This window comes from Streptomyces sp. TRM68416 (assembly GCF_014596915.1).
Classification (GTDB): Bacteria; Actinomycetota; Actinomycetes; order Streptomycetales; family Streptomycetaceae; genus Streptomyces.
Genome location: NZ_JACVWU010000003.1, coordinates 398,441 through 455,553, shown reverse-complemented (window position 1 = coordinate 455,553; position 57,113 = coordinate 398,441). Strand labels below are relative to the sequence as shown.

Annotated in this window: 48 protein-coding genes, 2 pseudogenes and 1 riboswitch (2 of these 51 running past the window's edge); of the genes and pseudogenes, 24 read left to right on the top strand and 26 right to left on the bottom strand. The window is 71.8% G+C overall.

Annotated elements, in window-relative coordinates; translation table 11 throughout:
- The 4 genes from ICC28_RS07440 to ICC28_RS07425 all read right to left on the bottom strand — a co-directional run.
- A protein-coding gene (locus tag ICC28_RS07440; RefSeq protein WP_188287614.1) for an FMN reductase crosses the window boundary here: on the bottom strand, positions 1-423 show its 5' portion. It extends 192 nt beyond the left edge of the window; 423 of the gene's 615 nt are visible here — the first part of the coding sequence; it begins with the start codon at positions 421-423; the stop codon falls past the left edge of the window.
- Positions 420-1,505 (bottom strand): LLM class flavin-dependent oxidoreductase, encoded by a 1,086-nt coding sequence (locus tag ICC28_RS07435; protein ID WP_188287613.1) that lies wholly within the window; start codon positions 1,503-1,505, stop codon positions 420-422. The genes ICC28_RS07440 and ICC28_RS07435 overlap by 4 nt, the downstream gene beginning before the upstream one ends.
- A 388-nt stretch (positions 1,506-1,893) precedes the next feature.
- Positions 1,894-2,145 (bottom strand): hypothetical protein, encoded by a 252-nt coding sequence (locus ICC28_RS07430; RefSeq protein WP_188287612.1) that lies wholly within the window; start codon positions 2,143-2,145, stop codon positions 1,894-1,896.
- 88 nt (positions 2,146-2,233) lie between these two features.
- Entirely contained in the window at positions 2,234-3,070 is an 837-nt protein-coding gene (locus ICC28_RS07425) for an alpha/beta fold hydrolase (protein ID WP_188287611.1), read from the bottom strand.
- Between the two features lie 385 nt (positions 3,071-3,455).
- Here ICC28_RS07425 and ICC28_RS07420 point away from each other — a divergent pair.
- Positions 3,456-3,653: pseudogene (locus ICC28_RS07420) on the top strand (CorA family divalent cation transporter); the annotation flags it as partial.
- A 169-nt stretch (positions 3,654-3,822) separates the two neighbouring features.
- Positions 3,823-4,530 (top strand): DUF4333 domain-containing protein, encoded by a 708-nt coding sequence (locus tag ICC28_RS07415; protein ID WP_188287610.1) that lies wholly within the window; start codon positions 3,823-3,825, stop codon positions 4,528-4,530.
- 47 nt (positions 4,531-4,577) lie between these two features.
- Here ICC28_RS07415 and ICC28_RS07410 read toward each other — a convergent pair whose 3' ends face one another.
- Both ICC28_RS07410 and ICC28_RS07405 read right to left on the bottom strand, forming a co-directional pair.
- Positions 4,578-5,816, bottom strand: a complete 1,239-nt coding sequence (locus tag ICC28_RS07410) for a hypothetical protein (protein WP_188287609.1) — start codon at positions 5,814-5,816, stop codon at positions 4,578-4,580.
- Positions 5,813-6,358 (bottom strand): SigE family RNA polymerase sigma factor, encoded by a 546-nt coding sequence (locus ICC28_RS07405; RefSeq protein WP_188287608.1) that lies wholly within the window; start codon positions 6,356-6,358, stop codon positions 5,813-5,815. The genes ICC28_RS07410 and ICC28_RS07405 overlap by 4 nt, the downstream gene beginning before the upstream one ends.
- A gap of 389 nt (positions 6,359-6,747) precedes the next feature.
- Here ICC28_RS07405 and ICC28_RS07400 point away from each other — a divergent pair.
- The 6 genes and pseudogenes from ICC28_RS07400 to ICC28_RS07375 form a co-directional block, all read left to right on the top strand.
- Positions 6,748-7,001 (top strand): annotated as a pseudogene (locus ICC28_RS07400) (TSUP family transporter); the annotation flags it as partial.
- A gap of 210 nt (positions 7,002-7,211) precedes the next feature.
- A complete protein-coding gene (locus ICC28_RS41235) occupies positions 7,212-7,793 on the top strand; it encodes an OsmC family protein (RefSeq protein ID WP_411158572.1) in 582 nt (193 codons plus the stop codon).
- Between the two features lie 105 nt (positions 7,794-7,898).
- Positions 7,899-8,083, top strand: a riboswitch (cobalamin riboswitch).
- 29 nt (positions 8,084-8,112) lie between these two features.
- Positions 8,113-8,814, top strand: coding sequence for an energy-coupling factor ABC transporter permease (locus ICC28_RS07390; RefSeq protein ID WP_188287649.1), 702 nt, complete (start codon positions 8,113-8,115; stop codon positions 8,812-8,814).
- A complete protein-coding gene (locus ICC28_RS07385) occupies positions 8,811-9,245 on the top strand; it encodes an energy-coupling factor ABC transporter substrate-binding protein (protein ID WP_282700454.1) in 435 nt (144 codons plus the stop codon). Before ICC28_RS07390 ends, ICC28_RS07385 begins: the two co-directional genes overlap by 4 nt.
- A gap of 5 nt (positions 9,246-9,250) precedes the next feature.
- Positions 9,251-10,000: a cobalt ECF transporter T component CbiQ gene (gene cbiQ, locus ICC28_RS07380; protein WP_188287607.1), complete on the top strand. Its 750-nt coding sequence runs from the start codon at positions 9,251-9,253 to the stop codon at positions 9,998-10,000.
- Positions 9,997-10,842, top strand: a complete 846-nt coding sequence (locus ICC28_RS07375) for an energy-coupling factor ABC transporter ATP-binding protein (protein ID WP_188287606.1) — start codon at positions 9,997-9,999, stop codon at positions 10,840-10,842. Before cbiQ ends, ICC28_RS07375 begins: the two co-directional genes overlap by 4 nt.
- A 183-nt stretch (positions 10,843-11,025) precedes the next feature.
- On the opposite strand, the gene ICC28_RS07370 is transcribed toward ICC28_RS07375, so the two are convergent.
- Positions 11,026-12,246 (bottom strand): cytochrome P450, encoded by a 1,221-nt coding sequence (locus tag ICC28_RS07370; protein WP_188287648.1) that lies wholly within the window; start codon positions 12,244-12,246, stop codon positions 11,026-11,028.
- A gap of 474 nt (positions 12,247-12,720) precedes the next feature.
- Between ICC28_RS07370 and ICC28_RS07365 the strand changes: the two genes are divergently transcribed.
- Both ICC28_RS07365 and ICC28_RS07360 read left to right on the top strand, forming a co-directional pair.
- On the top strand, positions 12,721-13,161 hold the full coding sequence (locus ICC28_RS07365; RefSeq protein WP_188287605.1) for an SRPBCC family protein: 441 nt from the start codon (positions 12,721-12,723) through the stop codon (positions 13,159-13,161).
- 24 nt (positions 13,162-13,185) lie between these two features.
- Positions 13,186-14,484, top strand: a complete 1,299-nt coding sequence (locus ICC28_RS07360; RefSeq protein WP_188287604.1) for a lanthionine synthetase LanC family protein — start codon at positions 13,186-13,188, stop codon at positions 14,482-14,484.
- On the opposite strand, the gene ICC28_RS07355 is transcribed toward ICC28_RS07360, so the two are convergent.
- From ICC28_RS07355 to ICC28_RS07335, 5 genes are all read right to left on the bottom strand, one after another.
- Positions 14,436-15,587, bottom strand: a complete 1,152-nt coding sequence (locus ICC28_RS07355; RefSeq protein WP_188287603.1) for an XdhC family protein — start codon at positions 15,585-15,587, stop codon at positions 14,436-14,438. The two genes, ICC28_RS07360 and ICC28_RS07355, sit on opposite strands and share 49 nt — an antisense overlap.
- A gap of 52 nt (positions 15,588-15,639) precedes the next feature.
- The gene (locus ICC28_RS07350) at positions 15,640-17,097 is read right to left on the bottom strand and encodes an NCS2 family permease (protein ID WP_188287602.1); all 1,458 of its coding nucleotides are present in this window, start codon (positions 17,095-17,097) and stop codon (positions 15,640-15,642) included.
- Between the two features lie 165 nt (positions 17,098-17,262).
- Positions 17,263-19,644, bottom strand: coding sequence for a xanthine dehydrogenase family protein molybdopterin-binding subunit (locus ICC28_RS07345; protein WP_188287601.1), 2,382 nt, complete (start codon positions 19,642-19,644; stop codon positions 17,263-17,265).
- Between the two features lie 5 nt (positions 19,645-19,649).
- Entirely contained in the window at positions 19,650-20,234 is a 585-nt protein-coding gene (locus ICC28_RS07340; protein ID WP_188287600.1) for a (2Fe-2S)-binding protein, read from the bottom strand.
- On the bottom strand, positions 20,234-21,124 hold the full coding sequence (locus ICC28_RS07335) for an FAD binding domain-containing protein (protein WP_188287599.1): 891 nt from the start codon (positions 21,122-21,124) through the stop codon (positions 20,234-20,236). Before ICC28_RS07335 ends, ICC28_RS07340 begins: the two co-directional genes overlap by 1 nt.
- 376 nt (positions 21,125-21,500) lie before the next feature.
- Here ICC28_RS07335 and ICC28_RS07330 point away from each other — a divergent pair, with 376 nt between their 5' ends.
- Together ICC28_RS07330 and ICC28_RS07325 are read left to right on the top strand one after the other, a co-directional pair.
- Positions 21,501-23,174: a PucR family transcriptional regulator gene (locus ICC28_RS07330; protein ID WP_188287598.1), complete on the top strand. Its 1,674-nt coding sequence runs from the start codon at positions 21,501-21,503 to the stop codon at positions 23,172-23,174.
- A gap of 141 nt (positions 23,175-23,315) precedes the next feature.
- Positions 23,316-24,077 carry a hypothetical protein gene (locus ICC28_RS07325; RefSeq protein ID WP_188287597.1) on the top strand — a complete coding sequence of 254 codons (762 nt, stop codon included), beginning with the start codon at positions 23,316-23,318 and terminating at the stop codon, positions 24,075-24,077.
- Between the two features lie 479 nt (positions 24,078-24,556).
- On the opposite strand, the gene ICC28_RS07320 is transcribed toward ICC28_RS07325, so the two are convergent.
- A complete protein-coding gene (locus ICC28_RS07320; protein ID WP_282700446.1) occupies positions 24,557-25,267 on the bottom strand; it encodes a GntR family transcriptional regulator in 711 nt (236 codons plus the stop codon).
- Between the two features lie 270 nt (positions 25,268-25,537).
- Between ICC28_RS07320 and ICC28_RS07315 the strand changes: the two genes are divergently transcribed.
- Both ICC28_RS07315 and ICC28_RS07310 read left to right on the top strand, forming a co-directional pair.
- Complete coding sequence (locus tag ICC28_RS07315; protein ID WP_188287595.1) at positions 25,538-26,371, top strand: (2Fe-2S)-binding protein; 834 nt, start codon at positions 25,538-25,540, stop codon at positions 26,369-26,371.
- 314 nt (positions 26,372-26,685) lie between these two features.
- The gene (locus tag ICC28_RS07310; RefSeq protein WP_188287594.1) at positions 26,686-27,726 is read left to right on the top strand and encodes a DUF2637 domain-containing protein; all 1,041 of its coding nucleotides are present in this window, start codon (positions 26,686-26,688) and stop codon (positions 27,724-27,726) included.
- Between the two features lie 79 nt (positions 27,727-27,805).
- Here the strand turns inward: ICC28_RS07310 and ICC28_RS07305 are convergent, their stop codons facing one another.
- Positions 27,806-28,288 (bottom strand): ATP-binding protein, encoded by a 483-nt coding sequence (locus ICC28_RS07305; RefSeq protein WP_188287593.1) that lies wholly within the window; start codon positions 28,286-28,288, stop codon positions 27,806-27,808.
- Between the two features lie 496 nt (positions 28,289-28,784).
- Complete coding sequence (locus ICC28_RS07300; protein WP_188287592.1) at positions 28,785-29,405, bottom strand: hypothetical protein; 621 nt, start codon at positions 29,403-29,405, stop codon at positions 28,785-28,787.
- 228 nt (positions 29,406-29,633) lie between these two features.
- Between ICC28_RS07300 and ICC28_RS07295 the strand changes: the two genes are divergently transcribed.
- The gene (locus ICC28_RS07295; RefSeq protein ID WP_188287591.1) at positions 29,634-31,058 is read left to right on the top strand and encodes a helix-turn-helix domain-containing protein; all 1,425 of its coding nucleotides are present in this window, start codon (positions 29,634-29,636) and stop codon (positions 31,056-31,058) included.
- 18 nt (positions 31,059-31,076) lie between these two features.
- On the opposite strand, the gene ICC28_RS07290 is transcribed toward ICC28_RS07295, so the two are convergent.
- Positions 31,077-32,405, bottom strand: a complete 1,329-nt coding sequence (locus tag ICC28_RS07290) for a protein phosphatase 2C domain-containing protein (protein ID WP_188287590.1) — start codon at positions 32,403-32,405, stop codon at positions 31,077-31,079.
- A gap of 160 nt (positions 32,406-32,565) precedes the next feature.
- Here ICC28_RS07290 and ICC28_RS07285 point away from each other — a divergent pair, with 160 nt between their 5' ends.
- Positions 32,566-33,051: a DUF456 domain-containing protein gene (locus ICC28_RS07285; protein ID WP_188287589.1), complete on the top strand. Its 486-nt coding sequence runs from the start codon at positions 32,566-32,568 to the stop codon at positions 33,049-33,051.
- Positions 33,052-33,082: 31 nt separating this feature from the next.
- Here ICC28_RS07285 and ICC28_RS07280 read toward each other — a convergent pair whose 3' ends face one another.
- From ICC28_RS07280 to ICC28_RS07255, 6 genes are all read right to left on the bottom strand, one after another.
- Positions 33,083-33,568, bottom strand: a complete 486-nt coding sequence (locus ICC28_RS07280) for a methylated-DNA--[protein]-cysteine S-methyltransferase (protein ID WP_188287647.1) — start codon at positions 33,566-33,568, stop codon at positions 33,083-33,085.
- A 2-nt stretch (positions 33,569-33,570) separates the two neighbouring features.
- Entirely contained in the window at positions 33,571-34,965 is a 1,395-nt protein-coding gene (locus ICC28_RS07275; RefSeq protein ID WP_223188523.1) for a bifunctional transcriptional activator/DNA repair enzyme AdaA, read from the bottom strand.
- A 150-nt stretch (positions 34,966-35,115) separates the two neighbouring features.
- On the bottom strand, positions 35,116-36,255 hold the full coding sequence (rsgA, locus tag ICC28_RS07270) for a ribosome small subunit-dependent GTPase A (RefSeq protein WP_188287587.1): 1,140 nt from the start codon (positions 36,253-36,255) through the stop codon (positions 35,116-35,118).
- A 283-nt stretch (positions 36,256-36,538) separates the two neighbouring features.
- Complete coding sequence (locus tag ICC28_RS07265) at positions 36,539-37,528, bottom strand: hypothetical protein (RefSeq protein WP_223188455.1); 990 nt, start codon at positions 37,526-37,528, stop codon at positions 36,539-36,541.
- Between the two features lie 223 nt (positions 37,529-37,751).
- Positions 37,752-39,260, bottom strand: coding sequence for a cellulose-binding domain-containing protein (locus ICC28_RS07260; protein ID WP_188287586.1), 1,509 nt, complete (start codon positions 39,258-39,260; stop codon positions 37,752-37,754).
- 194 nt (positions 39,261-39,454) lie between these two features.
- The gene (locus ICC28_RS07255; protein WP_188287585.1) at positions 39,455-40,774 is read right to left on the bottom strand and encodes a radical SAM protein; all 1,320 of its coding nucleotides are present in this window, start codon (positions 40,772-40,774) and stop codon (positions 39,455-39,457) included.
- A gap of 137 nt (positions 40,775-40,911) precedes the next feature.
- Between ICC28_RS07255 and ICC28_RS07250 the strand changes: the two genes are divergently transcribed.
- From ICC28_RS07250 to ICC28_RS07220, 7 genes are all read left to right on the top strand, one after another.
- Positions 40,912-42,156 carry an FAD-binding protein gene (locus ICC28_RS07250; RefSeq protein WP_188287584.1) on the top strand — a complete coding sequence of 415 codons (1,245 nt, stop codon included), beginning with the start codon at positions 40,912-40,914 and terminating at the stop codon, positions 42,154-42,156.
- 155 nt (positions 42,157-42,311) lie between these two features.
- Positions 42,312-43,559, top strand: coding sequence for an ROK family transcriptional regulator (locus ICC28_RS07245; RefSeq protein WP_188287583.1), 1,248 nt, complete (start codon positions 42,312-42,314; stop codon positions 43,557-43,559).
- Between the two features lie 11 nt (positions 43,560-43,570).
- Positions 43,571-45,418 (top strand): glycoside hydrolase, encoded by a 1,848-nt coding sequence (locus tag ICC28_RS07240; protein ID WP_188287582.1) that lies wholly within the window; start codon positions 43,571-43,573, stop codon positions 45,416-45,418.
- A gap of 215 nt (positions 45,419-45,633) precedes the next feature.
- Positions 45,634-46,899 (top strand): ABC transporter substrate-binding protein, encoded by a 1,266-nt coding sequence (locus tag ICC28_RS07235; RefSeq protein WP_188287581.1) that lies wholly within the window; start codon positions 45,634-45,636, stop codon positions 46,897-46,899.
- 20 nt (positions 46,900-46,919) lie between these two features.
- On the top strand, positions 46,920-47,885 hold the full coding sequence (locus tag ICC28_RS07230; protein ID WP_188287580.1) for a carbohydrate ABC transporter permease: 966 nt from the start codon (positions 46,920-46,922) through the stop codon (positions 47,883-47,885).
- Complete coding sequence (locus tag ICC28_RS07225; protein WP_188287579.1) at positions 47,882-48,754, top strand: carbohydrate ABC transporter permease; 873 nt, start codon at positions 47,882-47,884, stop codon at positions 48,752-48,754. Before ICC28_RS07230 ends, ICC28_RS07225 begins: the two co-directional genes overlap by 4 nt.
- Before the next feature lie 28 nt (positions 48,755-48,782).
- Positions 48,783-51,647 (top strand): glycoside hydrolase family 2 TIM barrel-domain containing protein, encoded by a 2,865-nt coding sequence (locus tag ICC28_RS07220; RefSeq protein WP_188287578.1) that lies wholly within the window; start codon positions 48,783-48,785, stop codon positions 51,645-51,647.
- Positions 51,648-51,752: 105 nt separating this feature from the next.
- Here the strand turns inward: ICC28_RS07220 and ICC28_RS07215 are convergent, their stop codons facing one another.
- The 3 genes from ICC28_RS07215 to ICC28_RS07205 all read right to left on the bottom strand — a co-directional run bounded on the left by ICC28_RS07215 (position 51,753) and on the right by ICC28_RS07205 (position 54,969).
- Complete coding sequence (locus ICC28_RS07215) at positions 51,753-52,643, bottom strand: potassium channel family protein (RefSeq protein WP_188287577.1); 891 nt, start codon at positions 52,641-52,643, stop codon at positions 51,753-51,755.
- A 101-nt stretch (positions 52,644-52,744) separates the two neighbouring features.
- Positions 52,745-53,260 carry a hypothetical protein gene (locus tag ICC28_RS07210; protein ID WP_188287576.1) on the bottom strand — a complete coding sequence of 172 codons (516 nt, stop codon included), beginning with the start codon at positions 53,258-53,260 and terminating at the stop codon, positions 52,745-52,747.
- Positions 53,257-54,969, bottom strand: coding sequence for a PHP domain-containing protein (locus ICC28_RS07205; protein WP_188287575.1), 1,713 nt, complete (start codon positions 54,967-54,969; stop codon positions 53,257-53,259). The genes ICC28_RS07210 and ICC28_RS07205 overlap by 4 nt, the downstream gene beginning before the upstream one ends.
- Before the next feature lie 223 nt (positions 54,970-55,192).
- Between ICC28_RS07205 and ICC28_RS07200 the strand changes: the two genes are divergently transcribed.
- The gene (locus ICC28_RS07200) at positions 55,193-56,512 is read left to right on the top strand and encodes a jacalin-like lectin (protein WP_188287574.1); all 1,320 of its coding nucleotides are present in this window, start codon (positions 55,193-55,195) and stop codon (positions 56,510-56,512) included.
- 519 nt (positions 56,513-57,031) lie between these two features.
- Here the strand turns inward: ICC28_RS07200 and ICC28_RS07195 are convergent.
- On the bottom strand, positions 57,032-57,113 hold the end of the coding sequence (locus ICC28_RS07195) for an ABC transporter permease (RefSeq protein ID WP_188287573.1). 2,231 nt of this gene lie beyond the right edge of the window; 82 of the gene's 2,313 nt are visible here — the last part of the coding sequence; the start codon falls outside the window, past its right edge — the gene reads right to left on this strand; the stop codon is at positions 57,032-57,034.

Genomic DNA, 57,113 nt, shown 5'->3' with positions numbered 1-57,113 from the left:
AATGACGGCGGCACGCAGGTAGGCGAAGAGCGGGCGCAGGGCGTGTTCCAGGACCAGCGAGTGACGGGCCGTGCCTCCGGTGGCCGCGACGAGGACCGGCTTGCCGGTGAGGGCGTCCGGGTCGATCAGGTCGAAGAAGGACTTGAACAGCCCGCTGTAGGAGGCGGTGAACACGGGGGTCACGGCGATCAGGCCGTGGGCGCCCGTCACCGCGTCGATGGCGGCGGCCAGTGGCGGCGGCGGGAATCCGGTCACGAGGTTGTTGGCGACGGCGACGGCCAGCTCCCGCAGCTCGACGACCTCGGTCTCCACCTCCTGGCCATGGGCGGCGAGTTCGCCGCGGGCCGACTCGGCGAGGCGGTCGGCCAGCAGGCGGGTGGAGGACGGGCTGCTCAGCCCCGCGGACACGGCGACGAGCTTCATGCGGCGGACACCTCGCGAACGGCTCGCAGCGACTCGTGCGTGGGAGCGTCCGGCACATCGGCCGGGCGGCCGATCGCGAACTCCTTCCGCAGCACGGGAACCACTTCTTCGCCGAGGATGTCGAGCTGTTCCAGGACGGTCTTCAGGGGCAGACCCGCGTGGTCCATCAGGAACAGCTGCCGCTGGTAGTCACCGACGGTCTCGCGGAAGGACAGTGTCCGCTCGATGACCTGCTGGGGAGAGCCCACCGTCAGTGGAGTCTGCTCGGTGAACTCCTCCAGCGAGGGCCCGTGCCCGTAGACGGGCGCGTTGTCGAAGTAGGGGCGGAACTCCCGTACGGCGTCCTGGGAGTTCTTCCGCATGAAGACCTGCCCGCCGAGGCCGACGATCGCCTCCTCGGGCCGGCCGTGGCCGTGGAAGGCGTACCGCCGCCGGTACAGCCGGACCATCTGCCTCGTGTGGTGCGCGGGCCAGAAGATGTTGTTGTGGAAGAAGCCGTCGCCGTAGTAGGCCGCCTGCTCGGCGATCTCCGGCGAGCGGATCGAACCGTGCCAGACGAACGGCGGTACGCCGTCCAGCGGGCGCGGAGTGGAGGTGAACCCTTGCAACGGCGTACGGAACTTCCCCTCCCAGTTCACGACGTCCTCGCGCCACAGCCGGCGCAACAGGGCGTAGTTCTCCTTGGCCAGGTTGATGCCCTGCCGGATGTCCTGGCCGAACCACGGATACACCGGGCCGGTGTTGCCGCGGCCCATCATCAGGTCGACGCGGCCGTCGGCCAGGTGCTGGAGCATCGCGTAGTCCTCGGCGATCTTCACCGGGTCGTTGGTGGTGATCAGCGTCGTGGCGGTGGAGAGGATCAGCTTCTCGGTACGGGCGGCGATGTAGCCCAGCATCGTGGTCGGGGACGACGGCACGAACGGCGGGTTGTGGTGCTCCCCGGTCGCGAAGACGTCCAGTCCGACCTCTTCCGTCTTCAGCGCGATGGCGACCATCGCCTTGATGCGCTCACGCTCCGAGGGGGTACGGCCATTGGTCGGGTCGGGGGTCACGTCCCCCACCGAGAAAATTCCGAACTGCATAGGGGCCCTCTTCTTTCCGGCACTGTGTGGGTGCCGGAAATGTAGGCAGCGGTCGGACGGCCGTCATGCCTGTGCGTGCAGGGGAGCTTGCCCGTCAGTGCCCTGTCCGGGCCCGCGTTATGGGCCGCTGCCTGTGCAACCGCAACGGTGCAGCCTCGGTCAAGCGCAGAGGCGCTCGGGGGGCAAGCGTCGTCCCCGGTCCGCTGCCCAGTGGCAGGGCCACGGAGCGGCGTTCATGTCCCCGCTCCCCGTGGCCTGCTGGGCCGCGAACACGTGCGAGCCCCGCCCGGCGAAGCCGTCGGCCGACACCACCGCGCTAGGGGGCGCACTGGAGATCGTCGGCTTGGCGGCCTTGCCGCTCGACATACCGGTGGGCCCCGGCGGACGCCTACTGTCCCAGTGCAGCGAGGACGCCTCGCCACGGCACGTACGGTACTGAGGCGTCCACCGCTGCCTGCTGCTCGACGAGCCGGTGGCCGGTCTGGACCACCCCACCGCCGAGGCGCTCCTGGCCGCACTGCCCGAGACTCTGCCCGACACCGCACTCGTGATCGCCCTGCAGGAGCAGGACCTCACCGACCTCAAACGGACGCAAACAGCGGTCGTCCGGCTCGGGCAGGCCGCCGAACGGCCACTCCATCCCCAGGGGGTGGACTTACGGCGGGGACAACAGCCTCGGGCACGCGGGAGCCGGGCCGCCTTCGACAGACGACCCGGCTCCCGTGTGATTACTTCCGCAGGAAGGTGAGGAGTGCCGCGTTGACCTCCTCTGCGTGGGTCCAGAGCAGGCCGTGCGGGGCGCCCTCGATCTCCACGTAGTCGGCGGCCGGGAGCGCCTTGTGGAACGGCCGCGCGGTTCCCTCGACGGGCAGGATGCGGTCGCCCGTGCCGTGCAGGATCAGGGCCGGCACGTCGACGGCCGGTATGTCGGCCCGGAAGTCCGTGTACCAGGTCGAGGGCGCGGCGGCGGCTGCGAAGAAGCCACCGCCCGCAGCGACGTTCCAGCTGTTGCGGACGGCCTCCTCACTGATCCGGGTGCCGAGGTTCTCGTCGAGGTTGTAGAAGTCCTGGTAGAAGCTGGTGTAGTACGAGTAGCGGTCAGCCTTGACGGCCGCGACGACGCCGTCGAAGAACTCCTGCGGCGCGACGCCGTCCGGGTTGTCGTCACTCTTGAGCAGGCAGGGCTCCAGCGAAGCCAGGAAAGCGACCTTGGCGACTCGGGCGGAGCCGTAAGTGGACACGTACCGGGCGACCTCCCCGGTGCCCATCGAGAATCCGACGAGAACGGCGTCCCGCAGGTCGAGGGTCTCCATCACGATGTTCAGATCGGCCGCGAAGGTGTCGTAGTCGTATCCGGTCGTCGGCTGACTGGACTGCCCGAAACCGCGGCGGTCGTAAGTGATGACGCGGTAACCGGCGTCGAGCAGCACGGCACTCTGCCTCTCCCAGGAATGGCCGTCGAGCGGGAAGCCGTGAATGAGGACAACCGGCTGCCCGGTTCCGTGGTCCTCGTAGTAGAGGTCGATGGTCGTGGAGTTCTCCTGGCCCACGGTGATGAACGGCATGCGTTGATCCCTTCGATTGCGAATGAGCTTGCGTGGTTGCGGACCTGGTCACGCTAGGACGGGCGCCGCACGGTCAGTTGTCGCCCAGTGCACCAGTCCTTGCCCGCCCACGCAGGGATGACGGGTCGGCATGCCGGGCCAGGCACATACCCACCCGCTTGTCACTCGGCGTGCCTGCGGCAATCCTGCGGATGGGCCGGGTCACCCGGGTCGCCACTGCCCTGGCAGTGGCAAGCTGTGGGGAGAATCCGGGGAGTCGCGACGGCCGTGGGGAGCGCGTGGGGAGAATCGACTGCGTGACGCGAGACCACGCTGAACGATGCCGAAAGACTCATCTTCGCAGGCCAGAGGCGGCCGGAGTCGCTTCGCCGCAGGTCAGAGCCGCCAAGTAGACGACTTCAAGAAGATCTCCTCATGGGCGGCCATCCTGTTCGCCCCGACGCTGGTCGGCACGATCTACGGCATGAACTTCGACCACATGCCGGAGCTGGACCGGCACTTCGGGTACCCCTTCGCGATCGCCCTGATGGGGGTCGTCCGCGTCAGCCTGTACGTGATCTTCAAACGCCGGGACCGGCTCTGAGCACGGGGGGGGATTCGCGGGGCGGTGCGCTCCTCGGCCCACGCCCCGCGCCCTTGACCCGAAGCGACCGATTTCTTGACCCTCAGCGCCGCGCCCGGCCGCCGCCCTGGCCGCGGCGTGCCGCCCCCGGTGCAATGGCCCTTCCGCAAAGACTCTCAGGAAATACAGCATGCGTATACCCAGGATCACGTTGCTCCTCGTCACCGCCGCCGCCCTGGCCGCGGGATGCGGGAGCGGCGAGGACAGCAGTGCCGACGCGGCGGCGAAGCCGGCCGGGAGCAAGTCCCGGGGGCAGGCGTCCGAGGCCGAACCCCTTGCCGTGGAGATCGATCGGGCACGGCCCGGTGTAGTGGAGTTGCTCGAAGACCTGAAGGAGCCCGAACCGAAGCCGGGCAAGGACGCGGAGTTCACGGAGAAGGTCGAGTACAAGCTGCGCGAGGACCTGCTGCGCGACGCCTGGATCGACGGTGAGACCACCGCGGACTGCCCGGACGGCGTCACTCTCAAGGCATCCGCCACCAGCAGGTGCACGGCGACCTACGAAGGCGTGGAGATCCCCTACGAAGTCACGGTCAAGGACGACTACAAGGAAGGCGCCTTCCTGATCCGGTACGAGACGAGACCGCTGAAGGACCTCCTCGTCGCCGAGCGGGTGTACAACGAGTTCTGGCGGAACCACGGTGAGCAGGGTGGCGGCGGGTTCGAGCAGAAGCTGACGTGCGACGAGATGCCGGACGCCCTGGCCGTCGACCGGGGCGCCGACTCCGGCTACCGGTGCCGGCTCTGGACCAAGGCGGGTGACGGCGACAACGGCCGGTTCACGCACTTCACCGTGACGACGGACTCCTTCGGGCCGGAGTTCGCCCGCACCTCCTGAGCGACGGCTCGTAGTCATCGGGCGAGCGGCGCGCGCTCGCCCGGTGGCTACGAGGCCGAGGCGGGAAAGGCCGTGATCGGCCCGCCGGTGTCGACGAGTTCGCAGCGTTCTCGCCGCACTTCGCAGCGGACCAGGTAGGTCGGCCCGTACTCCGGGGCCGCGAGGCCGCGCGCAGGAAGCTCGCCCTGGGCCAGACCGAGCAGCAGCGCGTCGTCCGACTCCCAGATCATGCCCTGGACATGGACCCGCGAGGCCGTCCGCGGCCGCAGTTCCGCCGTCACCTCGCCGGTCGACGCGTCGTGCACGACGACCGAGCCGTCCCCGCGGGCGTCGGCGATCCGCCGCCCGTCCGGTGCGAACAGCGTCCGGCCGATGTCGCCGCAGAACTCCCAGCGCCGGGTGTCCGGCCGCGAGAGCGCGTAGCTGCGCAGGCAGTCGTCGGGCTCGTGCAGCAGCACGGAGTCGCCGGCCACCGACAGACCTGCCTGATGCCTGCTCAGGGCCGCGGACGGCCAGGGCGTCTTGTCCCGGTCGAGGCTGCCGACGTTCTGGATACGCCCGTTCCATGCCACGAGTACGTCGTGGCCGGCGAAGCCGTGGACCGAGTCGATGCCGTCGTAGGTGCGGGAGTCGACCTCGCCCGTGGTCAGGTCGGCGCGCTTCACGACCGCCGAACGGCCCCGGGTGGGATGCACGCTCCAGGCCGCGAAACGGCCGTCGTCGGAGACGTTCAGCTGGGTGGTGTGCTGCCCGTCCGCCGTGCGTTCGAGTTCCTTCGCGGTACCGTCCGCGTCGACGTGGACCACGACCGTGACGGACTCGGACTCCTGCGCGAGATACACGAACCCCCGGTCCCCGGCCCGCCAGATCCGGAGCCCGGTGAGCCCCTCCGGGACCGGCACGGCCCTGCCGACGAGCATGATCCGCCCGGCGGAGGCGTTGTGGTCGCCGCCCGTGCCGTACGGCACCCGGGTGTCCGGGCCCACCGGCAGGTTCCGCAGCTCCTTAGGCACGGAGGCCCGTGCCGCCCAGTCCGGTCGCGTCGAGGCCGGCGGCTGCGCGTCGGAGGCGGACAGCCCGCTCAACGGGACCGCCACCGCGACCGCCACGACCGCGGCCGCCGCCGCGGCCGACGCGAGGAGCCGCCGCCGTCCGACCGCCCGCCTGCCGTCGAGCAGCACCCGGTCCGCCCAGCCGTCGGGGACGGAGGCCTCGTCCGCCCGCGCGGCGAGCGCCTCCTGCACCGGGCCGCGCCCCTGTTCCCTCGGTTCGTTCCGCTCGTTCACAGCGCTTCCTCCACAGCGTTGGGCAGTTCCCCGGCGACCATGTCGCGCAGTTTCCCCAGGGCCCGGTGGGCCTGGGTCTTCACCGTGCCGACCGAGCAGTTCAGCAGTCGGGCGGTCTGCGGCTCGGTCAGGTCCTCGTAGTAGCGCAGCACGATCACCGCCCGTTGCCGGGGCGGCAGCGAGCACACCCAGGCCCAGATCTGCTCCCGCTCGTCGACCTCGGGCGTCCGGTCCGGCGCCACGGAGGCCGGCACCGCCGGCAGGCTCGCCGACGAGCCCTCCGTCAGCCGCTCGCCGCGCACACGTCTGCTGCGCCACCAGGAGGTGGCGGTGTTGGCCAGCGTCCGCCGCACATACGACTCCAGCGCCCGCGGCTCGCGCAGCCTGGGGAGCGCGACATAGGCCTTGACCAGCGCCGACTGCAGCAGGTCCTCGGCCAGTGCGTGGTCGCCGCCGGAGAGCAGGTACGCAGTCCGCAGCAGCGCCCGGGACCGGGTGTGCACAAATTCGGAGAACGCCTCTTCGTCGCGTCTGCCTGCCATGGCCGCCTCTCATCGATCTCTCACCGGCATGTATGGGACGTGCGAGGGCCGAGAACCGTTGACCGGTGGATCCGGTCGAACCGGAATCGACGGGGCGGCGCCGAGGACTCGGGGGGCGACTTCGTCCCGATCCGGACATTTGCCCGCCGGACACATACTCCTTGGGGTATTTGGCGGGCCTTCCTCGACCGCCGCACTCTCGCCGAGAGGAAACCGCCGGGGGTATTTGAGGAGGCAACGGTCTGCCGCCCCGTCGGCACACGTCGCCCCGCACCCGGACCACAGGAAGGAACACCGTCTTGGCCGCCCCCCTCCCCCGACCACGCACCGCTGTCCGGCCGGCACCGCATCGCCGGCATCAGCGTCGCCGCCCGGCTGCGCCGGGCCGGCTCGGCGGACTGCCGATGACCGTCGCCGTCGGCACCTCACTGCTGGTCATCGCCATGAAGTCGTTCGCCGGGCCGGCCGGACACCTGGCGAGTGTGCACATCGACTGGGGCTTCGCCACCTGGTCACGGCGATCGCCGTCGCCGGCGGGCTGCTCGGCGGCCGCCTCGCCGGACGCATCCCGCAGGACGCGCTGCGCAGGGCCTTCGGCTGGTTGGTCGCCGTCATGGGCGTCTTCGTCCTCGCCCAGCAGATCACCCCCGGCCTGCGCCGCACCCTCCTCACCAGCCCCTGGCCCCGGTCCTCCCCTGCCGCGACGGCCGGGGCCCCGATCAACTGGTCCGCCCTCCGCCTCGCCACGGCCACGACCACGGCGCTCCACGGCAAGGCCCGGCGGCACCGCACGACACCCGGGCCGTGGACGCGGGACCGGGCCGGGCGGTCCGCCCCCACGGGCCCGCCGGGTATGCCGACGCGGCCCCGCGCACCAGGGCCGAACGGCCCCCGCCGCACCCCCTCGGCCTCTTCACCCGGCTCGGCGTCCGCGGTCGACTGGAAACCGTCAGAAGTCGTCATCGAGGAGAAGGGCCCGGCCATGACCGGCACCGCACCGCAGACACTCGACACGGACCGGCGGCACGACGCCGATGTGCACCGCCTGGAGGTCGCCCACCTCGACCACGACGCCTACGCCGTGGACATCCGGGGCCACCACCTCCAGGTCGACCAGCCCACCGAGGCGGGCGGCACGGACACCGCGCCGACCCCCACCGAGCTGTTCGCCGCGTCCCTGGCCACCTGCGTCGCCTTCTACGCGGGCCGCTACCTCCAGCGGCACCGCCTGCCCCGCTCCGGACTGCGTGTCCGCGCGGAGTTCACCATGGCCACCGACCGCCCGGCCCGGGTCACCGCGCTGCGCGTGGTGGTGGTCCCCCCGCCGGACCTCCCCCGGCAGCGCAGGGACGCCCTGCTGGCCGTGGCCTCGCACTGCACCGTCCACAACACCCTCCACCAGCCACCCGCCGTCACGGTCGAGTTGGAGCCCTGAGCGGGCGGAACGCGCCGGCCGTGGAAACGGTTCACCAGGGCCCCGGGCACCCTTGCACAGGGTGCCCGGGGCCCGTTGCCGCTTGTCAGCGGCCATGGCGTCCGATTAGTGTCACCACGCCTTGGTGAACGGGAAATCCGGTGTGATGCCGGTGCGGCCCTCGCCACTGTGATCGGGAAGTCCGGCTCCGGCCCTCGCGGGCAGCCACTGGGTCCTTGCGACCCGGGAAGGCGGAGCACGGGCGGTGGTACCCGTGAGCCAGGAGACCGGCCAGGGCGCGTCAACCATCCACGAGGTGCTGGAGAAGGTCTGCTCAGCCATGCACATAGCCGAGGGTTTCCTCCCGCCGGCGCACGCGGTCGCCTGGGGCGTCGCGTCAGCGCCGTTCGTCGTCCACGGAGTACGGTCACTGACGCGTGAGGTGCGCGAGCACCCCGAGTCCACCCTGCTCCTCGGCGCCTCCGGCGCCTTCACGTTCGTCCTGTCCGCGCTGAAGCTGCCGTCGGTGACCGGGAGTTGCTCCCACCCCACCGGCACCGGCCTGGGCGCCATCCTGTTCCGGCCGCCGATCATGGCGGTGCTGGGCACCATCACCCTGCTCTTCCAGGCGCTGCTGCTCGCCCACGGCGGACTGACCACGCTCGGCGCCAACGTCTTCTCCATGGCGATCGTCGGGCCCTGGGCCGGATACGCCGTCTACAGGCTGCTGCGCCGCTACGACGTGCCGCTGATGGGCGCCGTGTTCTGCGGCGCCTTCGTCGCCGACCTGTCCACGTACTGCGTCACCAGCGTCCAGCTGGCGCTGGCCTTCCCCGACCCGAGCAGCGGATTCCTCGGCGCGCTCGGCAAGTTCGGTTCCATCTTCGCCGTCACGCAGGTCCCGCTCGCGGTGAGCGAGGGGCTGCTGACGGTCCTGGTGATGCGGCTGCTGGTGCAGTCCAGCAAGGGCGAACTGACCAGGCTCGGCGTGCTCCTGACGGGCCGCAAGACGCCGGCCGGCGCCGAGGGGGTGGCCCGGTGAGCCGCAACGCGAAGATCAACTCCCTGCTGCTGCTCCTCGTGGCGGCCCTCGCGGTGCTGCCGTTGGTCCTCGGCCTCGGCGATCACAAGGAGGAGCCGTTCACCGGCGCCGACGCCGAGGCGGAGACGGCGATCACCGAACTCGACCCGGACTACGAGCCGTGGTTCTCGCCGCTGTACGAACCGCCTTCCGGCGAGATCGAGTCGGCCCTGTTCGCCCTCCAGGCGGCCCTCGGCGCGGGCGTCCTCGCCTACTACTTCGGCCTGCGCCGGGGCAGGCGGCAGGGCGAGGAGCGGGCCCGTGCCGCGGCGCTCACCACCCCGGAGCACCCGCACCCGGACCCCGCCACCCCCAAGGACACGAACCCGGATCCGGACCTCGCCGTCCCCAAGGAAACGGCCCCGGACCCCGCCGCCCCCGAACGGACCTGACACCCGTGCTGCCCATCGACGCGGCGGCGCACAGCAGCCGCTGGCGCCACCGTCACCCCGTGGACAAGGCCGTGCTCGGCCTCGGGCTCACCGTGCTCGCGATCTCGCTGCCGCCCTGGCCGGGCGCGGCCCTGGTGCTGGTGACCGCGCTGACGGTGCTGCTCGGCCCGGCGGGTGTCCCGGCGCGGCGGCTGTGGCGGGCGTACCGGGTGCCGTTGGGCTTCTGCGTGACCGGGGCCGCCACCCTCCTCGTCCAGGTCGGCGGCCCCGGGGGGTTCGTCGCGCTCGCCGACGACGGGCCGCTGCGGGCCGGGGAGTTGCTGCTGCGCACCTCCGCGGCCTCCCTCGGCGTGCTGCTGTTCGCCTTCACCACCCCGATGTCCGACCTGCTGCCGCGGCTGGTGCGGGCCGGGGTGCCCCCGGCCGTCGTGGACGTGGCGATGGTGACGTACCGCATGAGCTTCCTGCTGCTGGACGCGGTGCGCCGGATCCGGGAGGCGCAGGCCGCCCGCCTCGGGCACACCACTCGGGCCGCGACCTGGCGCTCGCTGGCGGGACTCGGCGCCACCGCGTTCGTCCGCGCCTTCGACCGGGCGGCCCGCCTCCAGGCCGGGCTGGCCGGCCGCGGCTACGACGGCACCCTGCGCGTCCTGCTGCCCGAGGCCCGCGTCTCGGCCCGTTTCACGGCCGCGAGCCTCGTCCTGCTCGCGGCCCTCGCCGCCCTCACCCTCGCCCTCGAAAGGCCCCTGACATGAGCGAGACCGCCCTGGTCGCCCTGCGGGACGCGTCCTTCGCCTACGAGGACGGCCCCACCGTGCTCAGCGGGCTCGACTTCGAGATCCGCGAGGGTCGCGCGCTCGCCCTGCTGGGCCGCAACGGCAGCGGCAAGACCACGCTGATGCGGCTGCTCAGCGGTGGACTGCGGCCGGACACCGGCCGGTTGACGGTGCAGGGGCAGCCGGTGGCGTACGACCGCAAGGGCCTGACCCGGCTGCGCACGACCGTCCAGCTGGTGGTCCAGGACCCGGACGACCAGTTGTTCGCCGCCTCCGTCGCCCAGGACGTGTCCTTCGGGCCGCTCAACCTGGGGCTGTCCGACGCGGAGGTGCGGGCCCGGGTCGAGGAGGCCTTGGCCGCACTGGACATCACCGCCCTGGCCGACCGCCCCACCCATCTCCTCTCCTACGGGCAGCGCAAGCGCACCGCCATCGCCGGCGCGGTCGCCATGCGGCCCCGGGTGCTCGTCCTCGACGAGCCGACCGCGGGCCTCGACCCCGACGGCCAGGAGCGTCTCCTCGGTACGCTCGACGCCCTGCGCGCCTCCGGCACCACGGTGGTGATGGCCACCCACGACGTCGATCTCGCCCTGCGCTGGGCCGACGACGCGGCCCTGCTGACCCCGTCGGGCGCGCACACCGGCCCCGCGGCCCCCACCCTGGCCCGCACCGACCTGCTCCACCAGGCGGGCCTGCGCCTGCCGTGGGGCATCGCCACCACCCAACTCCTGCGCGCCCAGGGCCTCCTGGACGACACCGCTCCCGGCCCGCGCACCGCGGAGGAGTTGATCGCCCTGTGCCCTGCCCCCACCACTGACTAGGCTCCCCGCAGGGCGAACAACCGGGCCAGCGCCCCCCACTGTTCGTGCTGTGACGCCGTCGCCGCCCGCAGCCGCCGTGACCTCGTCCAGGCCCCGGATGCCCGCAGCAGGGGTACGTGTTCGTGACCGTGCCGCGGCTCCTCGCTCCGGGCAGGGTCGAGCCCGGCGAGGTGTACCGGTGAACTACCAGGTCAGGCACAGCCGGTAGGGAGAGCGGTGGATCATCGTCGGCCGCATGACGACCGGTTGCTCCTCCGCCAGCCGCAGACCGGGCAGGCGGCGCGTCAACTCCTCCAGGGTGAGCCGCAGTTGCTCACGGGCCAGCTGGGCGCCGGGACAGCCGTGCGCGCCGAGGCCGAAGGCCAGGTGGCGGCCGGGTGAGCGGGTGATGTCGAACGTGTCGGGGCGCGGGTGGCGATCGGGGTCCCGGTTGGCCGCGCCGAAGGCCACGAACAGCGCGGTTCCCGCGGGCAGTTGGGTACCGGCGAGGGTGACCGGGCGGGTGGTGACCCGGCGGAAGCCCTGAAGGGCGCTGTCGTAGCGGGCGGCCTCCTCCACGGCCGCCGGAATGCGGTCGGGTTCCGCGCACAGCAGCCGCCACTGGGGCGGATGGCGGAGCAGGTGCAGCACCGTGGTCCCGATCAGGGCCGTCGTGGTGAGATGTCCGGCGATCAGCAGGTTCTGGAGGTGGGCGACGAGTTCGTGGCGCTCCTCCAGCGTCGGCTCACCGTCCCCGGGCCGCCGTACGGAGGCCACCAGCTCCGTGCACAGGTCCTCGCGCGGGCGGGCGTGCCGTTCGCGGACATAGCGGTCCAGGAGGTGCTGCATGGCGACCACGTCCTCGGCCGCGGCGATCTGCTCGGCCTCCTCAAGGGGCCGGAACAGCAGCTCCTCGGCCCGGTGCCCGCCGTGCACGACGGCCGGCACGTCGGTGGGGTCGAGTCCGACGATCCGGCCGATCACCTCGCCGGGCAGGCGCTGGGCGTAGGCGGACATCAGCTCCACCCGCCCCTCCCCGGCGAACGCGTCCACCAGGGCGGAGGCCCGCTCGGCGGCGTACGGCAGTACGGCGGTGACACGGGCCGGCGACAGGCCGCGGACGATCGGTGTGCGCAGCCGCCGGTGCAAGGAACCGTCGGCGGTGACGACGACCGGGCGTCCGCCGAAGCCCCGGCCGAGGACGGCGAGCGCGGCGGGCGAGGGCAGGACGTCGGGCCGCATCGCGTTCGCCGACGAGAAGTCCTCGGGGCGGCGCAGGACTTCACGGACGTCGGCGTCGCGGGCGACCATCCAGGCGTCCAGCTCGGCGACGTGCATCAGGCCGTCGGCCTGCCGGGCGCGCTCGTAGTACGGATACGGGTCGCGCGCCAACGCGTCCAGTCTGCCGTGCGGTTCGCGGTCCACGAGACGCCCTCCGGCCGGTACTGCGGTCGCGCTCATGGTGCCGTACAGGTGTACGGATCCGGTAGGCGTCATCCGGCCGCGGAGCACCCGCGGACCGGCGGCACACCCTCCGCCTCGGTCCACGAGGCGAGCGGATGGGCGGGCGCCAGAGCCACGATCGCCCGTCGGCCGGACGCAGGCCGACCGACGCGGCACCCCGGGTCACCTGACGGACGCACACGGATCAGCCGACGCCGCGATCACCCCGACGGACAGACACATATCAGCCAACACCACGACCCATGACGGTCCGGAGGCATCGCCCCGAGTCACGCCCTCCGCCTCGGACACCGGGCCTGCCCGGCCGGCAGACGCCACGCCCCATGACCACCCCACGGACGCACGCGGACCGTTCGGCGGCACGGCCCGTAGCCGCCCGACAGGCGGATCTGACGAGTACGCCGCTGAGCAGGCCCGATTCCCTAAGATCGTCCTGTGGTCACCTTCCTCCTCGAACGCACGGCACCTCTCCCCCCGCCCGAGGCCTGGCGGCGCCTCACGGAGTGGCCCCGCCACGGCGAGGTGGTCCCGCTGACGCGCGTCTCGGTACTCACGCCCGGCCCGAACCGTGAGGGCACGGTCTTCGTGGCCCGGTCGGGGCTGGGACCGCTCGGCTTCGACGACCGGATGGAGGTCACCGTGTGGCGGCCGCCGGCCGAGGGGACACCCGGTCTGTGCCGGCTGGAGAAGCGGGGCCGGGTGGTGAAGGGCTGGGCGGAGATCGAGGTGCGGCCCGGTCCCGGCGGCCGTGCGCACGTCGTGTGGCGCGAGGAGCTGCGGGTGCGTCTGCTCCCGCGGATCTTCGACGGACCGCTGCGGGCGTCGGCGCGGTACGTGTTCGGGCGGGCGGTGAACCGCCTGCTCAGACGGCCGTGACCGATGTATGTCAGAGTAAGTCGCATGACCACCAAGGAAGTTGACGGCGCCGAGGAACTGGCGGCGGACGGACTGCGCTGGCTCCTCGGGGTCGCGCGGGACGACGCCGACGGCGGCCTCGGCTGGCCCACCCGCCCCTCCGACGACGACCTGAACCCCATCCTCTACAGCGGCACGGCGAGCGTCGTGCCGGTGCTGCTGGAGGCGCGCCGGCACTTCGGTGACGACTCCTACGGGGATGCGGCCGTACGCGCCGCCCGGAACCTCGCGGCCGTACTCGACGGCCACGACGACGACTCGCTCTACTTCGGCCGCACCGGAATGGCCCTCGTCCTGCGGGCCGTTCACGACGAGCTGGGCGACACCGCGGCGGGCGCCGCGTCGGACCGGGCCATGGGGCTCGTACGGAACGGGTTCGACGGGACGCGCTGGGGCGAGCTGTTCGAGCTGATGGGCGGCAACTCCGGGATCGGCCTCGGCGCGCTGCTGCTCGGCGACGTCGAACTGGCCGTGCGCGCGGTAGAGCCGTACGTCCACACCGCGGAGCGGACCGCGACGGGCGTCCAGTGGCCCTTCAAGCCGGACGTGCCCGGCCGGATGCACCACATCTCGCACGGCACGCTCGGCGTCGTGTGCGGGCTGGCCTCCGTCGGCGTGGCGACCGGCCGCACGGACCTCGCCGAGCTGGCCCTGGAGGGGGTCGCGGACGTGGTCTCCCGGAACGAGGCGGGACCCGAGGGCTTCCTCGTCCCCCATTCCGACCCGGCGCACGCGCCCGACCGGGCCGCACGCTACAACTACGGCTGGTGCCACGGCCCGGCCGGTGACGCCCAGGTCTTCCGGCTGCTGCGGGACCTTTTCGGCGGTCCCGTCTGGCCGGCCCTCGTCGACCGCTGCTGGCACACCGTCGTCCGTTCCGGGCTGCCCGAGCGGCTGCGGCCGGGCTTCTGGGACAACAACGGCCGTTGCTGCGGCACGGCGGGCGTCCTCGCGCTCGCCTGTGACCGGATCGCCGAACAGGGCGACGCCCCGGACTTAGCCCGGCTGCTCGTCGCGGACCTCGCCGCGCGGGCCCTGCGCGACACCGACGGCGCACGCTGGTCGAACGTCGAGCACCGGGCCGACCCGAGCGACCTGGAGCCGTGCACCGGGTGGGCGATGGGCAACGCGGGCATCGTGCGCGAACTGCTGCGCTTCGTACGGCTGGAGCGGGGCGGCGACCCGGACTACGCCTTCGCCTGGCCGGACCAGCCGGCCGTGCGGCGCTCCCCCGCTCAGGCCACCGACCCGATCCGCCCGGCCGGCGGCGGCGCGGTGTCGTGATGGATCGGCGTGTGGGCGCCGGTCAGGGAGACCCCGCTGCCGCCGCGCCGGTCCGCCACGATCTCGGCGGCGATCGACAGGGCCGTCTCCTCCGGCGTGCGGGCGCCGAGGTCGAGGCCGATCGGGGACCGCAGGCGCGCCAACTCCACCTCGGTGACGCCCACTTCGCGCAGCCGCTCGTTGCGCTCCAGGTGGGTGCGGCGCGAGCCCATCGCGCCGACGTAGGCGACGGGCAGGCGCAGGGCGAGCCGCAGCAGCGGTACGTCGAACTTGGCGTCGTGGGTGAGGACGCACAGGACCGTGCGGGCGTCCACCGGGGTCCGCTCCAGGTACGTGTGGGGCCACTCGACGACGATCTCGTCGGCCTCGGGGAAGCGGGCCCGCGTCGCGAAGACGGGCCGGGCGTCGCACACGGTGACGTGGTAGTCGAGGAACTTGCCGACCCGGACCAGCGCCGACGCGAAGTCGATCGCGCCGAACACGATCATCCGGGGCGGCGGCACGGAGGACTCCACCAGGATCGTGAGCGGCGCTCCGCAGCGAGAGCCCTGCTCTCCGATCTGAAGGGTGCCGGTGCGGCCGGCGTCCAGGAAGGCGCGGGCCTCGGCGGCGACCGTGCGGTCCAGCCCGGGGTGGGCGCCGAAGCCGCCGTCGTAGGAGCCGTCGGGGCGGACGAGCAGCGCGTGGCCGGTCAGCTCCCCCGGGCCGGAGACGACGCGGGCCACCGCCGCCGCCGCGCCGCGCGCCGCGGTGGCGAGGGCGGCCGCGACGACCGGGCGGACGGGGTCGCCCACCCGGACCGGCACGACCAGGATGTCGATGACGCCGCCGCAGGTGAGTCCTACGGCGAAGGCGTCGTCGTCGCTGTAGCCGAACCGCTCCAGGACCGACTCGCCGTCCTGGAGGGCCTGTTGGCACAGTTCGTAGACCGCGCCCTCCACACAGCCGCCGGAGACCGAGCCGATGGCCGTGCCGTCGCTGTCGACGGCGAGCGCGGCGCCCGGCCGACGGGGTGCGCTGCCGCCGACCGCGACCACGGTCGCCACGGCGAAGTCACGGCCCTGCTCGACCCACCGGTGCAACTCCTCGGCGATGTCCAGCATCTCTCGGTCTCCTTAACGGCGGTTGTGCGGTGGGGACTTGGTCATGGCCGGGCTAGTGGACGCCCAGCCAGCTCTCGATCGGGTTGAGCGCGAAGAACACCACGAAGATCACCGTGAGCGCCCACATGAACGCGCCGATCTCGCGTGTCTTGCCCTGGGCGGCCTTGATGGCGACGTAGGAGATGACGCCGGCGGCCACGCCCGCGGTGATCGAGTAGGTGAACGGCATGATCACGACGGTGAGGAAGACCGGGATCGCGGTGGCGCGGTCGGCCCAGTCCACGTGCCGGGCGTTCATCATCATCATGGCGCCGATCACCACCAGGGCGGCGGCCGCGACCTCGCCGGGCACGATCGCGGTGAGCGGGGTGAAGAACAGGCAGGCCGCGAAGAACAGGCCGGTGACGACGGAGGACAGGCCCGTACGGGCGCCCTCGCCGACGCCGGTGGCCGACTCGACGAAGACCGTCTGGCCGGAGGCGCCGGAGACGCCGCCGATCGCACCGCCCGCGCCGTCGATGAACAGCGCCTTGGACAGGCCCGGCATCCGGCCCTTGTCGTCGGCCAGCTTGGCCTCGGTGCCGACGCCGATGATGGTGGCCATCGCGTCGAAGAACCCGGCGAGCACCAGCGTGAACACGATCATGCCGACGGTCATGGCGCCGACCTCGCCCCAGCCGCCGAACTCCACGTTCCCGAAGATGGAGAAGTCCGGCATGGAGACGGCGCTGCCGTGCAGCTCGGGGGCGCCACCGGCCCACTGGTCGCGCTTGATGACGTCGAAGGCGTTGAGGGCCACGGCGATCACGGTGCCGCCGATGATGCCGATCAGGATCGCGCCGGGGATGCCGCGCGCCTGGAGCATGAAGATGGCCAGCAGGGTGACGGCGAACAGCAGCACGGGCCAGCCGGCCAGTTCGCCCGCCGGGCCGAGGGTGAGCGGGGTGGCCTCGCCCTGGTGCACGAAGCCGGCCTTGGAGAAGCCGATCAGGGCGACGAAGAGGCCGATGCCCATGGTGATCGCGTGCTTGAGCGCGAGCGGGATCGCGTTCATGATCATCTCGCGCAGGCCGGTGACGACCAGCAGCATGATGACGACGCCGTACATCACACACATGCCCATGGCCTGCGGCCAGGTCATCTGCGGGGCGACCTGCGAGGCGAGGACGCCGGAGACGGAGAGGCCGGCGGCAAGGGCGAGCGGCACCTTGCCGAAGAAGCCCATCAGCAGCGTGGTGAGGGCCGCCGCGAACGCGGTCGCGGTGATCAGGGCCTTCTGCCCGAGGGTGTCTCCCGCCGCGTCCTTGCCGGACAGGATCAGGGGGTTGAGCAGGAGGATGTACGCCATCGCCATGAAGGTGGTGATGCCGCCGCGCACCTCGCGCGCGACGGAGGATCCCCGGTGGGATATGTGGAAGTACCGGTCGAGCCAGGACCGTCCGGCCGGGACGCGGGTGCCTTCTCCCGCGTCGTCGGCGACGGTCTGTGGCTCCAGTGACTGCTGGGTCATGTGGGCCTACTCCCAAGGTTCAAAGGGGCCCCCGCCGGCCGCCTGCGGCGATTGGCGGGATTTGGGTAGGTTGCACGACCCGGGGGACGGCCCGAGACGAACATCTGGGGGGCCTGGGGGGACGGGAGTCCCCCCAGGAAGCACACCGGTTCGATCCCCGGAGGGTTACGTTCCGGTGAGGTGTTCCGGCCGGACCGGCGTGCGGTTGAGCTCCAGACCGGTCGCGTTCCGGATCGCCGCGAGGACGGCCGGGGTCGACGACAGGGTCGGGGCCTCACCGATGCCGCGCAGCCCGTACGGGGCGTGCTCGTCGGCGAGTTCGAGCACGTCGACGGGGATGATCGGCGTGTCGAGGATGGTCGGGAGCAGGTAGTCCGTGAAGGACGGGTTCCTGACCTTCGCGGTCTTGGGATCGACGACGATCTCCTCCATCACCGCGATGCCCATGCCCTGGAGGGTGCCGCCCTGGATCTGGCCGAGGACGGACAGCGGGTTGAGCGCCTTGCCGACGTCCTGGGCGCAGGCCAGCTCGATGACCTTCACCAGGCCGAGTTCGGTGTCGACCTCGACGACGGCGCGGTGCGCGGCGAAGGAGTACTGGACGTGGCCGTTGCCCTGGCCGGTGCGCAGGTCGAAGGCCTCGGTCGGCCGGTGCCGCCACTCCTCCTCGACCTCGACGCTCTCGTCCTCCAGGACGTCGGTGAGGTCGGCGAGGACCTCGCCGCCGTCGGTGACGACCTTGCCGCCCTCCAGGAGCAGTTCCGCCGTCGCCCAGGCCGGGTGGTAGGAGCCGAACTTGCGGCGCCCGATCTCCAGCACCTTCTCGCGCACCAGCTCGCAGGCGTTCTTCACGGCGCCGCCGGTGACGTACGTCTGGCGTGAGGCTGACGTCGAACCGGCGCTGCCCACCTGGGTGTCGGCCGGATGGATGGTCACCTGCGCGACGCCCAGCTCGGTGCGGGCGATCTGCGCGTGGACGGTGACGCCGCCCTGGCCGACCTCCGCCATGGCGGTGTGCACGGTGGCGACGGGCTCGCCGGCGATGACCTCCATGCGCACCTTGGCGGTGGAGTAGTCGTCGAAGCCCTCGGAGAAGCCGACGTTCTTGATGCCGACCGCGTAGCCGACACCGCGTACGACGCCTTCACCGTGCGTGGTGTTGGACAGGCCGCCGGGCAGCTGCCGTACGTCGGCGCCCTCGCTGGACTCCCACTGGCGCTCCGGCGGCATCGGCATCGCCTTGACGCGGCGCAGGAGTTCGGCGACCGGGGCCGGGGAGTCGACCGGCTGCCCGGTCGGCATGATCGTGCCCTGCTCCATGGCGTTGAGCTGCCGGAACTCCACCCGGTCCATGCCCACCGCGTCGGCCAGCTTGTCCATCTGCGCCTCGTAGGCGAAGCACGCCTGCACCGCGCCGAAGCCGCGCATGGCGCCGCAGGGCGGGTTGTTGGTGTAGAGGGCGACGGCCTCAATGTCGACGTCGTCCACGACGTACGGACCGACGCTCAGCGAGGAGGCGTTGCCGACCACCGCCGGGGAGGCCGACGCGTACGCGCCGCCGTCCAGGACGATCCGGCACTTCATGTGCGTGAGCTTGCCGTCCTTGGTGGCGCCGTGCTCGTAGAAGAGCTTGGCCGGGTGGCGGTGGACGTGCCCGAAGAAGGACTCGAAGCGGTTGTAGACGATCTTGACCGGCTTGCCGGTGCGCAGCGCCAGCAGGCAGGCGTGGATCTGCATCGAGAGGTCCTCGCGGCCGCCGAAGGCACCGCCGACGCCGGCCAGCGTCATGCGGACCTTGCTCTCGGGCAGACCGAGGACGGGGGCGATCTGCTTGAGGTCGCTGTGCAGCCACTGGGTGGCGATGTAGAGGTGGACGCCGCCGTCCTCGTCCGGCACCGCGAGACCCGACTCGGGGCCGAGGAAGGCCTGGTCCTGCATGCCGAAGGTGTACTCGCCCTTGACGACGAAGTCGGCGCGCTTGGCGGCCTCTTCGACGTTGCCGCGGACGATCGGCTGGCGGTGCACGATGTTCGGGTGCGGGACGTGGCCGATGTGGTGGTCGTCGCGGTTCTCGTGGATGAGGATCGCGTCCGGCGCGGTCGCGGAGGCCTCGTCGGTGATGACGGGCAGTTCGCGGTACTCGACCTTGATCTTGGCGGCCGCGCGGCGCGCGGTCTCCGGGTGGTCGGCGGCGACGATCGCGACCGGCTCGCCGTGGTGGCGTACCTTGCCGTGGGCGAGGACCGGGGTGTCCTGGATCTCCAGACCGTAGTTCTTCACGTCGGTCGGCAGGTCGTCGTAGGTCATCACGGCGTAGACACCCGCCATGGCCAGCGCCTCGCTCGTGTCGATGGACACGATCTCGGCGTGCGCGACGGTCGACCGGAGGATCTGCCCCCAGAGCATGTCCTCGTGCCACATGTCGGACGAGTAGGCGAACTCGCCGGTGACCTTGAGCGTGCCGTCCGGGCGGAGGGTGGACTCACCGATCCCGCCCTTGGTCCGGGACCCCTGGGTGATCTTGCTGGGAGCGCCGTTGGTGGGCATGGTGCTCAGACCGCCTCTCCCTGCCGGGCGGCCGCGAGGCGGACCGCGTCCATGATCTTCTCGTAGCCGGTGCACCGGCACAGGTTGCCCGAGAGGGCCTCGCGGATGTCCGCGTCGGTCGGGTTCGGGTTGCGCTCCAGCATCTCGTCGGCGGCAACGAGCAGACCCGGCGTGCAGAAGCCGCACTGGACGGCGCCGGCGTCGATGAACGCCTGCTGGATCGGCGAGAGTTCGGCGCCCTCACCGGTCTGCGAGTCCTGCCCCTTGGCGGACCAGTCCTGCGCCTCCTGAAGGGACGTACCGCAGGCGCCCGAAGCGCAACCACCCTGCTCGGCACGCTGCTTGGCGAAGTCGGCGAGCCCCTCGACGGTCACCACCTCGCGCCCCTCGACCTGCCCCGCGGCGACGAGACACGAACACACCGGCACCCCGTCGAGGCGGACCGTGCAGGACCCGCACTCGCCCTGCTCGCAGGCGTTCTTGGAACCGGGCAGACCGAGCCGCTCGCGCAGCACGTACAGCAGGGACTCGCCCTCCCACACGTCGTCGGCCTCCTGCGGACGTCCGTTGACCGTGAAATTGACGCGCATTACGCGACTCCCTCCGTGCGGGCGGCGGTGCCGCGGTACGACTCCCAGGCCCAGGTCAGCGTCCGGCGGGCCATGACGCCGACCGCGTGCCGGCGGTAGCTCGCGGTGCCCCGGACGTCGTCGATCGGGTTGCAGGCGCCGGAGCACAGCTCGGCGAACTGCTTGGCGACCGACGGGGTGATGATCTTTCCGTTGTCCCAGAAGCCGCCCTCTTCCAGGGCCGCGTTCAGGAACTCCTCGGCGGCCTTGGCGCGCACCGGGGTAGGCGCCGCGGACCCGATCCCCGTACGCACGGTCCGCGTCTCGGGATGCAGGGCGAGCCCGAACGCGCACACGGCGATGACCATGGCGTTCCTGGTCCCCACCTTGGAGTACTGCTGGGGCCCGTCGGCCTTCTTGATGTGCACCGCGCGGATCAGCTCGTCGGCGGCCAGCGCGTTGCGCTTCACGCCGGTGTAGAACGCGTCGATGGGGATGCGGCGCGACCCGCGCACCGACTCCACCTCGACCTCGGCGCCGGCCGCCAGCAGGGCGGGGTGGGCGTCGCCGGCCGGGGAGGCGGTGCCGAGGTTGCCGCCGACGCCGCCGCGGTTGCGGATCTGCGGGGAGGCGACCGTGTGCGAGGCGAGGGCCAGGCCCGGCAGCTCGCCGCGCAGGTTCTCCATGATCTTCGTGTAGGGCACGGAGGCCCCGAGCCGCACGGAGTCCTCGCCGACCTCCCACTCGTAGAGGTCTCCGACGCGGTTCAGGTCGAGGAGGTACTCGGGCCGGCGGTGGTCGAAGTTGATCTCGACCATCACGTCGGTGCCACCCGCAATCGGCACAGCGGTGGGGTGCGCTGCCTTCGCGGCGAGCGCCTCCTCCCAGCTGGCGGGGCGAAGGAAGTCCATGACCGGCTCTCTTCTTCGTCTCGTGGGTCGTACAGATTGAGCCAATCCGTGTGCGGCGGGCCCGGCTCGTTCATGTGCTGTTAACGCGGAGTGAGGTCAGTACACAGCGCCGTGCCGCGCGTGGGTCAGTCACGGAAACCATGAAGGAGTTGGCTGGCCAGGCCGGGCATCTTGTAGATTCGTATGAACGGAGGTCATCAGAAACCTCTTCGTTTTCCTGTGGAAACGTGCGACACGCCCCACGTGACCTGGGACACAGCCGAATCGTGCGCCACAGGACGGCGGACGGCACCCGCCGACCCGCCGAACGGGTCGAAGAGCCCATCACCCACCAGATCCATCGTAGTTTTCGAGACAAAGAACGGCGGCGACGAGAATGCGGCTGCGCGCACTGCTGGACACCGACGCGCTGGGCCTCAAGCTGCTCGGCGGCGAGGACGAGCTGGACCGCACCGTACGCGGCGTGATGACCACGGACCTGCGGGACCCGAGCCGCTACCTCTCGGGGGGCGAGCTGGTGCTCACCGGCCTGGCCTGGCGCCGGGACGCCGCGGACTCCGAGCCGTTCGTACGGATCCTGGCCCAGGCCGGGGTGGCCGGGCTCGCGGCCGGCGAGGCCGAGCTGGGAGACGTCCCCGAGGACCTGGTGCTGGCCTGCGCCCAGCACCGGCTCCCCCTGTTCGCGGTCCACGAGTCCGTGGCCTTCGCGACGATCACCGAACACGTCGTACGGCAGGTCTCGGGCGAACGGGCCGGCGACCTGGCGGCCGTGGTGGACCGCCACCGCCGCATGATGACCTCGGGCCCCGCGGGCGGCGGCCCGGACGTCGTACTCGACCTGCTGGGCTCGGACCTGGACCTGCGCGCCTGGGTCCTGTCCCCCACCGGACGCCTGATCGCGGGCTCGAAGGCGGCGCCCCCCGCCCTCCCCGCCGACACCTGCGCCAAGCTGGCGGCCGAGCACCTGGGGGCCGCCCGCACCGGCCGCAGGGGCCCGCACCGGGTCACTCTCGGCCCGACGACCTACTCGCTCTTCCCGATCAGCAGCAACGGCCGCTCCCCGCAGGCCGCCCGCGACGTGCGCGAGACGGTGCTGTCGGACTGGCTGCTGGCCGTCGAGGCGGACGCCGGGGACTGGCCCGAGGAGCGGCTGGACCTGCTCCAGGGCGTCACCCAGCTGATCTCGGTGGAACGCGACCGCCGGGACGCGGCCCGCACGGTCCGCCGCCGCCTGGCCCAGGAGGTCCTGGAGCTGGTCCAGACGGGCGCGGCCCCCGCCGAGATCGCGGCCCGTCTGCGCGTGGCCGCCCCCGTCCTCCTGCCTGGTCTGGGCGCGGCCCCGCACTGGCAGGTCGTGGTGGCCCGGGTCGAGTGGGCGGGCGGCGAGATCGAGGGCGGCCCGGTGGCCCAGTCGCTCCTGGAGGAGATCCTCGTGGACCCCCTCACCACCGGCCCCGAGCCCTCCGACCGCATCGCGGTGGCCCACACCGGCGACGAGGCGATCGCCCTCGTCCCGCTCCCCGCCGTATCGGCCGAGCACGACGGCTCGGAGGAGGGCGTCCTCGCCGACGCCCTCCTGGAGTCGGTCCGGGACCCCCTGTCGGCCGGTCTGGACGACGACGGCCGGGTGACCCTGGGCGTCAGCGCGTCGGTCCACTCCGCGGAGGGCCTGCGCGGCGCCCTGGAGGAAGCGCGGCACGCCCGCAGAGTGGCGGCGGCCCGCCCCGGCCGGGTCTGCGCGGCGGGCCACCAGGAACTGGCCTCCCACGTCCTGCTGCTCCCCTTCGTGCCCGACGACGTCCGCCGGGCCTTCACGGCCCGCCTGCTGGACCCCCTGCGCGACTACGACCGCCGCCACCGCGCCGAACTCATTCCCACCCTCGAAGCGTTCCTGGACTGCGACGGCTCCTGGACCCGCTGCGCGACCCGCCTCCACCTGCACGTCAACACACTGCGCTACCGGGTGGGCCGTATCGAGCAGTTGACGAGCCGGGACCTGTCCCGCCTGGAGGACAAGCTCGATTTCTTCCTGGCGCTGCGCATGAGCTGACCGTCAAGGGGGCACGCGTTCCCACGACTTTGTGAATTCCTTCACCCACCCCCTTGGCCATGACCGCCCACAGATGCTGGAATGCGGCCACCACTCATAGCTCAAAGGCGTGCTCGGGGAGGGCAAGTGGCGCATACCGCCATGTCTGGTAACGGAACGACCGCCGGTGACGATCCACTCCAGACCGCGGTGTGGCGGCTGCGCTCACGCGCATGCTGGGCCGACGCGGCAGCCCTGCTCCGCCCCGACACCCCGGCGACCTCGCTGCAACGGGCCTCGCTGCTGGTCGAACGGTGCCTGTACACCGAGCAAGGCTGGGAAGAGGCCGAGGACGCCCTGCGCACCGCGGAGGCGCAGGCGCACACCGACGAGGAGCGGGGCGCGGCCGCTTGTGAACGAGGGCAACTTGCCTACGCGTCCACGCTCCACACGGTCCGGGACCGGGCGGACGAGGCACGGGCGGCGCTGGGCCGGGCGGCCGCGCTGATCCCTCCGGGGGCGCCGGGAAGGGCCCTGCTCGACTACCGCCGGGGCCTGCTGGCGGAGAACCTCACCCGCTCCCCCCAGGCGGCGCGTGCCGCGTACCGCCGCGCACACGCGGGGGCGACGGCCCACCCCGACCCCCTCCTCCTCTCCTTCACCTGGCGCCACCTCGCCGGACTCGCCCTGCGCGAAGGCGAGTTGACGGAGGCCCGGCACGGCTTCGCCGAATCCCTGCGCATCCGGGAAGAGTTGGGCTACCTGGTCGGCACGGCCCCCGCCCTCGCGTCCCTCGCGGAAACAGAAACCGAACCAGAAGCCACCCGCCTACGCGACGAAGCCCGCCGCCTCTTCCGCCTCCTGGGCGGAGTACCGACCTGGCTGTCCCGCCAACTGTCTCCTCCGGACGCGGCAACGGCGTAACACGGCCCCAGCCCCCGACAGGGCGGTCCGGAATCTGCGGCCCGGCGGGGGCTGGTCGCGCAGTTCCCCGCGCCCCCAAAAACCACCTACGCACCCGATTTCACAAAGTCACCCACCCCACGCCCCACAACCACCCCCAACAGACGGAGAACGCGCCGCGGAAGAACCCCACCCGCAACCACCCACCCGGAAAGGGAACGCACCAGGGGAGAAGCCCACCCACAACCACCCCACCCGGAAAGGGAACGCGCCAGGGAGGGAGCCCTCGCGCGTACCCCCTCCCGGAGTTGGCCGCCCGCGGCGGGAAGGGGACGTGTCGGGGGGTGTCCGCCCGCAGCGGCGGGCGGGAACTCCGTTGCCGTGATGGGAGACGGAGCGCCCGACCGAGGACGGACACCCCCCGGCGCGGCCCCGACTCACCCCCCACCACCAGGCGCTACGCGCACCCCCACCCCACCGCAACGGGCCGCCGCAGGCAGCTACGCGAAGTGCTCCCCCACCAGCACCCGCACCACATCCAGATCCCCCACGACCAACGCATCCAGCAGCGCCCCGTGTTGCGCGGCATCCGCGATCAACTCGGCCCGCCCGAGACCCCCCGCCGAGCCCCCCACCAACGGCCACTGCGACCGCCGATGAAGATCATCCGCAATCCGCACCAACTGCTCGTTCCCCGCCAGCCCCAGCACCGCCCGATGAAACGCCCGATCCGACTCGGCATACGTGACCCGGCACCCCCCGGACGCCGCCCGCACCGTGGCCTCCGCCAACGGCCGCAACTCCGCCCACCGCTCCGCCGGCACCGTCCGCGCCAGCCGCAGCACCACCGGCACCTCGATCAACGCCCGCACCTCCGCAAGCTCCGCCAGCTCCCGGGCCCCCCGCTCGACCACCCGGAACCCCCGATTGGGCACCACTTCCACGGCACCCTCAAGCGCAAGCTGCTGCATGGCCTCACGCACCGGCGTGGCGGACACCCCGAACCGCTCCCCCAGCACCGGCGCTGAGTACACCTCACCGGGCTGCAACTCACCCGCGACCAAAGCGGTCCGCAGCGCATCCAGAATCTGCCCCCGCACGGAGGCCCGCTGCACGACAACACGAGGAACAGGCACCTCACCGTGGGTGTGCTCCCCCCGCACCCCCTCAGCCTGAACAGGCACCCGCGCCGAACCCGAACCCGAACCCACACCCGCACCGGAGCCCGCACCAGCCCCCGCACCCGAGCCCGCACCGGCCCCCCGAACCCGAGGAACCCCAGACCCCCCCGCCCCACCGGCGGAGCTTCGCGCGCCCTGCTTCACGGGCCCCTCCTCCGGACGTATCAGTACTTGGCGTCATTACGACGGGTTGTTACTCACCCGTCAAGCACCATATGCGCACAGCCCGTCAGTTCAAATCCACCAACCCTCCGATAAGGTAAGCCTTACCTACCAACACCACCGCCTCGGGAGCCCCGCATGCCCGTACTCCGCTCCGCCACAACGGACGCGTACACCCGGCTCACCGAAGTCCTCCCATCACTCGCAGTAACCGAAAGCGCCGACCCTTCCCCCGACTCGATCACCACCGCCGCACTCGCTCACGACCCAACCGCCCTCGACACCTTCCTGGCCTGGGACGACGCCCAGATCGTCCGCGACTACGGCCAACAGGCCCGCCCGGACGTCGTGGCCACCTTCGGCCTGCACCGCTACGCCTGGCCCGCCTGCCTGCTGATCACCGTCCCCTGGTTCCTGCACCGCCGCGTCCCCCGCCTCCCCGTGACGCACGTCTCGTACGACCGCACCGCCCCCGGCCGGGCCCTCGGCCACATGACGGTCCGCCCGACCGCCGGCTTCGCCTGCCTCCCGGACGACCCGGCAGCGGCCCTCCCCGGCGCCCGCGTGGTCCCGGACGAGGAGGCTCTGCGCGCCGAGGTGCGCGACGCGGTCGCCGACCACCTCGAACCCGTCCTCGCGGCCTTCGGCCCGCGCATGCGCCGCCGCGGCCGCGCCCTGTGGGGCATGGCGACCGACGAGATCGTCGAGGGACTCTGGTACGTCGCCCACCTCCTCGGCGAACAGGAGCGCGCGAAGCGCGAGCTGGAGCTGCTGCTGCCGGGCGCGACCAAGCCGTACGCCGGCTCGGCGGCCTTCCGCGTACTCACCGGCCCGAACGGCGAACCTCTGCCCACCCGGGACCGGGTGAGCTGCTGCATGTTCTACACACTGCGCCCGGAGGACACCTGCGCCACCTGCCCGCGCACGTGCGACACGGACCGCGTCACCAAGCTGCTGGCCGCGGCCAGTTGACGCACGGCGGGGGCGCCCCCGGCGCGCGCACCCCGCTCCGGTCCCGTAAGATCAACTCCCGAGACCGCCCCCACTCGGTTACAGCCGTTTCACAACTTCCTCACTCGTCGCAGGAACTTTCCGTGGAACCACCCGTACGGGTAGTCTTATTCGAACTCAACTCCCGCCCCTCAAGCGGCAGTTCGAGCAGAACGCCGCCCTGGGCATCCCCTTGCACTTCCTTGGCGGCCTCTTGCCCCGAAACCCCCTGAGGGCCGTTGGGATTGGGCCACTATGGCGGGCGTTACGCCCTATCCCAATGCAAGGGACCCCAGATGAGACTGACCGACATATCGCTGAACTGGCTGCTTCCGGGCGCCGTACTGCTCCTGGGCACGCTGGCGGCGGTGGCGGTGCTCGCGCGCGGAAAGCGCTCCTCGGGGAAGGACACCGGCGAGGACTCTTGGGAGCGCAGCGAAGAGCGCCGCAGGCGTAAGGAGGCCATATACGGCACGGTCTCCTATGTGCTCCTGTTCTGCTGCGCCGCGGTGGCCGCGGCACTGTCCTTCCACGGACTGGTCGGCTTCGGCGAACAGAACCTCGGCCTCACCAACGGCTGGCAGTACCTGGTCCCGTTCGGCCTGGACGGGGCGGCCATGTTCTGCTCGGTGCTGGCGGTGCGCGAGGCGAGCCACGGTGACGCGGCCCTCGGCTCCCGGATACTCGTGTGGACGTTCGCCTTCGCGGCGGCCTGGTTCAACTGGGTGCACGCGCCCAGGGGCATCGGCCACGACGGCGCCCCGCACTTCTTCGCCGGCATGTCCCTGTCCGCGGCCGTGCTCTTCGACCGGGCGCTGAAGCAGACCCGCCGGGCCGCCCTGCGCGAGCAGGGCCTGGTGCCGAGGCCGCTGCCGCAGATCCGCATCGTCCGCTGGCTGCGGGCACCCCGGGAGACGTACAAGGCCTGGTCCCTGATGCTCCTGGAGAACGTGCGCAGCCTGGACGAGGCGGTCGAGGAGGTCCGCGAGGACCGGCTGAAGAAGGAGGAGCAGCGGCTGAGGCGCCGCGAGGCGCAGCGCGTGGAGCGCGCCCAGCTGAAGGCCATCAGCCGCGGCCACCGCGGTTTCGTCGGCCGCGGCGGCGGGCGCCAGGTGGAGGTGCAGGCGGTGGAGCGCGGCTCCGACCGAGTCACCGCGGAGCCTGCCATATCCGCGCCGGAGCAATTGCCCGTACGTACGCGACCCTCACTGCAGCCCGTACGCAAAGGTTCTGACCAGGTGACCGTCGACCTCACCGCGGAGGACGACACCATGGCCCTGCCGCGGCTGGACTCCTTGGAGCGCAAGCTCAAGGATCTGGAGCAGCAGTTCGGCTAACGGCCGATCCACTCGGGCGAACGCCGCAGAGGGGGGTACGACACCACGTCGTACCCCCCTCTCCGCGTCACAGAGCGGGTCACAGTCGCCCGGCGTCGAGTTCGAACCAGACCGCTTTCCCCACGGCGTGCGGGCGTACCCCCCACGCGTCCGCGAGCGACTGGACGAGGACCAGGCCCCGGCCGTGCGTACCGTCGTCGGCGTTCGGTGCGCACAGCCGGGGCCTGGGGGCCACGAAGTCCCGTACCTCCACCCGGAGTGCGCCGGGATCCACCGTGGCGGTCAGGACCGCGTCGTCATCGGTGTGGATGAGCGCGTTGGTGACGAGTTCGCTGGTCAGCAGTTCCGCAACCTCCGATCGCCCCGGCCTCCCCCAGTGCCGCAGCAGATGACGCAGCTCTCTGCGGGCCTCCGGTACCGCTCTGAGATCCGCCTTGCCGAGTCTGCGCCTGAGCTGGTGTGCCTGCGTCTGTTCCGCGACGCCGGCCGGATTGTCCTCCGCCGTCTCCACCGAGAAGGCCCCGATCGCCGTGGGACCGCCTCCTCGTGCCTGCCTCTTCATGACCCCCGCCCGCGTGCCGATGTCGGTTCCCCTCCTGCTCGAACACGTTCACGGGAACCATGCCCCGTCGGGCACGCGCCAGTCATGTCGAATCGTCAACGACCAGGAGTTCCGACACGAGGACCCCGCCCCGGGCGGTGCCGGGACGGGGTGGGGAGGTCGAACGGAAGCGGTTCCCGGGACCGCCCGGCACCTGCCGTACGGGAGGTGCCGGGGCCGGTGGGGTCGAGGCCCGGCCGATGCGGCGGGCGGAAACCCCTGGTGGGCGGAGGACGGACGCGGTACGAACCCGGTATCCGCACACCGGGGCCTGATTGCCGTGCCCCGCAACGGACTTCGTCCGCCGCGCGCGGCGGTCTGACCGCACCGGATGGGTCGAATTGTCCACCGACGTCTGCCGATCCGGCCGTAGGCGACTTCGGGTCCGGCGCTGCGGGGCCGCCCTCCCGACCCCCGTGGCGCGAGGGCGGCCCCGTATCCTGCGGCGGTCGTACGGTCAGTGGAGCTTGTTCACGGCCGTCTTCGTCGTCTTCTTGAAGGCGGCCACCGGGGCGCCGTGGAAGTCGCCCATCTGCGCCCACTCCACGACCGTGACGGTCCGGCCGTCCCGGCCCACAGAGAGCAGACGGACGTCCTGGGCGCCCCACGAGGCGTCGGTGCGCAGGCCGTGGACGCGGGCGCCCTCCTCGACCGGGATCGTGCCGTAGGACTTGTACGTGGCCTTGATGTCCGGGTCCGCCTGCTCGATGCGGTCGGCGCAGGTACGGATCGCCTTGTTCAGACTCGTGGCCAGGGCCTTGGCCTTGGCGGCGGTGCCGACCCGGACGTTCAACTGCCGGGCGTTCGTGTCCACCTCGGTGTGGAACTGGCGGTAGCGGGAGTCGTAGGCGAGCAGCGCCTCGTCCAGGCAGAGCCGCAGTTCGTCCGGGATGCCGTCGGTGACCTTGCCGGCGGTCCAGGCGGACGAGGGGTGCGGCGGAAGCTGGGAGGCCGACAGGAACCGGGGCGCGCTCGCCGTTCCGGTGGCGGCGCCGGCCGGTACGGTGAGGGCCGCACCGGCGACGAGGCCTGCGACGGTGAGTACGGTGACCGCGGCGGCTCGGGTGTGCTTGGGCATGAGTGTTCCCCCGTGGGATGAGTGCATGAGTGTGGGTCGTCGTCACCGCGCCGCCGGAAGGTCGGTCCGGCGGTCGTCGGTGCGACACCAAGAGCATCAGCGGTCACAGGCCCCGGGCGCAACAAGGGACGGGCGTTCCGCCGCGGTGGAACCATCCCAGCCCGTCTGACGTGCAGGTATGTGGGGTGCCTGGGATGCCGTCCCGGGTCGGGAGCGCAAGGGGGAAAGGTGTCGGCACACGAGGACGTGGCCCGGTTCGCGGAGTTGCTCACGCGGTTGAAGGAACGGACGGACCGCAGCTACGGCTCGCTCGCCCGCCGTCTGGGCATGAACACCTCCACGTTGCACCGCTACTGCGCCGGCGACGCCGTCCCGCAGGACTTCGCCCCCGTGGAGCGCTTCGCCGCCCTGTGCGGGGCGTCGGCCGACGAGCGCGTGGAACTCCACCGCCGCTGGCTGCTGGCGGTGGCGGCACGACAGCGACCGCGCACGGCGACGACGGCGGACCCGGCGGACCCGCCGGGGGAAACCGCCGACACGACCCCGGAACCGGAGCCAAAGCCCGCATCGGAACCAAAGCCGGAGCCCGAACCGAAGCCGGAGCCCGAACCGAAGGCAACGCCGGAGCCCGAACCGGCACCGGAACCAAAGCCCGCACCGGTTCCCGCACCGGCGCGGCAACCGGAACCAGAACCGAATCCGACCCCGCCGGCCACCCTCCCGTGGTACCGCCGCCGACGCATCACCGTCGCCCTCGCCGTGGCTTCGGTGCTCCTCGCCACGCTCGGCACCCTCTCCGCCCTGGACACCGGCCGGGGCGGCTCCCCCGGCGACCGGACCGAGGGCGCGGGAACCCCGCGTACGACCGCGCCCGGCACCCCGAAGGACCCCACGCCCTCGTCCCCGTCCGCGTCCCCGTCGCCCACATCGACCGGCCCGTCCCCCAAGGGCAGCGGCAGCGCGAAGCCGTCGGGTCCGCCCTCCGCCGGGAAGACCACCGGCGCCCCGTCCGCGCAGGGCAGGTCGGTGTCCGGCGCGCCGCTGACCTGGACCGCCGACTCCCAGGTCTGGTCCCAGGGCTGCGGCCACGACTACGTCGTCGCCAAGCCGCCGGCCCAGGTCGCGCCGCCGCCGGTCCCGCAGGACGCCGGTGTCTGGGCCGCGGCGCACGGCGCGGTGCACGGGCGGCAGACGATGGTGCGGATCTCGGTGCAGGGACGCACGTCCACGGCCGTGGTCCTGGAGGCTCTGCGGGTGCGGGTCGTCGGCCGTTCCGAGCCCGCCGGGGGCAACGCCTACGCCATGGACCAGGGGTGCGGAGGCGCGGTGACCCCGCGCTACTTCGACGTCGACCTCGACATCGACCGGCCCCTCGCCCGCCCGGCCGACGGCAACAACGCGGGCACGACGATCCCGGCCATGCGGCTGCCCTACCGGGTGTCGGCCGAGGACCCGGAGGTGCTGCTGGTCGACGCCCGCACCGAGGGCTGCGACTGCCGCTGGTACCTCGAACTGGACTGGTCCTCCGAGGGCCGCACCGGCACGGTCCGCATCGACGACAACGGCCGCCCGTTCCGCACCACGGCCATCAAGAACCTGCCCCGCTACGGCTACGACACCTCCGCCCGCGAGTGGGGGCCGTACGCCCCCTGATGGGCCGGGCCCGTGCGGTTACGCCTCCCACACGGCCGCCGCCGTACGGTCGTCCGCGTAGCCCTTGACCCGGACCTGGGCGTCGGCGAGGAACGCGGCCAGGCCCGGCGGGGTGGGGCCGGACCAACGGCCGATGAGGTGCCGGGCCAGTTCGGCCTCGCCGCGCAGGGGTTCGGCCAGGCCGCCGGTGCACATCAGGAGGGTGTCACCCGGTCGGGCCACGGAGGCGCGGAACCGGAAGGGCTCGCGGGGTGGCTCCGGGGGCGGGGCCGGTTCGTAGGGGCTCGGGGGTGTGGGGATGCCCAGGTCCATGGTGAGACGGTCGCCGTCGGGGGTCTCGGCCGGGAGCGAGCCGAAGCCCATGACGGCCTCGCCGACGACGTCGGCGACGCGGGGTTCGATGTCCTGCCACTCGCCGTCGCGCAGCCGGAACAGTCCGCCGGCGCCGACGCCGAAGAAGACGCGGGTACGGCAGTCGGGGTCGGCGGGAAGCAGGAGGCAGCGCAGGGTGGCCGCGTACTCCTCCGGTTCGACGCCCTGTTCGGCGGCGCTGGCGCGGAGTTTGCCCAGGCTGCGGTCGGTGAGGCGGTGCAGGCCCGACTTGAGGTCGCCGCGGCGGGCGGCGCGGATGTCCGCGGCGAGGCGGGCGTGGCTGCGGCCGACCGCCCTGCCGATCCAGTGGCAGGCCTCGGCGGCGGCGCGGTGGGCGCCGGGGGTGGCGCGGGCGCCGGTCGCCATCGCGACGAGCAGCAGGGCGTTCTCGCCGGTGCCGAAGCGGGCGGTGAGGAGGGAGTCGCGGCGGGGTTCGCCCCGGTAGCGGGCGGAGTCGCCCCGCAGGGAGACCGCACGGAGCGTGCAGGCGCCGTAGCGGGCCCCGTCGAGCACCGTGTCCGCGACGAGGTCGTCCAGGTCGTCGGGGTCGGCGGGCGGGAGAGCGGTGGGTTCGGCGTCGTAGGTGGGCGGTCCGGAGCCCACGTAGTCGACGGCGGGTGCCGCTCGGCCGGTGCCGGGCGGGAGGTGGGGCGCCCGGCCCGGCACGGGGACCGGGGCGGGCGCCACCTCGGCGGCGTCGGCGGCGTCGGCGGCGCGGTGGCCCGCGGCTCGGGCGGGAGGGTCGGCCGCGGGCGCGGCGGGAAGGCCGTCGCCCGGCGGCGGGGCCGTTCGGGGCGGCGGGACCACGGGCTCCCGCTCCGGGGCGCGGTCGCTCACCGTGCCCACCGCGGAGGCGAACCTGTCGTCCAGTGTGTCCGGCGCCGCCGTGGGTCCGGTGTCCTGCGTGGAGTCGTCGTACAGCTGCCTCCACCAGTCGTCCTCGTGACCGGTGGGCGTTCCCCCCTGCTGGCTCATGCCCCTAATTGTCCACCGCACGGGCCGTGTGAAAACGGGGCAAGCCGAAAATCGAGTGAGGGGTCGAACGGGGTTGCGAAAGCCGTCGGCGGGGTCGATCGCGCTCGCGACCCGGGATCGCTGACCTGCGCGCCCCACCGGACTCCTGCACCCTGGACAGATGGGAGCGTGGGATCTCCTGCTGGTCGGCATGGTCATCCTGCTCGGCCTGTGCGGGGTACTGGTGCCCGGTGTGCCGGGGTCGTGGCTGGTGTGGGCCGCGATCCTGTGGTGGGCGCTGAAGGACCCGGAGGCGGTGGCCTGGTGGGTGCTGGTCGGGGCGACCGTCGCGCTGTTCCTGTCCCAGGTGGTCCGCTGGGCGCTGCCGCCCCGGCGGCTGCGGGAGAGCGGCGCCACCCGCCGGATGGGCGTGTATGCCGGGTCGGGCGCACTCCTGGGCTTCTTCCTGATCCCCGTGCTCGGCGCGATCCCCGGCTTCATGGGCGGCATCTACCTGGAGGAACGCCTGCGCCTGGGCCGCCACGCCGAAGCCATGGCCGCCCTGCGGACGGCGATGCGCTCGGGCGGCTCCAGCGTGCTGGCGGAGCTGTTCACCTGCCTGCTGATCGCGGGGGCCTGGCTGGGTGCGGTGATCTGGGGGACGTAGCACCGCGGGCGAACCTGGTCGGGCTGCCGCGCTAGAGAACGCCCTCCAGGGTGAGGAGCACTGTCTTGCGCTCCAGGCCGCCCGCGTAGCCGGTGAGGGAGCCGTCCGCGCCGATCACCCGGTGGCAGGGGCGGACGATCAGCAGCGGGTTGGCGCCGATCGCGCCGCCGACGGCCCGTACGGCGGCCCGGGGGGCGCCGATCCGGGCGGCGATCTCCCCGTACGAGGTGGTGGCCCCGTAGGGGACGGTGTCCAGGGCGGCCCAGACCCTTCTGCGGAACTCGGTGCCCTCGGTGTGCAGCGGCAGCCGGAACTCCTTCAGCTCGCCCGCGAAGTAGGCGGCGAGCTGTTCCTCGGCGTCCCGGAACAGCGCCGGATCGTGACGCCAGCCGTCCTGGACGGTGCGCCCGCCCTTCTGCCCGGGGACGGAGAGGGAGGCCAGGGCTCCGGTGGCCGGGTCGGCGGTGAGGAGGAGCGGGCCGACGGCGCTGTCGACGGTCGCGTAACGGATGGTCATGGTCACGGGGACTGCTCCAACTCTCCTGCTGTACGCAGGTGTTGCAGGGCGTATGAGCGCCAGGGGCGCCAGTTGTCGGGGACGTCGGCGCCCGCGGGGGCCACGTCCGGGTCGCCGAGGGCGCGGGTGCGGATGACGGCGACCGTGCGCGGGTCCAGGCCGGGCAGGGCGAGCAGCGCTTCCTGCGCGTCGTCCCGGTCGGCGCCCGGATCCAGTCGTACGGCGCCGTCGGCGAGGGCGGTGGCGAGCGGGCCCGCGGGGCCGTCGGGCTCGGCCTCGGCGAGGACGGCGGGTTCGGGGAAGAGGTGGGTGAGGCCGTCGCAGGGGGCGTCCAGGGTCTTGCCGTACCGCTGTACCAGCCGCCCGGCCTCGGCCCGCCCCACCACGGCCCGCACCGCCAGTTCCTCGGGGTCGGCGGCGCCCGGTGAGCGCAGTCCGGGGCGGGCGGCGACGAGCGGGGCGAGCCGGGGGTCGGCGCCGAGCCGTTCGTCCACGGCGTAGGGGTCGGCGTCCAGGTCGAACAGCCGGCGCAGTCGCTGTACGGCGGTGGTGAGGTCGCGGGGGTCGGTGAGGTGCAGGCGGGCGTCGAGCCAGCCGCCCGGGTGGGTGCCGTGGGCCGTGCGGACCGAGCCCGTCCGTTCCTGGACCGCGACGATGCCGGTGCCGTGCGGCAGGCGCAGGGTACGGCGGTAGACGCGCCGGCCGTGGGGCCCGCCGACCTGCTCCACGCCCGGTACGGCCTCGGCCTGGAGCAGGTCGAACACGGCGTCGGACCGGTACGGCCCGCGGTGGGCGAGCCGCAGCGGGATCCCGGCCGTCGGGGTGGCGGCGCGGCGGGCGGAGCGAGCGGATGCCCGGAGCTCGCTGGGCGTGCGGGCGTAGATCTCCCGGATCGTGTCGTTGAACTGGCGGACGCTGGCGAACCCGGAGGCGAACGCGATCTCCGTGATCGCCAGGTCCGTGGTCTGCAACAGCGTCCGGGCGGTGTGCGCCCGCTGTGCCCGGGCCAGGGCGACGGGCCCGGCACCGAGCTCTCCGGTGAGCTGCCGCTGGACCTGCCGGGGGCTGTAGCCGAGGCGGGCCGCGAGACCGGCGACACCCTCGCGGTCCACCACACCGTCTCCGATCAGGCGCATCGCCCGTCCTACGACGTCGGCGCGCGCGTTCCAGTCGGCGGAGCCGGGAACGGCGTCCGGGCGGCAGCGGCGGCAGGCCCGGAACCCCGAGCCCTGGGCCGCCGCTGCCGTGGTGAAGAAGCGCACGTTGCGGCGGTTCGGGGTGACCGCCGGGCAGCTGGGGCGGCAGTAGATGCCGGTCGTCTCGACGGCGTAGAAGAACTCGCCGTCGAAACGGGCGTCCCGGCTGCGTACCGCCTCGTACCTGCTGTCCTCGTCCATCACACCCTCAAGTCTCGGTGACGCGAGGGACTGCCGCTGGCGGGATTCGGACAGGGCCCTGCGCCCCGAAGGGGCGCGGGGAACTGCGCGACCGGCCGCGACGGCGCCGCGGGTGAACCGCACGCCGTCGCGGCACTTCCGGCGGAGCGCTCACCGCCAGCCGTTCCGCTTGGCCTCCATCGCCGCCCGGCCCTGCGCCCCCTTCCGCTTCCAGTCCCGCTTGATCTCGGCCCGGACGCGGGCGTCGGTCTTGGCGACGATCCACTGGTTCTCGCGGACGAGCTTGCGGTAGCTCTCCAGCCGTCGGTGCGGCAGCTCGCCCGACTCGACGGCCTCCCGTACCGCGCAGCCGGGCTCGGAGTCGTGGGCGCAGTCGTGGAAGCGGCAGTCGCGGGCGAGGTCCTCGATCTCGGAGAAGACCTGCCCCACCCCGCTCCCCGCGTCCCAGAGGCCCACACCGCGCAGTCCGGGGGTGTCGATCAGCACTCCCCCGCCGGGCAGCGCGAGCAGGTTCCGGGTGGTCGTGGTGTGCCGCCCCTTGCCGTCCATGTCGCGTGTGGCCTGTACGTCCATGATGTCGTCGCCGAGCAGCGCGTTGGCGAGCGTGGACTTGCCCGCGCCGGACTGCCCGAGCAGCACGGCCGTACCACCGGAGACGATCGCGGCGAGCGCATCGAGCCCTTCGTCGAGGTGGGCGCTGACGGTCAGCACGGGCACGCCCGGCGCCGTCGTCTCGACGTCCTGCACCAGGTGCGCGAGCGTCGCCGCGTCCGGCACCAGGTCGGCCTTGGTGAGCACCACCAGGGGCTGCGCCCCGGACTCCCAGGCCAGCGCCAGGAACCGTTCGACGCGGGCGAGTTCGAGCTCGACGGCCAGCGACACGGCGACGACGGCGTGGTCGACGTTGGCCGCGAGGATCTGTCCCTCGGACCGCTTGGAGGACGTGGACCGCACGAACGCGGTCCGCCGCGGCAGATACGCCCGTACGTACCGCGGGTCCCCGCCTTCGGGATCGACGGCGACCCAGTCCCCGGTGCACACGACCTTCATCGGGTCACGCGGCACGACGAACTCGGTGTCCGCCCGCACGACGCCGTCCGACGTGATCACATCGCACAGCCCACGGTCGACCCGCACGACACGGCCGGGCAGAAGCCCCTGCTCGGCGTAGGGAGCGAACTCGGCTTCCCAGCCCTCGTCCCAGCCGTAGGCGGCAAGAGAGGACGACGAAAGCGAAGAAGAAGACGAAGAGGAGGAGGAAGAAGAGGAAGAGGAAGAGGGGAAAGACAAGGGGTGACCCTTCACAAGGGTGGCCCCGGCACCGCGCTCACGGGCGCGGGAGAGGAGTGAGGTCAGCCGGAGGCCACGGAGGTGGACTGAACGAACTTCCGGATGCGGGCAGCGCCCATCTCAACGACAGCCATCGGTCACACCTCCTGAATCAAACCCAAGTCACCAGCGGCAACCACCGGTCACCGCTCCAACAGCCCCGACCTTACGAGCTGCCGGACCGCGGCACCACCGAATTACGGCGCCCCTGACAGGCGGGCGCCTGTCAGGGGGCTCGGGATGATCAGAAGTCGGACTCCGGGTAGTCCTCTTCGGGGAGGTCAGTGATGTCGACCTCGGAGTCGTACGCCGGTCCGCCGAAGAAGCCGCTCATGAGCTCGACGAGGTCGATGGTCTTGGCACCGGCCGGGGCGGTGGGCTTGGTGCCCTCGCTCAGGCGCAGGGTCAGGCCGAGCTTCTTCACCTTGGCGTTCTCGGCCAGCTTGGCGAGGTCGAGGTCGACCTGGGCCAGCTCGCCGTTCTTGATCGTGAAGTCCGCCGTCACCTTGGCGTTGGGGGCGTCCTTCAGGTCCTTGTCCGTGGGCAGGTCCATGCCCGGCGGGAGGTCCTTCATCAGGGGCCGGATCTCGCCGAGGAGCTCCGTGATCAGCGTGCGGAAGGGGGCCGTGGCGGTGACGTGCTCGGTGCCGTCCTTGCCGTCGGCCGTCTTGAACTCCACCTCACGGGCGATGACCTTGCGGAGGGACGCGGTGAGCTTCTTCTGCGTCTTGGCGTCGAGGGACGACGCGGGGCCGCCCTTGGCGCCCTTGCTCTCCGCGTTCTTCTGCATCTCCTTGGTGTCGAACTTCACCCACTTGCCCTCGAGGACGTCCTTCAGCGCCCCGGCCTCCGGGGGCAGGTCGTCGGCGTCCGGCAGGGGGCCGCCCATCGCCTTGCCCATGGCGTCCATGTCGACACGGGCGTAGGCGTAGTCGCCGATCAGCCGGTACTCGACGAGGTCGCCGTCCGATGTGGTGACCTTCATGGCCGAGCCGAGGAGGTCCTTCTCACCGGACTCGCTGAGCGGCTTCTTCGACTGCACGGTCACCGCGATCTTCGCGCCGCTGAGCAGCTCGGCGACCTCGTCCGGGATCTCCTCACCGGGTGCGGGGTCGGATTCGGCGTCCAGCGCCTTCAGGGACGCGGCGTCGGTGTCCAGAGCGAGCTCGAAGGAGAGCGTGTTCTTCTCACCGAGCTTCTCGAAGGCTCGGTCGAGCTTCTTGCCGGCGGACAACTGCTCCGCCGTTCCGCAGGCGGCGGAACCCGCGAGGACGGCACCGGCGACGGCCGTGGCGGTCAGGGTCTTGCGTATGGCGTTGATGATGTTCTCCTCGTAGCTCCGATCACAGCGTGATCGACAAGGAGACTCACGACCCGCCCGGAGGGTTGCACTGTCGTGCGATCCGATGGCGGCCCCTGGTTCCGGCCCACGTGCGCGGAGGGCCGGGCCCCGCCGGTCAGGCGGTGGTGCAGGGGCGCCCGTTCAGTGCGAAGCCGTGGGCCGGGGCGTTCTTGCCCTGCCAGGTGGCGAGGAAGCCGAAGGCGAAGGTGCCGTCGGCGGGGACGGTGCGGTTGTAGTCGGCGGCGGTGGCGGTGACGCGGGAGCCTTTCTGGGTGAAGTTCGCGTCCCACATCTGGCCGATCTTCTGGCCGTCGGGGAAGGACCAGGCGACGCGCCAGGTGTCCAGGGGCCGCTCGGTGGTGACGGTGACGGTGACCTGGAAGCCGTCGGGCCACTGGTTGACCAGGTCGTAGCGGACCCGGCAGGTGGCGGGTGCGCTCGTTTCGGGGTCGGCGGCGGTGCTGGTGTGGGTGCCCTGGGGTTCGGGGTCGGGGTCGGGGTCCTTGTGGTCGGGGTCCTTGTCGGGGTCCTCGTGGTCGGCTGTGTTCTTCGCGTCGCTCGCGCTCGCGGAGGACCGTGGGGTGTGCGAGGGCGGGCGCGCGGTGGCGGACGGCAGAGCCGAGCCGGGGTCGGCGACCGGCTGGCGGTCACCGGGGTCGCCGCCCGGTGCGGCGCCGTCGTCCGTGCTGCCGAAGGGCATCAGCGACACGGCGAGCGCGAGCAGGGAGACGAGGACGGCGGCGACGAGGAGGCCGTTGCGCAGGACGCGGTTCTTGTGCGCGGCGGGGTCGCGTTCTCTGCCGTCCGGTTCCGGCGCGTCGGGCCGGCCGGCGCCGAGGCGGACCTCGGCGGCGCGGCGGCGGCGCTCCAGGTAGGCGAGGCCGCCCCAGCCGATCACCCCGCCGGCGAGCGCGGCGGGCAGGCCGACGCCGTGCAGCCGCAGGCAGGCGGCGGCCTCGGCGCAGTCGGCGCAGCGGGCCAGGTGGTGGGAGAGGTCGTCCGGGGTCTCGGCGACGGGTGAGCGGGTGACGGCGTCGAGGAGGCGGACGTAGCCGCGGCACTGCGGGTCCTTCGGCGCGTCGAGGTGGCTGCGTCGGCAGCGGTCCCGGAACAGGACGCGCACCTGGGCGAGTTCGTCGGAGACGCCGGCCGGGTCGAGGCCGAGCCGGCGGGCCACGACGGACAGCGGCAGCGCCTCGACCTCGGCGAGCCAGAGCAGTTCGGCGTCGGGCTGCTGCATGTCGCGCAGGGCCCGTAGGGCGAGAGGGCGGCCGGTGGGCGGGGCCGTGTAGCGGGCGGCCTTGTCGGAGTGGAGCCACAGGCGCAGTTCGGGGTCGAGCATATGGCCCTTGCCCTCCGTCTCCCAGTCGGCCGCGGTGGTGCGAACGGCGCTGAGCAGCAGGGGGATTCGGGGCAGGCGGGGTGCGCGGCGGCCGGCGCTCCGAAGGTCGTGTCCGTCGGCGGCGCGCAGGTCGCGCATGCCGGTCGCGAACGCCTGCCGGGCCAGCTCGGTGGCCGCGGTGGAACCGGCCGTGCACAGGTCGGCGTACGAGAGCACGGCGTCCCAGCACTCGGAGAACAGCGCGGCCTCGGTGTCGTCCTGGGGGGTCGGCAGGTCGGGCATGGGTCTCCTGCATCCACGAGCGAGGTCAACTCACCATATTGGCAACGGAGTTGGGGGGAACCTCGCGGCAGAACACGAGCTTTTCACGTCTTCGACACAACTGACAAGCGCACTGTTCAGATGTTACGGCGACCGACGGGACCCTCGACTCCGCCCTGGAGTACGGATCCCGGCGGCCTCCTGCTCATCTTCCGTCACACGGAGGTGGGTTCCTCCGCGGGCAGGCTGTCCATGAAGGAGCTCACGGAGAAGACGGCACGGCCGGGACCGGGCTCACCGTATCCGGGCGGCGAGGACAGACCGAACTCGTCCATGGTGGCGCGGTAGGCCTCCAGCAGGCGGATGTGGTACTCCAGCGGCGCACCCTGCGGGTTGGCCTTGCCGAGCGGGGTCGTCGGCTCGGGGCACCAGGTGGTGAAGCGGGGCGTGATGCCGTGCGACATGAAGAAGCGCAGGCCCTCGGTGGTGGAGGCGATCGCCTCGTCGACCGTCTTGAAGCCGAAGGGCTCGGCCATCTCCACGCCCGCCACGAAGTTGGGGATCACGTTGCGGGCGCCGAAGACCTCGGCGGAGTCGAGGATGCGCTTGTGCCACACGTCGCGGCCGACGTAGCGCTCCTTGCCCGGGCAGTACATCTTGAACAGGTACTCGTCCCACACCTCGTAGTTGGGGTGGTAGATCTGCACGCCGTAGTCCTTGAACCGCTGCACGTCGTCGCGCGGCAGCGCCTGGGCGACGACCTTGCCGATCCAGCGCCCCGGGAAGCGCTCCTCGATGGCCTTGGCGTAGTGGCCGTAGAAGTCGGCCTCGTCGCGGCCGGAGACCGTCTTGGTGATCGCGCCGCCGGTGAGCGTGTAGGCGGTGGAGGCCTTGGCGGTGTCGTACCGGTCGATGATCTCCAGCGCCTCCAGCACCTCCTCCACGTCCTTGACGCCCGTGTACGGCCGCCCGGCCGCCTTGTGCTGGCGCCAGTTGTGGTTGATGTCGCAGTACTGGCACTCCTCCTTGGCGCCGAAGTACTGGCAGACCCGGAAGACGGTGAGGTAGATCAGGTAGCCCCACTGGATGGTCGGGGCGACCTCCATGACGGACTTCCCGTTGGCGAGGGTGTGCCGGTAGTACTCGGGCATCGGCGGGACGCCGACGTCGGAGATCCGCCTGCCGTCCAGGTAGAGGCCGAGCATGCCGTCCTCGTCCGCGGCCACGCGGTAGGGCGAGGCCGGGTTCACGCGGACGGACACCACGGTCCGGCGCAGGTCGTACGGCCCGCCGGTGAGGATGATCTCCTCCGGCGGCCGGCGCAGCGCGGCCTCGCCCAGCTCGGGCAGGGTGCCGTGATCGAAGGAGAAGATGAAGTACGACTTCGGCTTGACCTCGCCGGACTCGTTGTCGCTCAGCGCGGACGGGTCGAAGGCGACACCGCCGCGGAGCAGGTCCTCCTTGAAGACGGCCTCCCGCGGTACGTGCGGAAAGCGCTCCATCAGATCCTCGACCAGCGCGGTACGGCTGCCCATCCCGTGTCTCCTCCCGGCTCAGGCGTTCGACTCCTCACGGTATGCCCCCGCCTGCCCGTGCCCGGTACCGGGTCCCCTCGTGGCGCGCGGCGCGGATGAGAAGGTCTCCCCGGAAGCACTCTCGGGAGGGACGACGGATGACGGACACGGTCACCAACTGGGCGGGCAACATCACCTACGCCGCCAAGGAGCTCCACCGCCCGCACTCGCTCGACGCGCTCGGGGCGCTGGTGGCCGCCGGCACGCGGGTGCGGGTGCTGGGCAGCGGACACTCGTTCAACGAGATCGCCGAGCCGGGCGCGGAGGGCGTCCTGCTGTCGCTGGCCGGACTGCCGGCCGTGATCGACGTGGACACGACAGCCCGGACGGTACGGGTCGGCGGCGGCGTGCGGTACGCGGAGCTGGCCCGGGTGGTGCACGCGCACGGCCTCGCGCTGCCGAACATGGCGTCCCTGCCGCACATCTCGGTGGCCGGGTCGGTGGCGACCGGCACGCACGGCTCGGGGGTGTCCAACGGCTCGCTGGCCGCGCCGGTGCGCGAGGTGGAGCTGGTCACGGCGGACGGCTCGACGTTGCGGATCGGGCGGGCGGACGCCCGGTTCGGCGGGGCGGTGACCTCGCTCGGCGCCCTCGGGGTGGTCACCGCACTCACCCTGGACCTGGAGCCGGCGTTCGAGGTCGAGCAGCACGTCTTCACCGAACTCCCGCTGGAGCGGCTGGAGTTCGAGACCGTGGCGCGGGCGGCGTACAGCGTGAGCCTGTTCACGGACTGGCGTGCGCCGGGGTTCCGGCAGGTGTGGCTCAAGCGGCGCACCGACCAGCCGCTCGCGGACTTCCCCTGGGCGGCGCCCGCGACCGAGAAGATGCATCCGGTGCCGGGCATGCCCGCGGTCAACTGCACCGAGCAGTTCGGCGTGCCGGGCCCCTGGCACGAGCGGCTGCCGCACTTCCGGGCGGAGTTCACCCCGAGCAGCGGCGCCGAGCTCCAGTCGGAGTACCTGCTGCCCCGGCCGTACGCCCTCGACGCGCTGCACGCCCTGGACGCGGTCCGTACGACCCTGGCGCCGGTGCTCCAGACCTGCGAGGTGCGTACGGTGGCCGCCGACGAGCAGTGGCTGAGCCCGTCGTACGGGCGGGAGACGGTGGCGCTGCACTTCACCTGGGTCGAGGACACGGCGGCGGTGCTGCCGGTGGTGCGGCGGGTGGAGGAGGCGCTGGAAGGGCTGGACGCGCGGCCGCACTGGGGGAAGGTGTTCACGGTGCCGGCGGCCGTGCTGCGCGGGCGGTACCCGCGGCTGGACGACTTCCGGGAGCTGGCGCGGGCGCTGGATCCGGGGGGCAAGTTCGCCAACGCCTTCGTGCGGAACGTGCTGGAAGGCTGATCCCGACGCCCTGGAAGGCTGGTTCCGAATCCCCGGGACCGACTTTATAAAGCCCCTTTCCTAACCCCTTGTCGAAAGTCCCCGCAGCCCATAGCCTTGCGCCGCGCCGGTGCCGATGCCGCTCCGGCCCGAGCCGAAGGGACGGGGGCGACCCGGTGAAGCGCACATCACGTGACATCCGTACCGCGAACCGCTACGAGGTGCTGCGCCAGATCATCGCCGCGTCGCCCACCTCCCGGCAGGAGCTGGCGGCCGCCACCGGGCTGAGCCTGGCCACGGTCGCCACGCTCGTCGGCGAACTGCTGGACCTCCACATGATCACGGAGGTGGGCTTCGAGGACTCGGCGGGCGGCCGGCCCCGCGGACTCGTCGCCGTCAACGCGTCGGGGGGCGCGTTGATCGGCGTCGACATCGCGGAGACGTACGTCCATGTCGAGCTGTTCGACCTCGGGCTGAACGTCCTCGCCCGCGCCGAGGAGGACGTCCGCCCCGGCGAGAGCCTCCCCGGGCAGGTGGTCGGCCACGTCGCCGCCGCCGTGGGATCGGTGGTCGCGCAGGCCGGGGTCGAGGGCGCCCGGGTGCTCGGTGTCGGGGTGAGCGTGCCGGGGCAGGTGGACCGGGCCACCGGCGTCTCGGAGTACGCGCCCAACTGGGACTGGCACGACGTGCCGCTGCTGGACCTGCTCACCGAGCACATCGCCTACCCGCTCTACCTGGACAACCCGCTGCGCGCCTCCGCGGTGGCCGAGCTCTGGTTCGGCGCAGCGCGCGGGCGCGGGGACGCCGTGGTGGTCAACCTCGGGACCGGGGTGGGCGCCGGGCTCGTCCTCGGCGGCGGGCTGCACCGCGGTGTCAGCAACAGCGCCGGCGAGTGGGGCCACACCACGATCGTCCTGGACGGCAGGCTCTGCCGCTGCGGCAAGCACGGCTGCGTGGAGGCGTACGTCGGCGCGTCCGGGATCATGCTCACCCTGCGGGAGCTGAGCCCCGACAGCACGTTGCTGCACCCGGAGGACCAGACGGCGACGATCGCCGCCCTGGCCCGGGGGGTGCGCGCGCAGGACCCGCTGGCGCTCAAGGTGGTCCGCGACACCGTCCGCTACCTGGGCACCGGCATCGCGGACCTGGTCAACCTGTTCAACCCCGAGGTGGTCGTGCTCAGCAGCTGGGTCGCGGCCGCCCTCGGCGAGCCCCTGGTCGCGGAGGTGCGCGAGACCGTCGCCCGGCACGCGCTGCCCCGGCCGATGGCCGCCACCGAGATCGTCCTCTCCCCGATCCCCACGGACCCGGTGTGCCTGGGCGCGGCGACGTTCGCGCTGGAAGGGGCACTGCAGTCGGTCGGGCAGAGGCAGGCGAAGAAACGCACCACCCCCGCAAGGAGCCGTACCGCACCACCTTCATGACGACGGAAGGGATGCACGTGACTCACCCTCACCCGAGCCCCCACCCGAGACGACCGGTTCTTCTGGCAGCCGCAGCCGCGCTCGCTGTCGCCGGTCCTCTCATATCCGCTCCCACCGCTTCGGCCGCTCCCCCCAGGGCGGCGGAGGTCTCCCCGCACGCCGCCCAGACCATCGACAACATCGGTGCCTCCGGCGCCTGGTGGGTCAACGACCTGGCGAACTTCGACCCCAAGGTGCAGGCCCGGGTCGCCCGGCTGCTGTTCTCCTCGGACGGCCTGGACCTCAGCAACTACCGTTACAACATCGGCGGTGGCGGCACGGGCGTGACCTACGCCCCGCGCGCGCCCGAGGACTTCCTCGCCGACGACGGGACGTACGACTGGAGCCGGGACAACGCCGGCCGCACCTTCCTCAAGTACGCGGCCAGGTACGGCGTCGAGGACCTGGTCGGCTTCGTCAACAGCGCGCCCGCCGAGTGGAAGACGAACGGCAAGAGCTGCGGCGGCCATCTGAAGGCGGAGAACGAGCGGGACTTCGCGAAGTACATCGCGGACGTCACCGACCACCTCGCCGCGCGGGGCATGAAGCTCGACTACATCAGCCCGTTCAACGAGCCGACGAACAGCTTCGACTCCTGCGGTCAGGAGGGCATGCTCGTCGACGTGTCGCAGCGCGACGACATCGTGCGGGCGCTGGGCGCCGAGCAGAAGGCGCGCGGGCAGCGGACCGGCATCATCGCCGACGAGTCCACCAGCGCGGTGAAGTTCAACGACGAGCTGCCGCAGTGGATTACGCAGCCGGGCACCGCCCAGTACGTCGACAAGCTCGCCCACCACACCTATGACGACCCCTCCGACGCCAACCGGGCGAAGATCTACGAGACCGCCAAGAAGGTCGGCATCGAGTCCTGGTCGACGGAGATCTGCTGCTTCGGCAAGGGCGGCACGGGCTGGGCGCAGGAGTACGACCCGACCATCGACGGCGGTCTGAACCTCTCGCGGATCGTGTACAAGGACTTCGCGACGGCCCACGACTCTGCGTTCCACTGGTGGGTGGCCCTGTCCGAGATGATCGGCACCGACCCGTACGCGCGCAACGACGAGGGCTGGAACGACGGCCTGATCTACTACGACCCGGACTACGCCACCAACGGCAACCAGAAGCTGTACTTCACCAAGCGGTACTACGCGCTCGGCCAGTACAGCAAGTTCGTCAAGCCGGGCTCGGTGATGCACAACGTGACCGGCGTCCCGGACGGCGTCGAGGTCAGTGCCTACGACCGGAAGGGCAAGTGGGTGGTGGTGGTCAACAACCACAACGCCACCAGCACTTCGCTCGACCTGCACTTCAACAGCCGTACCCCGGTGCGCGCTTCGAAGGCCGTGCGGACGTCGGCGACCGAGGACTGGGCGCGGGTGGCGAAGCCGTCCGTGCGCGGTGGCACGATGTCGGCCTCGCTGCCGGCCCGCTCGATCACGACCTACGTCCTGGACCAGAAGGGCCACGGCACCTCGGCCGTCACCGGCGCCTGGCAGGGCAAGCAGTCCGGCAAGTGCCTCGCGGCCGACGTGACGATCAGGACCTGCACCGGCGAGGAGCCGCAGCGGTGGTCCTACGACGCGAAGGGCGCCCTCAAGGGCCCGAACGGCTACCTGACGGCCGGGAGTTCGGGGCTGGCCACCTCCCCCGAGTTCACCGGTGCCGCCGCTCAGCGCTGGCTGCTGAACGCCAACGGGCAGATCGTGAGCAAGGCCTCCGGGCAGTGCCTGGACGTGGGCGGGCAGGCCACCGCCGACGGCAGCAGGGTGGGTCTGTGGACCTGCAACGGCGGGGCCAACCAGGCGTGGTTCCGGCAGTGACGCGCCACGTCTGAGAGGGGGTGCGGGCCGCTGGTGCGGCGGCCCGCACCCCGTCACGTCCGGTATTCCGAACGCCACGCAACGCTTCGAACAGACTTCGTTCAACCCCTTGCCGAAGCCTTAGCCGAAGGTTAACGTCCCGCACCGCAACCTGAATTGAGCCACCTGGCGCGAGCCGTGGAGCCGCAAGCCGCACGAGAGACAAGGACGTCAGCATGTCGGCATCGAGCAACACCAACTGGTCCCGCCGTTCACTGTTCCGGGCGGCCGCGGGCATGGCCGCGGCCGGCACCCTGGCGGCGTGCGGCGGCAACAACGGCCGCAGCGGCGGGTCCGGTTCGGGTGTCAACCTGACCCAGTACTTCCACGCGTACGGCGAGCAGGGCACCGAGCAGGCCATCAAGAAGTACGCAGCGGCCTACGACAAGGCCGACGTGACCACGCAGTGGATCACCGCAGCGGACTTCGAGAACAAGCTCTTCGCGACGCTGCTCACCAAGAACGCGCCCGACGTCTTCGAGTTCCACCCGCAGATCCAGCTGGTCACCAGCGGCCAGGTGGCGGACCTGACGGACATCGTCGAGCCGGTCAAGGACGACTTCAACCCGGCCGACATCAAGTCGCACACGGTGGACGGGAAGATATACGGCGTCCGCATGATCGACGACCCGCAGTTCTTCTACTACCGCAAGTCGATGTTCGACGAGGCCGGCGTCAAGGTGCCCGAGACCCTCGACGAGCTGATGGAGATCGCCGCCAAGCTCACCACCAACAAGGTCAAGGGCCTCTATCTCGGCAACGACCTGCACAACGCCGTCGACCCGCTGATCTGGTCGGCGGGCGCCCAGCACCTCGACGAGAAGAACCAGATCGCCTACCACACGGACGGCGTCGTCGAGGGCATCAAGAAGATGCGCACGCTGTTCACCAGCGGCGACCTCCTCCTCGGCGCCCCCACCGAGTCCTGGGACCCCTCCTCCTTCAACCAGGGGCTGTGCGCCATCCAGTGGTGCGGCATGTGGGCGATGCCGGCCGTCCAGGAGGCGCTCGGCGACGACTGGGGCATCTTCCCCTTCCCCAAGACCGTCGACTCCGGCAAGAAGTCGGTCTACAACGGCGGCTGGTCGATGTTCGTCAACGCCAAGGGCGACAACGTCGACGCGGCCAAGGAGTACGTGAAGTGGCTGTGGATCGACCAGAAGGAGTACCAGGAGGACTGGGCCACCTCCTACGGCTTCCACATCCCGCCGCGCACCTCCCTCGCCGAGTCCGCCGACAAGCTCAAGACGGGCAACGCGGCCGAGGGCGTCAAGCTCTTCAACGAGTTCGGGCACTTCGACAACATCGGCTGGACCCAGGCCATGCGCACCTCCCTGGAGGACGTCTTCGCCAACTCCGTCCGCAAGGGCGGTGACCCCGAGGCCTCCCTCGACAAGGCCGACAAGGCGATCAACCGCGAGCTCAAGAAGCTCTTCGGATAGGCCGGCGGACAGGCAGGGACATGTCGACGACCACCAAGCCCGACCTCGTGAACCCCGCCCCGGCGAAGGCCTCCCCGGCCAAGCCGCGGCGGGGGCTGCGGGGCAGCGCCACCTTCAACTTCTGGCTCTTCTGCGGCCCGTTCCTCATCGGCCTGCTGATCTTCATCTACGTGCCGATCGGCTGGAGCATCTGGCTCAGCTTCTTCGAGGCCCGCTTCACCGTCACGCCGGACAAGTTCATCGGCTTCGACAACTACAGCTACATGCTGACGAACGAGGACTTCGTCGGCTCGCTGGGCACCTTCACCGTCTTCGCCGCGTTCATCGTGCCCACCACCTGGGCGCTGTCGCTCGGCCTCGCCCTGCTGGTGAACCGGCTCAGGTTCATGCGGGCGTTCTTCCGCTCGGTGTTCTTCCTGCCGACCGCGTGCTCCTACGTCGCGGCGGCGCTGATCTGGAAGATGTCCATCTTCAACGGGGTGCGCTTCGGCCTCGCGAACACGGTGCTCGGCTGGTTCGGCGTCGACAACATCGCCTGGCTGGTCAACCCCGACCCGCCCTGGTACTGGCTGGTCATCGTCACGGCCCGACTCTGGCTGCAGTCCGGCTTCTACATGATCCTCTTCCTCGCGGCCCTGCAGAACATCCCGGGCGAGCTGTACGAGGCGGCCTCCATCGACGGCGCCAAGCCGGGCTGGCAGACCTTCCGGCACATCACGCTCCCCCAGCTGCGGGCGACGTCGACCGCGGTGATCCTGCTCCTGCTCATCGCCGCCTACCAGGCCTTCGACGAGTTCTACAACCTGCTGTCGAAGACCACGTGGGGCCGTCCGCCCCTGGTCGAGCTCTACTACACCGCCCTGGGCGAGAACCAGGACTACGGCGCCGGCAGCGCGGGCGCCGTCATCCTGACCGTCCTGATCTGCGTCGTGACCCTGTTCCAGGGCAAGATCATGGGCTTCGGAAGGGGGGACGAGTCCAAGTGACCACCACAGCGCCCGAGATGGCCAAGACCAAGCGCCGCAGCGGCCACGGCGTGATGAGCAGCACCGGCCTCTACATCGCCACCGGCGTCGCCGCCGTCCTCTTCCTGATCCCGTTCTATCTGATCCTGCGCAACGCCCTGTCCACCGACGCCGAGATCACCGGGGAGAACTGGAAGCTCTTCCCCACGAACCTGCAGTGGGGCAACTTCGGCGACGTCTGGAACGACACGTCGGTCCCCTTCGCGCGGTCGATGTGGAACTCGGCGGTCGTCGCCGTCCTGCACACCGTCGGCGTCCTGCTGGTGTGCTCCCTCGCGGGCTACGCCCTGGCCCGCATCCCGTACAAGCACGCCAACAAGATCTTCTACGCCGTGCTGGGCACCCTGATGGTCCCGACCGCCGTCACCTTCGTCCCCAGCTTCGTGCTGGTCTCGTCGCTCGGCTGGGTGGACAGCTACCGGGGTCTCATCATCCCGGGCCTGTTCAGTGGTTTCACCTGCTTCCTCTTCCGGCAGTACTTCCTTGGATTCCCCAAGGAACTGGAGGAGGCGGCACGTGTGGACGGGCTCGGCTACTGGGGCGCGTACTGGCGCGTCGTCGTGCCGAACTCGCTGAACTTCTTCGCCGCGATCGCGACCATCACCTTCATCAACGGCTGGAACTCCTTCCTGTGGCCGCTGGTCATCGGCCAGGACCCGGAGGCATGGACCGTCCAGGTCGCGCTCTCCAACTACATGACCGCCCAGACCGTCGTGTTCCACCAGATCTTCATGGCCACCGCCATTTCCATCCTGCCCCTGGTGTTCGTGTTCCTCTTCCTCCAGCGCTGGCTGGTGCAGGGGATCGCACAGACCGGCATCAAGGGCTGAAGCCCTCCTCAACGAGACATGGAGACCGATGTCCCTCCGCACCACCTCCACCTCCCCCGGCTACGTCGAGGACGTCTCCCCGGGCAGAGGGGCCCTGCCGCCCCGCGCCTGGTACGCCACCTCCGACGCGAAGTCACTCTCACTGAACGGAAGTTGGCGGTTCCGGCTGTCGGCGACGGCGGACGCGGAGGACGAGGCGTTCGCCGCCGAGGGGTACGACGCCGGTGACTGGGCCGAGGTCACCGTCCCGGGCCACTGGGTGCTCCAGGGGCACGGCTCCCCCATCTACACCAACCACCTGTACCCCTTCCCGGTGGACCCGCCGCACGTGCCGACGGAGAACCCGACCGGCGACCACCTGCGGGTCTTCGACCTGCCGGCGGCCTGGCCCGCGGACGGCGGCGCCACGATCCGCTTCGACGGTGTCGAGTCCTGCGCCCGCGTCTGGCTGAACGGCACGGACATCGGGGAGTTCAAGGGCTCCCGGCTGCCGCACGAGTTCGCGGTCGGGCACCTGCTCAGGCCCACCGGGAACGTCCTCGCCGTCCGCGTCCACCAGTGGTCCGCCGGTTCCTACCTGGAGGACCAGGACCAGTGGTGGCTGCCCGGCATCTTCCGTGACGTCACCCTGCTGCACCGCCCGGCGGGCTGCGCCCTCGACTTCTTCGTGCACGCCTCCTACGACCATGTCACCGGCGAGGGCACCCTGCGCGTCGACTCCGGGGCCGACGGCCGCGTCACCGTCCCGGACCTCGGCATCGACATCGCGACCGGCGAGTCGGCGACGGTGCCCGTGCGGGCGTGGACGGCGGAGACACCGCACCTGTACGACGGCGTGCTGGCGACCGAGGGTGAGCGCGTGCCGCTGCGGATCGGCTTCCGTACGGTCGTCCTGGAGGACGGCCTGATCAAGGTCAACGGCAAGCCGGTGCTGTTCAAGGGCGTCAACCGGCACGAGTGGCACCCGGACAAGGGCCGTGCCCTGGACCTGGAGACCATGCGTGCGGACGTGCTGCTGATGAAGCGGCACAACATCAACGCCGTCCGCACCTCGCACTATCCGCCGCACCCCGCCTTCCTCGACCTGTGCGACGAGTACGGCCTGTGGGTGATCGACGAGTGCGACCTGGAGACCCACGGCTTCACCGAGCAGGACTGGCGGGACAACCCCGTCGACGACGACCGCTGGACCCCGGCGCTGCTGGACCGCGCCGCCCGGATGGTGGAGCGCGACAAGAACCACCCGTCGGTCGTCTTCTGGTCCCTGGGCAACGAGGCCGGCACCGGGCGCGGTCTGACGGCCATGGCCGAGTGGATCCGCGGCCGGGACCCCGAGCGGCTCGTGCACTACGAGGGCGACTGGAACTGCCGGGACACGGACGTGTACTCGCGGATGTACGCCTTCCACGACGAGGTCGAGAAGATCGGGCGTGGACTCGACGGCGGCACCCACAAGCGCCGTGAACTGCCCTTCATCCAGTGCGAGTACGCGCACGCGATGGGCAACGGCCCCGGCGGACTCGCCGACTACCAGGAGCTGTTCGAGAAGTACGACCGGCTCCAGGGCGGCTTCGTCTGGGAGTGGATCGACCACGGCATCCGCCACCCCGAGCTGGGCTTCGCCTACGGCGGCGACTTCGGCGAGGAACTGCACGACGGCAACTTCGTCTGCGACGGGCTGGTCTTCCCGGACCGGCGCCCCTCCCCCGGCCTGATCGAGTACAAGAAGGTGATCGAGCCGGTCCGCATCGAGGGCGACGGCACCGACGGCACCGTACGCGTGGTCAACGGTTACGACTTCGCCGATCTGTCGGCGCTCGCCTTCGAATGGTCGTACCAGGTGGACGGCGAGACGGTCGAGGCGGGTGCGCTGACCGTGCCCGCGCTGGCGCCGGGCGAGGCGGCCGACGTGAAGCTGCCCGAGCCGCCCGCGCACGGCAGGGACGGCGAGGCGCAGTGGACCGTACGCGCGCTGCTGGCCGCCGACACCGCGTGGGCGGCGAAGGACCACGAGGTGGCGTGGGCCCAACTTCCCTTGTCCGGGCGGGTGGAGCCGTCCGTGGCGGCGAGCGACCGCCCGACCGCGAGCGAGCGGCTGATCTACCTCGGCCCGGCCTCCTTCGACGTGCGCACCGGCGCGCTGAGGACGGTCGGCGGCGTCGAGGTGACGGCTCCCCGCCTGGACGTGTGGCGGGCGCCCACCGACAACGACGAGGGCGCGGAGTGGCAGTCCGACACCCGCTACGGGGCGCTGTGGCGCAAGCTCGGCCTGCACCGCATGCAACACCGTTTGGACGGCGTTGAGTTGACCGACGACGCGTTGATCGTCCGCACCCGGGTGGCACCCGCCGCCTGGGAGATCGGCCTGAGCACGGTCTACCGCTGGACCTCCGACGGGACCCGGCTGAAGCTGACCGTGTCGGTGACGCCGGAGGGCGACTGGACGGTGCCGCTGCCCCGCCTGGGCATCCGGCTCGGTCTCGCGGACGCGGACGCCGTGAAGTGGTTCGGCGGCGGTCCGGGCGAGGGCTACCCGGACACGAAGTCGGCCTCGGCGCTGGGCCGTTGGCACGCCTCCGTCGACGAACTCCAGACCCCGTACGTCTTCCCGCAGGAGAACGGCGCGCGTGCCGACGTCCGTTGGGTGGAACTCGGCGGCCTGCGCATCGAGGGCGACCCGGAGTTCTGGTTCAGCGCCCGCCGCTGGACGAGCGAGCAGTTGGACGCCGCCCGGCACCTGACCGACCTCACCCCCGGCGGCACCGTGTGGGTCAACCTCGACCACGCCCAGCACGGCATCGGCTCCCAGTCCTGCGGCCCCGGCCCGCTGCCCCAGTACTTCCTGCGGGCCGAGCCGGCGGAGTTCTCGTTCGTGTTCTCGGAGACCCGCTGAGCAGTGGCGGCCAGGCCCGGGGGCTGCCCCGGGCCTGACCTCCCCGACCGGATCCCGTGTCGCATGGGCATGAGAGGACGGCGGCCCCGCAGGGGGTGCCTTCGGTCACTCCCGCTCATCGGTGTGCGGCGCCTCGACACCGTGGTCGCGGGCGTAGGCGGCCAGGATCCGGGGCCGTTCGCCCCGGGTGCGGAGGAAGCGTTCGTCGAGGACGGTGGCGAGGTCGTCGAGGGCGGCGGCGAGCACGGCGGAGGCGATGCGGGTGCGGGGGTGCCGGGAGTTTCGGGTGCGGTCGGTGAGTTCGGCGACGTAACCGATGTTCGGGGCGAGGGCGCTGCCGCTGGTGCCGTCGTGGAAGTAGTAGGACTCCGGGTACTGGGCGAAGTCGACGCTGACGCGGGCCACGTCGCCGGCCAGCGCGTCCAGCACCGCCGCGCCCGCGTCGGAGTTGAGCTCTTCGTCGGTCAGTGCGGCGCGCCGCAGGTGGCAGATGCGCAGGGCGAGGGTGCGGCGGCGGGCGAGGGACGGGAAGACGCCGAGGACCCAGGAGACGGTGGCGGTCAGCAGCGCGAAGCCGACCAGTGCCTCCAGGGGGGCCACGACCCGCAGCCAGGACTCCGCGGGGGCGATGTCGCCGAGGCCGAGGGTGCCCACCATGACGAGGGAGACGTAGAGGGCGTCCACCGGCCGGGAGTGCTCGGCCGGTTCCAGTGCGCTGGAGAAGACGAAGCCCTCCGGCATGTGCGGCCAGTAGATCACCGCCCAGCCCAGGGCCACTCCGCAGGCCCACATCGCCATCACGCACGCCATGCCGAGCGGTCCGACGATTCCGGCGGCCCGTCGGCGCGGGCCGGTGCGGGCGGACAGCCGCCACAGCGCCACGATGACGATCCTGCTCAGTCCTCCGCGGCGGGTCGGATGCCACAGCGTGTGGAACACGTCCCGCAGGATGACCATCACCACCACCGCGCCGACCACCGAGATCCAACCGTTCATGCACCCTCCTCAGCCTCACCGGTACCCGCTCCAGCATGCGGCCCACCGGACACCGGCCCGAGTACATCGGCCCGGTGTCCGGAGGGTGCCGGGCGGGTCGCTCAGTGGTCCGCGCAGCAGGGTGTCGGGTCGGGGACCTCGAAGGGGACGAGGGCACCGCCGACGGCCGGCATGGCGGTCAGGACGAGTTCGCCCTCCTGCCACTGCGGCCGTACGTGGTCCCGGGTCAGCAGCGGGGTGTCCGGAGCCGGGCGGCCGGGCGCGCCGAGGACCGTCACGCGGTCGATCGCCGAACGCGCCGGGACCTCCGCGACGGCCAGTCTGCCGGTGAGCGCGGCGACGCCCGGGTAGATCACCGCACGGCCCACCGTGTCGGGAGCGCCGGGCGTCACCGCGTACCCCCGCGCCGTGAGCCGCTCCCCGGCGGTGCGCAGGAGCGGCTCGGACGGCAGGGCGAGGGAGAGGGCCACCCGCGGCCGGTCCCCGCGCACCAGGTGCGTGCAGCCGAACGCGCCCTCGGGGAGGTCGAGTTCGGCCGCCAGTGCCTGGAGCAGGTGATCGGCGGCGCGCAGGTCCCTCAGTCCCGGATCCAGGGTGAGGGCGTACGAGGAGGTCACGACGGCAGGACCCACACCGGGTTGGAGTAGAACCAGAGGTCGAGCCACGGATCGGCGTCTCCTACGACGTCGATGGCCGGGCCCGCCGGGTCCACGGCCGCGCCCAGCGCACCGACGGCGGAACGGTTGCCGTCGGTGCCGCGCAGCCGCAGATAGGAGGGGCGGTCGACGCGGCCGAGGGAGTAGGTCAGGCGGACCGTGCCGGTCGCCTTGTTCACCTCGTACGACTTCACGACCCTGGCCGTCGGCGCGGTGAACGTGTCCTTGTCGGCCACCGGGCCCGTCACCTCGCCCCGGATCACGTCCACCCGCGCCAACTTCGGCACGAATCCCGCCCAGTTGGCGCCGCCCGCGAGGGCGATGTCGACGGTCAGTGTGACGTTCGTGCCCTTCTTCACGTGCAGCGCGCCGCCGAGCGTGGTCCACCGGCCGCCGCCGGACACGCGGACGTCGAGGCCGCTGATGAGCTGCCCGTGGTCGACCCAGATGCGGCCGGCGCGGATGCCGTCCATGACGGCGGCGTAGGAGAAGCGGTCCGCGCCGACGTGGGTACGGCTGTACTGGCCGGGCCAGTAGTCGCCCTCGGTGAGGTCGAGCTTGCCGCCGTAGACCGGGTCCGCGTGGTGGCCGTTGGCGTTGTAGTCGGTGTTCGGGCCGCGTACGGCGGTGTCGGCGTAGACCTGGTGGGAGTCGGAGTTGGCGGTGATCCACCAGGGCTTGCCCTCGGCGAGGAGGCTGTCCCACAGGCCGCCTACGGTGGCGGTCATCCAGTCGAAGCCGCCCCAGGTGCGGTAGCTCTCCAGGGGGTAGCCGGGGAAGGAGTTGGCGCCGGGGCTGCCGTCGTACAGGCCGCGGGCCCGGCCCATGCCGAGTTCGGCAGGGATGCCGGCGGCCTGGTGGCCGGGGGCGCCTTCGAAGCCGACCGCGATCCGGCGGCCGCCGCCGGTCGCGTCGCGCCACGCGCGGATCTCGTGCGGCGAGTCGATGCCCTTGCGCGCCGGGTGGTTGGCGAGCATCAGCGCGTCCTTCACCTTGCGGCGACGCACCTGCTCGGCGAGGAAGTTCAGACCCGCGATGGCGAGGGTCTCGTTGGCGGGCGTGGAGTCGGTGGCCTGCTTGACGCCGCCGTCGTAGTCGGTCTCGAACTGCTTGAGGACGGAGACCTCGTTCTTGCCGGGGTGGACGAAGACGGTGCCGTGCTCGGCGGCCGGGATGTTCCACTCCAGGCCCTGGAAGACGAGGGTGTCCTCGTAGGCGCTCCGGGCCTCGCGGATGTCGGGGTTGACCTTCTCCACGCCGATCCTGGCGTGGGTGGCGTTGCCGTGGTCGGTGATGACCAGCCAGTCCATGCCGTGCTTGGCGCCCTGGCGGACCTGGTCGACGACGCGGTACTTGCCGTCGTTGCTGTACTGGGTGTGGATGTGGTGGTCGCCGGCCAGCCACAGGAACCCGCCCTTCCTGCGTCCGGCGGAGGCGGCAGGGGCGGTGGCCGCGGCGGCGGGGCTCTGCGGGGTGAGGACGCTCGCGGCGGTCAGGCCGGCGCCGAGGAGTCCGGCCCGGCGCAGCAGGGTGCGGCGCGACTGCTGCTCGGGGGTGAGGGCCTCGTCGGGGACGGAGGTGTCGAAGGCGGCGGGGAGCTCCGCCGCCGTCGAGGGGCCGTGGTCGTGATCGTGCGCGTGTCCGTGATGGTGGTGATGCCCGTGACCCATGAACGCCTCCTGGTACCGCTGCCTTCCGCGGCGCGACCACGCCGCGTGTGGAGGATCGACGCGAAACATGAACGTTGAACGACCTGGGGGTGATCAGCGGGCGGCCCGGGCACGGCCACTCGCATCTGCTCTTACTGTTTTCCCAAGTGCCCTTGTCCGTCACACTGGTTGACCCCGAACCTGAGCACTGCTCACGTTCCCGTCCTCCGGAGACTCCCCCACCATGAGACGCATCCTCGGCACCCTCACGGCCGCCGCCCTGGCCCTCACCGGCCTCACCGCCACCGGCGCGACCCCCGCGGCCGCCGCCCCCACCGGCACCTTCGACGTCCTGACGTACAACATCGCGGGCCTCCCGCTGGGCCTCGGCGACAGCGACCCGGAGACCAACACCCCGCTCATCGGTCAGCGCCTGGCCCCGTACGACATCGTCAACGTGCAGGAGGACTTCAACTACCACGCCGCCCTGTACGCCAACGACACCCACCCGTACCGCACGGCCACCAGCGGCGGGGCCCTGTTCGGCGACGGCATGAACACCTTGTCCGACTTCGCCTTCGAGGACTTCCAGCGGGTGAAGTGGAACAAGTGCACCGGCACCAACTGCCTGACTCCCAAGGGCTTCTCGCTCGCGCGGGTGCGTCTGGCCGAGGGCGTCTTCGTCGACCTGTACAACGTGCACACCAACGCGGACTCCGACGACGCCGCGCTCGCCGCCCGCCGCGCCAACATCGAGCAGCTGTCGGCCTTCATCCGCGCGAACTCCTCCGGCAACGCGGTGATCGTCATGGGCGACACGAACACGCGGTACACGCGCGCGGGCGACAACATCCGCACGCTGCTGTCCGAGAACGGCCTCAAGGACCCGTGGGTGGACCTGGTCAAGGGCGGCACCGCGCCCGCGCAGGGCAGCGACCCACTGCTCTGCGACGCCGCCGCGCCGACCGACGACTGCGAGGTCGTGGACAAGGTCCTGTACCGGGGCAGCGACCTCGTGTCCCTGGACGCCACCCGCTACCACAACGAGTGGGCCTCGTTCCTGCGCTCCGACGGCAAGCACCTCTCCGACCACTTCCCGCACAAGGTCGACTTCTCCTACACCGTCAACCCGTCCCTGCGGGCGAGCGACTTCTTCGGCGGCCCGCACGGCACGGCGTTCAACGACGCCGACGACCTGCCCGCCACCGTCTCGCCCCGCACGCTCACCCTGCGCGGCGCCAGCCGCCTGGACGCCGTGTCGCTCACGCACGACGGCGGTACGACGCTGAGCCACGGCGGCCCGGGCGGCACCGCGACCTCCCTGACCCTCGCCGCCGGCGAGCACCTCACCTCGGTCAGGCTGACGCAGGGTCAGAAGGACGGCCGCACCCGGATCTTCTCGGCGGCCTTCACCACGGACAAGGGCCGCACCCTGTCCGCCGGTACGGCCGCCTCCGCCACGAAGACCTTCACCGCACCGTCCGGCTGGCAGATCGTCGGCTTCACGGGCCGCTCGGGCGACGAGATCGACAAGCTCGGGGTGCTGTACGCGCCGATCCGCTGAGACGACGCCCCCCGGACCCACGGGGGCCGTTCCGCCACAGGGTCCGCCTGGTCGTCGAGGTCCGCGACGACCAGGCCGAACTGAATTCGGCGACCGCCGAGTTCACCGCTCAGGGCCAGGGCGTGCGCCCGGCCCGGGACGGCGGCTCGGTCCCCGGCGACGGCGGCTCGGTCCCCGGCGACGGCGGACACGCCGGGCTGATCGTCGAGATCCCGGTCCACGGCACCCGTCGCACGGGAAGGTCGACGGCCGTCGGGCGGCTCACCACGCTCGCCCCTCGGCCCCCACCTCGCCGTACGGGTACGGGAAACCAACCTCAGACCGGCCAAGCGCGACACCGTGACCCCGGCATACCGGCCAAGCCCGGCCCTGAGACCCCGACACACCGACCGAGCCCGACCCCGGGACCCCGGCCCGGCTCGCGGTGAGGGCGCCGCCCGTCGTGCCCTCCGGGTGCGGGCGGAGGACGTGGCGCTGGTGGCGGCTCCTGGCACGCGGTGCAGAGCACCTCGCGTCGGCTCACTCGTTGCGCAGCACCTCCGCGATCGTCAGCCGGGCGGCACGCCGAGCCGGGACCAGGGCCCCCAGTACCGCGATCGCC

Bases quoted from the DNA above. Each gene is read 5' to 3' on its own strand.
- ICC28_RS07325 (WP_188287597.1), top strand. From the start codon at position 23,316: ATGTCTGGTAACGGAACGACCGCCGGTGACGATCCACTCCAGACCGCG.
- ICC28_RS07310 (WP_188287594.1), top strand. From the start codon at position 26,686: ATGAGACTGACCGACATATCGCTGAACTGGCTGCTTCCGGGCGCCGTA.
- ICC28_RS07415 (WP_188287610.1), top strand. From the start codon at position 3,823: ATGCGTATACCCAGGATCACGTTGCTCCTCGTCACCGCCGCCGCCCTG.
- ICC28_RS07390 (WP_188287649.1), top strand. From the start codon at position 8,113: ATGCACATAGCCGAGGGTTTCCTCCCGCCGGCGCACGCGGTCGCCTGG.
- ICC28_RS07315 (WP_188287595.1), top strand. From the start codon at position 25,538: ATGCCCGTACTCCGCTCCGCCACAACGGACGCGTACACCCGGCTCACC.
- ICC28_RS07330 (WP_188287598.1), top strand. From the start codon at position 21,501: ATGCGGCTGCGCGCACTGCTGGACACCGACGCGCTGGGCCTCAAGCTG.
- ICC28_RS07235 (WP_188287581.1), top strand. From the start codon at position 45,634: ATGTCGGCATCGAGCAACACCAACTGGTCCCGCCGTTCACTGTTCCGG.
- ICC28_RS07275 (WP_223188523.1), bottom strand. From the start codon at position 34,965: ATGGACGAGGACAGCAGGTACGAGGCGGTACGCAGCCGGGACGCCCGT.
- ICC28_RS07375 (WP_188287606.1), top strand. From the start codon at position 9,997: ATGAGCGAGACCGCCCTGGTCGCCCTGCGGGACGCGTCCTTCGCCTAC.
- ICC28_RS07350 (WP_188287602.1), bottom strand. From the start codon at position 17,097: ATGACCCAGCAGTCACTGGAGCCACAGACCGTCGCCGACGACGCGGGA.
- ICC28_RS07250 (WP_188287584.1), top strand. From the start codon at position 40,912: ATGACGGACACGGTCACCAACTGGGCGGGCAACATCACCTACGCCGCC.
- ICC28_RS07305 (WP_188287593.1), bottom strand. From the start codon at position 28,288: ATGAAGAGGCAGGCACGAGGAGGCGGTCCCACGGCGATCGGGGCCTTC.
- ICC28_RS07290 (WP_188287590.1), bottom strand. From the start codon at position 32,405: ATGAGCCAGCAGGGGGGAACGCCCACCGGTCACGAGGACGACTGGTGG.
- ICC28_RS07205 (WP_188287575.1), bottom strand. From the start codon at position 54,969: ATGGGTCACGGGCATCACCACCATCACGGACACGCGCACGATCACGAC.
- ICC28_RS07280 (WP_188287647.1), bottom strand. From the start codon at position 33,568: ATGACCATCCGTTACGCGACCGTCGACAGCGCCGTCGGCCCGCTCCTC.
- ICC28_RS07230 (WP_188287580.1), top strand. From the start codon at position 46,920: ATGTCGACGACCACCAAGCCCGACCTCGTGAACCCCGCCCCGGCGAAG.
- ICC28_RS07240 (WP_188287582.1), top strand. From the start codon at position 43,571: ATGCACGTGACTCACCCTCACCCGAGCCCCCACCCGAGACGACCGGTT.
- ICC28_RS07345 (WP_188287601.1), bottom strand. From the start codon at position 19,644: ATGCCCACCAACGGCGCTCCCAGCAAGATCACCCAGGGGTCCCGGACC.
- ICC28_RS07430 (WP_188287612.1), bottom strand. From the start codon at position 2,145: ATGGAGTGGCCGTTCGGCGGCCTGCCCGAGCCGGACGACCGCTGTTTG.
- ICC28_RS07255 (WP_188287585.1), bottom strand. From the start codon at position 40,774: ATGGGCAGCCGTACCGCGCTGGTCGAGGATCTGATGGAGCGCTTTCCG.
- ICC28_RS07405 (WP_188287608.1), bottom strand. From the start codon at position 6,358: ATGGCAGGCAGACGCGACGAAGAGGCGTTCTCCGAATTTGTGCACACC.
- ICC28_RS07340 (WP_188287600.1), bottom strand. From the start codon at position 20,234: ATGCGCGTCAATTTCACGGTCAACGGACGTCCGCAGGAGGCCGACGAC.
- ICC28_RS07260 (WP_188287586.1), bottom strand. From the start codon at position 39,260: ATGCCCGACCTGCCGACCCCCCAGGACGACACCGAGGCCGCGCTGTTC.
- ICC28_RS07285 (WP_188287589.1), top strand. From the start codon at position 32,566: ATGGGAGCGTGGGATCTCCTGCTGGTCGGCATGGTCATCCTGCTCGGC.
- ICC28_RS07425 (WP_188287611.1), bottom strand. From the start codon at position 3,070: ATGCCGTTCATCACCGTGGGCCAGGAGAACTCCACGACCATCGACCTC.
- ICC28_RS41235 (WP_411158572.1), top strand. From the start codon at position 7,212: ATGCCGACGCGGCCCCGCGCACCAGGGCCGAACGGCCCCCGCCGCACC.
- ICC28_RS07220 (WP_188287578.1), top strand. From the start codon at position 48,783: ATGTCCCTCCGCACCACCTCCACCTCCCCCGGCTACGTCGAGGACGTC.
- ICC28_RS07435 (WP_188287613.1), bottom strand. From the start codon at position 1,505: ATGCAGTTCGGAATTTTCTCGGTGGGGGACGTGACCCCCGACCCGACC.
- ICC28_RS07360 (WP_188287604.1), top strand. From the start codon at position 13,186: ATGACCACCAAGGAAGTTGACGGCGCCGAGGAACTGGCGGCGGACGGA.
- ICC28_RS07355 (WP_188287603.1), bottom strand. From the start codon at position 15,587: ATGCTGGACATCGCCGAGGAGTTGCACCGGTGGGTCGAGCAGGGCCGT.
- ICC28_RS07200 (WP_188287574.1), top strand. From the start codon at position 55,193: ATGAGACGCATCCTCGGCACCCTCACGGCCGCCGCCCTGGCCCTCACC.
- ICC28_RS07215 (WP_188287577.1), bottom strand. From the start codon at position 52,643: ATGAACGGTTGGATCTCGGTGGTCGGCGCGGTGGTGGTGATGGTCATC.
- ICC28_RS07300 (WP_188287592.1), bottom strand. From the start codon at position 29,405: ATGCCCAAGCACACCCGAGCCGCCGCGGTCACCGTACTCACCGTCGCA.
- ICC28_RS07335 (WP_188287599.1), bottom strand. From the start codon at position 21,124: ATGGACTTCCTTCGCCCCGCCAGCTGGGAGGAGGCGCTCGCCGCGAAG.